Annotated in this window: 49 protein-coding genes and 2 pseudogenes (2 of these 51 only partly in view); 24 read left to right on the plus strand and 27 right to left on the minus strand. The window is 62.9% G+C overall.

What is annotated here, in order from left to right; translation table 11 throughout:
- The 3 genes from AC1MEQ_RS08285 to AC1MEQ_RS08295 all read left to right on the plus strand — a co-directional run.
- Positions 1 to 649 carry the end of an amidohydrolase family protein gene (locus tag AC1MEQ_RS08285; protein WP_479795638.1) on the plus strand. Its footprint begins 785 nt before the window's first position, so only the last 649 of its 1,434 coding nucleotides appear in the window; the start codon falls outside the window, past its left edge; the stop codon is at positions 647 to 649.
- On the plus strand, positions 646 to 1,365 hold the full coding sequence (locus AC1MEQ_RS08290; RefSeq protein WP_479795640.1) for a maleate cis-trans isomerase family protein: 720 nt from the start codon (positions 646 to 648) through the stop codon (positions 1,363 to 1,365). The genes AC1MEQ_RS08285 and AC1MEQ_RS08290 overlap by 4 nt, the downstream gene beginning before the upstream one ends.
- An 86-nt stretch (positions 1,366 to 1,451) precedes the next feature.
- On the plus strand, positions 1,452 to 2,105 hold the full coding sequence (locus AC1MEQ_RS08295; RefSeq protein WP_479795641.1) for a GntR family transcriptional regulator: 654 nt from the start codon (positions 1,452 to 1,454) through the stop codon (positions 2,103 to 2,105).
- A 260-nt stretch (positions 2,106 to 2,365) separates the two neighbouring features.
- Here the strand turns inward: AC1MEQ_RS08295 and AC1MEQ_RS08300 are convergent, their stop codons facing one another.
- The 4 genes from AC1MEQ_RS08300 to AC1MEQ_RS08315 all read right to left on the minus strand — a co-directional run bounded on the left by AC1MEQ_RS08300 (position 2,366) and on the right by AC1MEQ_RS08315 (position 6,756).
- Positions 2,366 to 3,568, minus strand: coding sequence for an amidohydrolase family protein (locus tag AC1MEQ_RS08300; protein WP_479795643.1), 1,203 nt, complete (start codon positions 3,566 to 3,568; stop codon positions 2,366 to 2,368).
- A gap of 11 nt (positions 3,569 to 3,579) precedes the next feature.
- Entirely contained in the window at positions 3,580 to 4,239 is a 660-nt protein-coding gene (locus AC1MEQ_RS08305) for a GntR family transcriptional regulator (RefSeq protein WP_479795647.1), read from the minus strand.
- On the minus strand, positions 4,232 to 5,017 hold the full coding sequence (locus AC1MEQ_RS08310) for an ornithine cyclodeaminase family protein (protein ID WP_479795649.1): 786 nt from the start codon (positions 5,015 to 5,017) through the stop codon (positions 4,232 to 4,234). The genes AC1MEQ_RS08305 and AC1MEQ_RS08310 overlap by 8 nt, the downstream gene beginning before the upstream one ends.
- A 197-nt stretch (positions 5,018 to 5,214) precedes the next feature.
- Positions 5,215 to 6,756, minus strand: a complete 1,542-nt coding sequence (locus AC1MEQ_RS08315) for a chlorohydrolase family protein (protein ID WP_479795651.1) — start codon at positions 6,754 to 6,756, stop codon at positions 5,215 to 5,217.
- Positions 6,757 to 6,991: 235 nt separating this feature from the next.
- Here AC1MEQ_RS08315 and AC1MEQ_RS08320 point away from each other — a divergent pair, with 235 nt between their 5' ends.
- Entirely contained in the window at positions 6,992 to 8,374 is a 1,383-nt protein-coding gene (locus AC1MEQ_RS08320) for a DUF3100 domain-containing protein (RefSeq protein WP_479795653.1), read from the plus strand.
- A 145-nt stretch (positions 8,375 to 8,519) separates the two neighbouring features.
- On the opposite strand, the gene AC1MEQ_RS08325 is transcribed toward AC1MEQ_RS08320, so the two are convergent.
- The gene (locus AC1MEQ_RS08325; RefSeq protein WP_479795655.1) at positions 8,520 to 10,067 is read right to left on the minus strand and encodes a M20/M25/M40 family metallo-hydrolase; all 1,548 of its coding nucleotides are present in this window, start codon (positions 10,065 to 10,067) and stop codon (positions 8,520 to 8,522) included.
- A gap of 257 nt (positions 10,068 to 10,324) precedes the next feature.
- On the opposite strand from AC1MEQ_RS08325, the gene AC1MEQ_RS08330 reads away from it, so the two are divergent.
- Complete coding sequence (locus AC1MEQ_RS08330; RefSeq protein WP_479795657.1) at positions 10,325 to 12,187, plus strand: calcineurin-like phosphoesterase C-terminal domain-containing protein; 1,863 nt, start codon at positions 10,325 to 10,327, stop codon at positions 12,185 to 12,187.
- Positions 12,188 to 12,232: 45 nt separating this feature from the next.
- Here AC1MEQ_RS08330 and AC1MEQ_RS08335 read toward each other — a convergent pair whose 3' ends face one another.
- Positions 12,233 to 13,648 carry an amino acid permease gene (locus AC1MEQ_RS08335; RefSeq protein ID WP_479795659.1) on the minus strand — a complete coding sequence of 472 codons (1,416 nt, stop codon included), beginning with the start codon at positions 13,646 to 13,648 and terminating at the stop codon, positions 12,233 to 12,235.
- Between the two features lie 107 nt (positions 13,649 to 13,755).
- Between AC1MEQ_RS08335 and AC1MEQ_RS08340 the strand changes: the two genes are divergently transcribed.
- Together AC1MEQ_RS08340 and AC1MEQ_RS08345 are read left to right on the plus strand one after the other, a co-directional pair.
- Entirely contained in the window at positions 13,756 to 14,268 is a 513-nt protein-coding gene (locus AC1MEQ_RS08340; RefSeq protein WP_479795661.1) for an Lrp/AsnC family transcriptional regulator, read from the plus strand.
- A gap of 331 nt (positions 14,269 to 14,599) precedes the next feature.
- The gene (locus tag AC1MEQ_RS08345; protein WP_479795663.1) at positions 14,600 to 15,646 is read left to right on the plus strand and encodes a hypothetical protein; all 1,047 of its coding nucleotides are present in this window, start codon (positions 14,600 to 14,602) and stop codon (positions 15,644 to 15,646) included.
- Positions 15,647 to 15,947: 301 nt separating this feature from the next.
- Here AC1MEQ_RS08345 and AC1MEQ_RS08350 read toward each other — a convergent pair whose 3' ends face one another.
- A complete protein-coding gene (locus tag AC1MEQ_RS08350) occupies positions 15,948 to 16,694 on the minus strand; it encodes a DUF6308 family protein (RefSeq protein ID WP_479795664.1) in 747 nt (248 codons plus the stop codon).
- Between the two features lie 277 nt (positions 16,695 to 16,971).
- Complete coding sequence (locus AC1MEQ_RS08355; RefSeq protein WP_479795666.1) at positions 16,972 to 17,370, minus strand: hypothetical protein; 399 nt, start codon at positions 17,368 to 17,370, stop codon at positions 16,972 to 16,974.
- A 175-nt stretch (positions 17,371 to 17,545) separates the two neighbouring features.
- On the opposite strand from AC1MEQ_RS08355, the gene AC1MEQ_RS08360 reads away from it, so the two are divergent.
- From AC1MEQ_RS08360 to AC1MEQ_RS08370, 3 genes are all read left to right on the plus strand, one after another.
- A complete protein-coding gene (locus AC1MEQ_RS08360) occupies positions 17,546 to 17,953 on the plus strand; it encodes a DUF4190 domain-containing protein (protein ID WP_479795668.1) in 408 nt (135 codons plus the stop codon).
- A gap of 537 nt (positions 17,954 to 18,490) precedes the next feature.
- A complete protein-coding gene (locus tag AC1MEQ_RS08365) occupies positions 18,491 to 18,838 on the plus strand; it encodes a DMT family transporter (protein WP_479795670.1) in 348 nt (115 codons plus the stop codon).
- Positions 18,838 to 19,158, plus strand: a complete 321-nt coding sequence (locus AC1MEQ_RS08370) for a DMT family transporter (protein WP_479795672.1) — start codon at positions 18,838 to 18,840, stop codon at positions 19,156 to 19,158. Before AC1MEQ_RS08365 ends, AC1MEQ_RS08370 begins: the two co-directional genes overlap by 1 nt.
- 192 nt (positions 19,159 to 19,350) lie before the next feature.
- On the opposite strand, the gene AC1MEQ_RS08375 is transcribed toward AC1MEQ_RS08370, so the two are convergent.
- The 4 genes from AC1MEQ_RS08375 to AC1MEQ_RS08390 all read right to left on the minus strand — a co-directional run bounded on the left by AC1MEQ_RS08375 (position 19,351) and on the right by AC1MEQ_RS08390 (position 28,074).
- Positions 19,351 to 21,615: an NACHT domain-containing protein gene (locus tag AC1MEQ_RS08375; protein WP_479795674.1), complete on the minus strand. Its 2,265-nt coding sequence runs from the start codon at positions 21,613 to 21,615 to the stop codon at positions 19,351 to 19,353.
- 279 nt (positions 21,616 to 21,894) lie between these two features.
- Positions 21,895 to 25,041: a C-terminal helicase domain-containing protein gene (locus AC1MEQ_RS08380; RefSeq protein WP_479795676.1), complete on the minus strand. Its 3,147-nt coding sequence runs from the start codon at positions 25,039 to 25,041 to the stop codon at positions 21,895 to 21,897.
- On the minus strand, positions 25,038 to 26,900 hold the full coding sequence (locus AC1MEQ_RS08385; protein WP_479795678.1) for a phospholipase D family protein: 1,863 nt from the start codon (positions 26,898 to 26,900) through the stop codon (positions 25,038 to 25,040). Before AC1MEQ_RS08385 ends, AC1MEQ_RS08380 begins: the two co-directional genes overlap by 4 nt.
- A complete protein-coding gene (locus tag AC1MEQ_RS08390; protein ID WP_479795680.1) occupies positions 26,893 to 28,074 on the minus strand; it encodes a DUF6361 family protein in 1,182 nt (393 codons plus the stop codon). Before AC1MEQ_RS08390 ends, AC1MEQ_RS08385 begins: the two co-directional genes overlap by 8 nt.
- A 399-nt stretch (positions 28,075 to 28,473) precedes the next feature.
- On the opposite strand from AC1MEQ_RS08390, the gene AC1MEQ_RS08395 reads away from it, so the two are divergent.
- Both AC1MEQ_RS08395 and AC1MEQ_RS08400 read left to right on the plus strand, forming a co-directional pair.
- Positions 28,474 to 28,776 (plus strand): transposase, encoded by a 303-nt coding sequence (locus tag AC1MEQ_RS08395; protein WP_479795682.1) that lies wholly within the window; start codon positions 28,474 to 28,476, stop codon positions 28,774 to 28,776.
- A gap of 17 nt (positions 28,777 to 28,793) precedes the next feature.
- A complete protein-coding gene (locus AC1MEQ_RS08400; RefSeq protein ID WP_479796092.1) occupies positions 28,794 to 29,690 on the plus strand; it encodes an IS3 family transposase in 897 nt (298 codons plus the stop codon).
- 132 nt (positions 29,691 to 29,822) lie between these two features.
- Here AC1MEQ_RS08400 and AC1MEQ_RS08405 read toward each other — a convergent pair whose 3' ends face one another.
- Positions 29,823 to 30,347, minus strand: a complete 525-nt coding sequence (locus AC1MEQ_RS08405; RefSeq protein ID WP_479795684.1) for a Pycsar system effector family protein — start codon at positions 30,345 to 30,347, stop codon at positions 29,823 to 29,825.
- Positions 30,344 to 31,318, minus strand: coding sequence for an adenylate/guanylate cyclase domain-containing protein (locus AC1MEQ_RS08410; protein WP_479795686.1), 975 nt, complete (start codon positions 31,316 to 31,318; stop codon positions 30,344 to 30,346). The genes AC1MEQ_RS08405 and AC1MEQ_RS08410 overlap by 4 nt, the downstream gene beginning before the upstream one ends.
- Positions 31,319 to 31,514: 196 nt before the next feature.
- On the opposite strand from AC1MEQ_RS08410, the pseudogene AC1MEQ_RS08415 reads away from it, so the two are divergent.
- Positions 31,515 to 31,640 (plus strand): annotated as a pseudogene (locus tag AC1MEQ_RS08415) (IS256 family transposase); the annotation flags it as partial.
- A 529-nt stretch (positions 31,641 to 32,169) separates the two neighbouring features.
- On the opposite strand, the gene AC1MEQ_RS08420 reads toward AC1MEQ_RS08415, so the two are convergent.
- From AC1MEQ_RS08420 to AC1MEQ_RS08440, 5 genes are all read right to left on the minus strand, one after another.
- Positions 32,170 to 32,880, minus strand: coding sequence for a hypothetical protein (locus tag AC1MEQ_RS08420; RefSeq protein ID WP_479795688.1), 711 nt, complete (start codon positions 32,878 to 32,880; stop codon positions 32,170 to 32,172).
- 108 nt (positions 32,881 to 32,988) lie between these two features.
- Positions 32,989 to 35,922, minus strand: a complete 2,934-nt coding sequence (locus AC1MEQ_RS08425) for a type I restriction endonuclease subunit R (protein WP_479795690.1) — start codon at positions 35,920 to 35,922, stop codon at positions 32,989 to 32,991.
- Positions 35,923 to 35,924: 2 nt separating this feature from the next.
- On the minus strand, positions 35,925 to 37,160 hold the full coding sequence (locus tag AC1MEQ_RS08430) for a restriction endonuclease subunit S (protein ID WP_479795692.1): 1,236 nt from the start codon (positions 37,158 to 37,160) through the stop codon (positions 35,925 to 35,927).
- A gap of 143 nt (positions 37,161 to 37,303) precedes the next feature.
- Positions 37,304 to 39,274, minus strand: coding sequence for a type I restriction-modification system subunit M (locus AC1MEQ_RS08435; RefSeq protein WP_479795694.1), 1,971 nt, complete (start codon positions 39,272 to 39,274; stop codon positions 37,304 to 37,306).
- A 501-nt stretch (positions 39,275 to 39,775) separates the two neighbouring features.
- Positions 39,776 to 40,576, minus strand: a complete 801-nt coding sequence (locus AC1MEQ_RS08440) for a DeoR/GlpR family DNA-binding transcription regulator (protein ID WP_479795696.1) — start codon at positions 40,574 to 40,576, stop codon at positions 39,776 to 39,778.
- Between the two features lie 78 nt (positions 40,577 to 40,654).
- Here AC1MEQ_RS08440 and AC1MEQ_RS08445 point away from each other — a divergent pair.
- The 7 genes and pseudogenes from AC1MEQ_RS08445 to AC1MEQ_RS08475 all read left to right on the plus strand — a co-directional run.
- Positions 40,655 to 41,035, plus strand: a pseudogene (locus AC1MEQ_RS08445) (SDR family oxidoreductase); the annotation flags it as partial.
- 148 nt (positions 41,036 to 41,183) lie between these two features.
- Positions 41,184 to 42,293 carry a PDDEXK nuclease domain-containing protein gene (locus AC1MEQ_RS08450; RefSeq protein WP_479795698.1) on the plus strand — a complete coding sequence of 370 codons (1,110 nt, stop codon included), beginning with the start codon at positions 41,184 to 41,186 and terminating at the stop codon, positions 42,291 to 42,293.
- Positions 42,294 to 42,367: 74 nt separating this feature from the next.
- Entirely contained in the window at positions 42,368 to 44,005 is a 1,638-nt protein-coding gene (locus AC1MEQ_RS08455; protein WP_479795700.1) for a CocE/NonD family hydrolase, read from the plus strand.
- Between the two features lie 182 nt (positions 44,006 to 44,187).
- Positions 44,188 to 45,354, plus strand: coding sequence for an MFS transporter (locus AC1MEQ_RS08460; protein ID WP_479795702.1), 1,167 nt, complete (start codon positions 44,188 to 44,190; stop codon positions 45,352 to 45,354).
- Between the two features lie 141 nt (positions 45,355 to 45,495).
- Complete coding sequence (locus tag AC1MEQ_RS08465) at positions 45,496 to 45,753, plus strand: hypothetical protein (RefSeq protein ID WP_479795704.1); 258 nt, start codon at positions 45,496 to 45,498, stop codon at positions 45,751 to 45,753.
- A gap of 329 nt (positions 45,754 to 46,082) precedes the next feature.
- Positions 46,083 to 46,871 carry an MBL fold metallo-hydrolase gene (locus AC1MEQ_RS08470; protein WP_479795705.1) on the plus strand — a complete coding sequence of 263 codons (789 nt, stop codon included), beginning with the start codon at positions 46,083 to 46,085 and terminating at the stop codon, positions 46,869 to 46,871.
- Between the two features lie 116 nt (positions 46,872 to 46,987).
- The gene (locus AC1MEQ_RS08475; protein WP_479795707.1) at positions 46,988 to 47,335 is read left to right on the plus strand and encodes a universal stress protein; all 348 of its coding nucleotides are present in this window, start codon (positions 46,988 to 46,990) and stop codon (positions 47,333 to 47,335) included.
- 58 nt (positions 47,336 to 47,393) lie between these two features.
- On the opposite strand, the gene AC1MEQ_RS08480 is transcribed toward AC1MEQ_RS08475, so the two are convergent.
- Together AC1MEQ_RS08480 and AC1MEQ_RS08485 are read right to left on the minus strand one after the other, a co-directional pair.
- A complete protein-coding gene (locus AC1MEQ_RS08480; RefSeq protein WP_479795709.1) occupies positions 47,394 to 48,209 on the minus strand; it encodes a citryl-CoA lyase in 816 nt (271 codons plus the stop codon).
- Positions 48,210 to 48,251: 42 nt separating this feature from the next.
- Positions 48,252 to 49,427: an acyl-CoA dehydrogenase family protein gene (locus tag AC1MEQ_RS08485; RefSeq protein WP_479795711.1), complete on the minus strand. Its 1,176-nt coding sequence runs from the start codon at positions 49,425 to 49,427 to the stop codon at positions 48,252 to 48,254.
- A 264-nt stretch (positions 49,428 to 49,691) separates the two neighbouring features.
- Here AC1MEQ_RS08485 and AC1MEQ_RS08490 point away from each other — a divergent pair, with 264 nt between their 5' ends.
- Genes AC1MEQ_RS08490 through AC1MEQ_RS08505 form a run of 4 tightly spaced genes read left to right on the plus strand, consistent with a single transcriptional unit; the run spans position 49,692 to position 53,636 of the window.
- Positions 49,692 to 50,264 carry a MaoC family dehydratase gene (locus AC1MEQ_RS08490; protein WP_479795713.1) on the plus strand — a complete coding sequence of 191 codons (573 nt, stop codon included), beginning with the start codon at positions 49,692 to 49,694 and terminating at the stop codon, positions 50,262 to 50,264.
- Positions 50,261 to 51,106: an HpcH/HpaI aldolase/citrate lyase family protein gene (locus AC1MEQ_RS08495; RefSeq protein WP_479795715.1), complete on the plus strand. Its 846-nt coding sequence runs from the start codon at positions 50,261 to 50,263 to the stop codon at positions 51,104 to 51,106. The genes AC1MEQ_RS08490 and AC1MEQ_RS08495 overlap by 4 nt, the downstream gene beginning before the upstream one ends.
- Positions 51,103 to 52,245 (plus strand): CaiB/BaiF CoA transferase family protein, encoded by a 1,143-nt coding sequence (locus tag AC1MEQ_RS08500; protein WP_479795717.1) that lies wholly within the window; start codon positions 51,103 to 51,105, stop codon positions 52,243 to 52,245. The genes AC1MEQ_RS08495 and AC1MEQ_RS08500 overlap by 4 nt, the downstream gene beginning before the upstream one ends.
- On the plus strand, positions 52,242 to 53,636 hold the full coding sequence (locus AC1MEQ_RS08505) for an MmgE/PrpD family protein (protein ID WP_479795719.1): 1,395 nt from the start codon (positions 52,242 to 52,244) through the stop codon (positions 53,634 to 53,636). Before AC1MEQ_RS08500 ends, AC1MEQ_RS08505 begins: the two co-directional genes overlap by 4 nt.
- Before the next feature lie 103 nt (positions 53,637 to 53,739).
- Here AC1MEQ_RS08505 and fabG read toward each other — a convergent pair whose 3' ends face one another.
- From fabG to AC1MEQ_RS08535, 6 genes are all read right to left on the minus strand, one after another.
- A complete protein-coding gene (fabG, locus tag AC1MEQ_RS08510) occupies positions 53,740 to 54,483 on the minus strand; it encodes a 3-oxoacyl-ACP reductase FabG (protein ID WP_479795721.1) in 744 nt (247 codons plus the stop codon).
- A 77-nt stretch (positions 54,484 to 54,560) separates the two neighbouring features.
- On the minus strand, positions 54,561 to 55,355 hold the full coding sequence (locus AC1MEQ_RS08515; RefSeq protein ID WP_479795723.1) for an enoyl-CoA hydratase/isomerase family protein: 795 nt from the start codon (positions 55,353 to 55,355) through the stop codon (positions 54,561 to 54,563).
- 1 nt (position 55,356) lies between these two features.
- Positions 55,357 to 55,809 (minus strand): MaoC family dehydratase, encoded by a 453-nt coding sequence (locus tag AC1MEQ_RS08520; protein WP_479795725.1) that lies wholly within the window; start codon positions 55,807 to 55,809, stop codon positions 55,357 to 55,359.
- 1 nt (position 55,810) lies between these two features.
- Positions 55,811 to 56,305 (minus strand): MaoC/PaaZ C-terminal domain-containing protein, encoded by a 495-nt coding sequence (locus tag AC1MEQ_RS08525; RefSeq protein ID WP_479795726.1) that lies wholly within the window; start codon positions 56,303 to 56,305, stop codon positions 55,811 to 55,813.
- The gene (locus tag AC1MEQ_RS08530; protein WP_479795728.1) at positions 56,298 to 57,386 is read right to left on the minus strand and encodes an alcohol dehydrogenase catalytic domain-containing protein; all 1,089 of its coding nucleotides are present in this window, start codon (positions 57,384 to 57,386) and stop codon (positions 56,298 to 56,300) included. The genes AC1MEQ_RS08525 and AC1MEQ_RS08530 overlap by 8 nt, the downstream gene beginning before the upstream one ends.
- A gap of 41 nt (positions 57,387 to 57,427) precedes the next feature.
- Positions 57,428 to 57,671, minus strand: the end of a protein-coding gene (locus AC1MEQ_RS08535) for an AMP-binding protein (protein WP_479795730.1). Its footprint extends 1,487 nt past the window's final position; the window shows 244 of its 1,731 coding nt (coding positions 1,488-1,731); the start codon falls outside the window, past its right edge; the stop codon is at positions 57,428 to 57,430.

The raw sequence follows: 57,671 nt of genomic DNA on the forward strand, positions 1-57,671 counted from the left end.
CGCCAGGAGCCGTGGCCTGGAAGTCTATTCGGAGACCTGCCCCCACTACCTGACACTGGACGACGGTGTCTACGGGGGGAACTTCCCGGAGAAGTTCGCCTGTTGCCCGCCCATGCGCAGCCGCGAAACGGTTGCCGCGCTGGTCGCGAAGACCACGACCGGAGAGGTCCACGCGATTTCCTCGGACCATTCCTGCTACGACTTGAACCAGAAGCGCTCCCATAGCGATGATGTGCGGCTGATGCCCCACGGACTGCCGGGCATCGAAACACGCCTGCCGGTGGCTTTCACAACGCTCGTGGCCGAACAGGGCTTGCCCCTGACCCGATTCGTAGAGCTGTTCTCCGCCGGCCCCGCACGGATCAACCGCCTGACCGGCAAGGGACGGATCGCCCCGGGTTACGATGCCGACATCGTCCTGATCGATCCCGGAGAAACCCGGGTGGTCATGAAGGACGGGCTGCATATGGGAACTGATTTCTCGCCCTTCGACGGCATGGAACTGACTGGCTGGCCCTCCACCGTGGTCTCGGCCGGAAAGGTCGTGGTGGATGGCGGCACGTTCACCGACCCGGGCCCCGTAGGGCGGATGCGCCGTCGCCACGCAAGGAACTCCACACCGGCACTGAGCGGAAAGGCCCTCTCATGACCCAGCGAAGCCACCGGATCGGCATGATCGTTCCGTCCTCCAACACCTGCCTCGAACCCCAGACCTACCGCCTTCTGGGTGACCGCACGGATGTGACGATCCATTTCACCCGCGTTCCGGTGACCCGGATCGCCCTGGACGCCGATTCGCACCAGCAATTCGACCTGCAGAACATGCTCGACGCCTCCGAACTGCTCAAGACCGCCGACGTCGACGCCATCGCCTGGAACGGGACGGCCGGCTCCTGGCTCGGCTCCGAACACGACCGGGACATGGCTACCCGCATCACCGCGGAGACCGGTATCCCGTTCACGACCAGCACCCTGGCCTATCTGGACGCCTTCGAGCGCTTCAACATCTCCCGCGTCGGCCTGCTCACCCCGTATACGCAGGATGTGAACGACTCCGTCATCGAAAGCTACCGTGCCGAGGGCATCGAGGTCAGCGGGGAACGGCATCTGGGGTTGGACGTCAACGAGTCCTTTGCCCGGGTTGATCCCCGCGATCTTCTGGCCCCGTCGCGTGAGGTACTCGCCACCGGCGCCGAGGCCCTGGTGTATCTGTGCACCAACCTTTACGGCGCTCCGGTCGTGGAAGAAGTCGAAAAGGCGTCCGGGGTACCCGTGCTTGATTCCGTGGCCGTGACCCTGTGGAAATGCCTCTCCATGATCGGTGCTCCCGGCCTGGAGACGCGCTGGGGCCGGCTGCTGGCCTGAGCGCGACCGCGGAAAACGGAACTACCATGGGGATGGCCAGCAGCAGCCCATCTCCCCGACCAACTCCAGAAGGCAGGTTTGCAGCCTTGAGTGAAGCCGTCCTTCGCGACCGTCCCCTGCGTGAAATCGTCAGGGACCAGATCCGGCAGAAAATCTACGATGGCCAGTACTCCCCTGGGGTCCGGTTGATTGAACGAGACCTTGCCGAGGAGTTCGACGTTTCGCGCCTGCCGGTCCGGGAAGCGCTGCGCATGCTCCGCGAGGAGCGGTTGATCGCGGATCGGCCCACCGGTGGCCTGGTCGTCAGTGAGCTGACCCGGGCGGACGTCGAAGAGCTCTTTGACGTCCGGGAGGCCCTGGAGCGCATGAGCTGCAGCCTGGCTGCACAGCACGCTACGCAGAAAGACCTGCTGTTCTTGAAGCGACTGCTGGTGGAGGCGAAGGACGCCACCCAGGGCCGAGATATTGCTGCTGCGCGGGAAGCCAACGGCCGGTTCCACGACGAGATTCCACGCCTGGCGGGCAACGAGCTGCTGCGCAGCATTCTGGATCCGCTGCATGGACGGCTGCAGTGGCTCTTCCGCCAAGCCGATGACCTTGAAGTGCTCTGCACCGAGCACGGGCAGCTCCTGGACGCCATCGCTTCCGGAGACGCCGAGACCGCCGCCAAGGCCGCCGAGCTGCACGTCCGATCCAGCCGGAGGCGCACCCTGACGGCGCTATTCCAGCGCAGCCAATAAGCGCCCGAATCACCACAGACCAGGCTCGCAGCTTTGCGGACACCCGACGAGGCCAACTCGGTTGGTGATTCCGTCGCACATTGCTGCCACCGACGGTTAATGGTCACGAGGAATTGCCCGCTCGTGGCCACGGTGTCCTGGCACCGTGCTGAGTGGCCGGGCAGTGCCGGTGCCGCCCGGGGAATCGGGCGAGGCAACGTCAGCGACCTCGTGGAGACAACTCGATGGACCGGCGTTCACGGGTCATGCAGCGTTGCCAGCTAGACGAGCGCCATCCCGTCAGCGACCACGCGGCCGGATTGGATCACCGTGCGGTCATCATGGCGGTCCATCACAGCAGCCGTCACGGAATCCCCGGAGACCAGCACCAAATCGGCGACATCCCCAACAGCCAGGCCGGGGCGATCCGAAACCGAGCGGAGGCGCGGCACGTCAGCGGACATGATCGAGGCCCCGCCAACGGTCGCAATCGCCACACAGTGCTCGATGAGCTCATCAGCACGGAACTGGTGGGTAAAGGCCAACTGCCAGGTCCTGTCCAACATGTCGGCATTGCCGTACGGGGACCAGTAGTCGCGCTGCCCATCCTCGCCCAGTCCGACGCGGACCCCCGCCCGTGCGAGTTCCTGGAGCGGCAGCCCCCGCTGCTGCGCCGGCGCGACAGTGGCCATGCTGATATCGAGCTCGGCGAACTCCTCAATGAGCCGACGGGTCGTCGTCTCGTTGACACCGCCCAAGTCGTAGGAATGCGACATCGTGAGCTGGCCCTGCATGCCCAAGGCGCGTACCCGCTCCAGGATGAGGTCAGTGGAGAAAACGCCAAGATGTCCTGGTTCGTGCAGGTGCACGTCAACCGGCACCTGGAACTCGTCGGCCAGGGAAAACAAGACGTCGAGGTGGCCCTTGGGATCGCGATCCAGCGTGCACGGGTCGATCCCGCCCACCCAGTGGGCGCCTTCGCGCAACGCCTGCCTCATCAGCGGCACGGTTCCCTCCTCGCGCAACAGGCCCGCCTGGGGAAAGGCAATGATCTGCACCTCGCATCGATCCTTGTGGGCCTCGGCGGCGGCCTGCACGGCGTGGAAGCGTTCAAGTCCGCAATCCACGTCGATCTGCGCGTAGCTGCGCACACGGGTCACACCCCGCTCGATCATCCTGCCGAGTGTCGTGATCGCCCGTTCTTCGGCCGATTTCTCGGCGTCCCGCCAGTTCTTGCGATCGTTCATCACCATCGGCCAGATGCCTGGCGATCCCGTGTGGGGCCGGAACGGCAGGCCGATCCGCGTGGAGTCGAGATGCACATGGACGTCGCTGAACGAGGGGAGCAGGAGACGTCCACGGCCGTCGATGACCTGGGCCCCGGAAGCTGGGGAAGCAGGGCCGGCGATCGTCCCGTCCTCAATCAGGACATCCGTGGCGGTGCCGCCCCATGGACGAACGTTTTTCAGCAGGAGGGCAGACATGGGGATCCTTTCTAAATGCGGGTTGCTATGGATTGCAGTGATGGTCGACGCCCGGCCTCGACGTGGGCAAGCATGGAGGCCTCGGCCAGTCGTACTTCCCCGGAGCTGATCGCGTCATAGAGCTGGTGGTGCTCGTGGCACTGGATATCGGCGCTGCGGTCAGCCGTTTGGGCAAACAACCAGCGTGTCCTGGCAAGTATGGGGGGCATCGTGTCGGCGAGCATGCGATGTCGCGCGGCATGGATGAGTTCGGTATGGAATTCGGCGTTAGCCACCAGAATGGCTTGTGCATCCTTCGAGGCCGTAGCCATGTCCGCATGCTTGATCGCTTGATCGAGTCCCTCGTGGGGCGACCCCGCGGCATAGTGCCGGGCTGCCGCGCCTGCGGCCAGTGGTTCCAAGGCGCAGCGCAGATCGAAGAGCTCGTCGACGTCCTGCACTGACATCTCGCGCACTATTGCACCGCGCCGCGGAAGGATCGCCACGAATCCCTGGAACTCGAGATTGCGCAGAGCTTCACGGATCGGAACCCGGGAAACACCGATCTCCTCGGAGAGCTCACGTTCGCGGAGTCGGTTTCCGGGCGCATGGGTACCGTCGATAATGCCTTCACGGATCGCCTTTTCGGCGATCTCCACCATGCTTGCGGCCTCGCCGGATGGTTCAGGCATCAAATGCCACTTCCTTTCCGATCCCGGCTGCGGCAGCTGCCTTGAGAATGACTTCAGCGATGGCGGTGTCCTGCAGGCCAGTGCCCACGGAGTTGTAGAGCGTGATGTCCTGGTCATCCAGGCGCCCGGGCACCTCGCCCCGGAGAACACTGCCGAGTTCTGCGATGATTTCGGGCAACGTGCCGTCGGCAGAAGCGGCCAACAAGTAGTCACCCGACTCGTGCGCTGCCGTCTCCTCGTGGTCGATGAAGACCCGGGAGCGGTGGAACGCATCGGCGTCGACTTCCCTGTCAGTGGGCCGTGGTCGTGCGCCGACCACGTTAAGATGCTGTCCCGGACTCAGCCAAGCACCCAAGACGATGGGTTCGACGCTGGGTGTCAGCGTGCAAATGATGTCGGATCCACGAACAGCCGCCTCGGGGGATGCAGCCACCGTGATGACGGGCATGGTGCCGTGCCACATGCTTTCCAAGCTTGACCGGAAGTTTTCGACGGAGGCCCTCGTCCGGCTCCAGACGGTGATGGCTTCCAGAGGGCGCACCCGGTGGATGGCCCGCGCGTGCTCCAATGCCAGCGCCCCGGCCCCGACGAGACCGAGCCGTGAGGCATCCTTTCTTGCTAACGCCTCTGTCGCGACCGCGGATACAGCCGCGGTGCGGGTACGCGTGGGGATCGCGCCGTGGAGTATGGCTCTGAGGAAGCCGGATTCGCGGTCGATGACGGTGATGGCAGATACCTGGGAAGGCTTGTTGTTGCGTGCGTTGCCGGGGCTGTCCATCAGGGTCTTGCTTGTCACCAGGTTGGACCGAAGGTCGACCCCAAGCATGGGGATGTAGGCCGCTTCCTCCCCCTCCCATCGCAGGGCATGCGGTGCGACGGTGTGCGCATCATGACCTTGCCGACCGAGGACGTCGCGGAGGGCGGCGTGGGTAGCTTCGATGTCGGCAAGGCGTTCGAGGTCGGTGCGCGAAAGAATCAGCATTGGCTCTCCAGGGGGAAGGTCGAGGGGAAGATCGTGTCAGCAGCCCGGCCCAAGGGGTCTCGAAGAGCGTACCCCTCACGCAGCTTGTCGAAAGCAGCCTGGGCATCGGATCGAAGCCTCGTGAGGTCGATGCCCGGTATCCGGCCGTCGCGCATGACGGTTCGACCCGACACCATGGTGAAGACGGCATTGCGCGCAGTGCCGTTGAGCACCAGGGTCCGCAGGGGATCATCGCTGACCCCGTCACGAAAATCGGCCAGCGAGAACGCTGTGAAATCCGCGGTTGCCCCTTCCTGGATGGTGCCGAGGTCGGGCCGGTGCAGCGCCGTGGCACCGCCGGTGGTAGCGGCATTGACGTACTGCGCGTAATCCGCCGAACCATGTCCGAACTGCGCTCGGGCAGCGTGCAGTCCAACGTCCATGCCGCGGACCAGGTCGGGTGGAAATGAATCGGTACCCAAAGCCATCGTGATGCCTGCAGCGTTGTAGTCCGACAACGTATTGAGCACGCCGCCATATCGGAAAGTAGTCAGGGGACAATGCACCACGCTGGCTCCCGCCTCCGCGATACGGCGCAAGTCGGGCGAGTCCTTCGCCTGCCTCTCCAGCCCACCCAATGCCGGGTTGCGGTCCGTCCACAATGCGTGCGGAATCAGCAGCCGGTCATTGAGCAGGTTATGCCGCTCCAACAAGTCAAGGGGGGTGATGCCAAGGCGATCTTGAATGAGGATGCGTTCCCACCCCTGCTGGAGGCTATGCAGCCGCACCAGAAGATCCCGTTCCGCTGCGGCCCCGGCTGTTGCTGACAGGAGGTCATCACTCATGGTCTCGATGCGGCAAGGGAGCAGAACGGGACTCAATAGTGGATCATTCGCGGCGATGAGCTCGTCGGCAAATTCCAGTGCCTCTTTAAGGCCCTGGCGTGCCAACTGGTCATCTGCCACGAGCGTCCGTGTCACTTGTCCGTCAGCATCCAGTTCTGCTGCCGAAACCGCTGAACGGTATGAGGGGCCGAGCCAGCCCCGTAGGCCGATTTCCTTGGATATCCGGGCCATCTCCCGCAGTTCGTCCGCCTGCTCGTTCCACTCGAGGTGGATCTCGGAGGCGATCGGCATATAACTCGTGATGCCATGCAAGGCCAGCTGCACCAGCCCGAAGGTCCGCAACGTCACGCGTTCCGAGGGAGTCAGAATCTCCGTCCGGTGGTCCCGCCAATGTTCAGCGGATCCTGCCAGCAACAGGGCATCCTGAGGGCTGTGCCAGGAGTCCAGCAGAAGATGGTCAATGTCCACGAGCGCGTCGAGGTCAATGAAGCCGGGAAACAGGACGGCCGCACCCAGGTCGATGACCTCCGCCGTATCGGGACCCGCATCAGCTTCAGACGCGCCGGAATCCCCGCCCGGCTGCCAGGAGGGGTTCCGGGTGGATACCTCGATGATCCGGCCATCACGAACACGCAGGACGGGATTGGTCAACCACCGTCGATCCTCCCCGGCGCCGACCAGTGCGTGCTTCGCTCGAATAATTGATTCCATGAGATTGATTGTATACCAAAACGAACGAATGCTTGTGAGCAACATTACATTGATGTACTGTTACCCGCATCACAACGCATGTAAGTTCGTTCAAACGCTTGTTCGACAGTGCCGAAATCTCCGATTGGTATACAAGATGACTCAGAAGTCTTCACGCTCCAAAACGGTAGTTGACCAATTCCCAGGCGATAAAGACACTTCGCCAGCGGGACCCTCCATTCAATTAAGGCACTGGATGATCTCGTTGGGGCTCAGTGTCTGCATCTCCCTCGTGGCGATCTTCATCGGCGACCACACGATCAAGCTGGGAATCTCCGCCATCGTTTTGTTCCCGATCATCTGGGCCGTCCTGCTCGGCTCAATCGTGGGTCTGCAGCGGTTCAAGCCAGTGTCCGGGCGGGTGCGGGCCGTCGGCGACCCGCAGATCCGTATCGGCATCGTCCTCTTCCTCGCGCTACTGGGCATGGGCATTGGTCCAAGCCTGGGGCGGATCACCAATCTCGGGCCAGCGATCATGCTGCAGGAAGTCGGGCACGTCTTCGGCACGGTCATCATCGCCTTGCCGATCGCCGTTGGCCTACGTATGGGCAGGGCTGCCATTGGTGCCAGCTGGTCCGTTGACCGCGAGTCATACCTCGCTTTCGCCATCGAGAAGTTCGGCACGCGGGCGCCCGAGTACCGTGGCGTGTTCGGCGTCTGGATCTTCGGGTCATTGTTCGGGGCCCTCTATATTTCCGTCATCGCCGGTCTGATGGGCAGCCTGGGAATCTTCAGCCCGCTGGCACTTGCCATGGGGCTGGGTCTCGGTTCATCCTCGATGATGCTCGGCGGGGTTGGCGCCCTGTCGGCGCTCTACCCGGAGCAGGCCCCCGACATCCTGGCCGTTGCCGGCCTGTCGAACCTGGTCACCAACATCGTCGGATTCTATGCGGGTGTTTTCCTGTCACTGCCGCTGGCGCGCAAGCTGTACCTGTTTTGGACCCGGGTATGGCGCCGTCCACAAGCCGAAATCGACGAGGCCAAGCTCGTCGCCCGTGGTGCCATTCCGCCGGGAGATGCCTCGAGAGATGATGCCGGCATGGCGGAGCACCACGCCGACGAACCCGCCGGCAACACCTCGAACACGGTCCAGACGACGGCAGAAGTTGCCATCCAGGAAGGCGCTGCCGACGATCCGTCGGAGCCGCGCGGCTGGAAGGTCAGCCTCTTCGTCTACGCCAGCGCGGGACTGCTGGGCTTGATGCTCAACGTGATCGGCACCGGGCAGTTCAAGCCGGTCCAGCTGCTGGGAACGTTGTTGTTGGTGGTCCTGACGGCGTTGGCCTTCCGCATGGCAAAGTGGCTTCCCTCCGTTCCGGCCAGTGTCTGGGTACTTGGCCTTGCCACGATTCTCAGCGCCCCGTTCATGCCCTTTGCCGACATCTTCGTTGGTCTCGTTGATGGCATGAACGTCATGCTCTTTGGTCTATTGCAGCTCGCTCTAATCGGTCTGAGTCTGGGACGTGACGTCGGGGCCATCAAGCAACTCAGCTGGAGGGTCGTCGTGGTAGCGCTCATTACGCTGACGAGTACCTTCATTGTTGCCGCAGCCTTGGCGCAATCAGTTCTGCACCTCTGATCCGATTGCTGGTGAGCACCGATATCCGGCTGTCCCGCAGGGCGCGTCGGAATGGTCCCCACGACCATGAACCCCCCCGGCGGAGGGTCGGTGCCCGGAACGAGAGTCGCCGCCGCCCAGGCACGCGAGCAGATCCGCCGCCGGTTCAGGCCAGGAACTGCCCGAACACCTCGTACATGAAGTCGCTGCCCTGCTTCAGCGCCTCCACGTAGATCCGCTCATTATTGCCGTGCATCGCGATGAGCTGCTCGTTGTCCAACACGTACGGATAGACGCCGTACCCGGGAATCCCCTTCTCCCGCCAGGGGGCCAGGCTGGTTCCTGCTTCGAACAGGGCGGGGGCGAATGCGGCGTCCGGGTACGCTTCCTCGGACGCCCCGGACAGCGCCTTGAACAGGTCGGTGTCCGCGTCCGCTGGTGGGGTCGCCCACGTTGTGTCCAACGCGTCGAGCGTCTCGGCTTCGCTCATCCCGTCGGAGACCGCCAGTTCGACAGTGATCCCACGCTTCTTCATCATTGTGCGCACCTGATCCAGGAAGTCGCGTGGCTTCTGCCCGCCCGGAATGGCCCGGCAGTGCACTCGCACATGGGCAGAAGAGGGGATGACATTCTCCTTGTAGCCGGCATCCTCGATGACGAACGCATGGGTGGTGCGCAGCAGGGCACTGTGCAAGTACGGGTAGTTGGACCGCTTGACCATGACCGCCGCTGCCCGTTCGCGGGCGTTCTGGCTGTGGGCCTTGAGCATCAGCTTGATGGCCTGTTTGAACCGGCCGTCGCTGGACGCGTCGGCGAGCGCGACGAAGTACTCGCGGGTCACCGTCGTCAGGTGCACCGGGGCCTGCCACTCCCCCAGCTCGGCGACGCCGCGGGAGAGCGCCACGACGGCGGAATCTGGCATGGGCTTCGACGAGTGGGTCGCGGTCCCGTCGGCGGTGAGGTCGAGGTTGAAGTAGACCTTGTCCTGCCGGGTGGCGGTGATGAGCATCGGGGTGGTCTTGTCGTCCTGCGCCAGGAACCAGCCGCCCTCGGTCAGCACCGCACCGGCGTCGAGCTTGTCCCAGTGGTTCTTCGCCAACCAGCGTGAGCCGAACGAGCCTGCCTCCTCGTCGCAGTCGGTGAGCACGATGATGTCGCGGTCGAACGTCGCTCCCTCGGCCAGGTGGCGCAGCAGCGCGCTGATGGTGGCTGAGTTGGCACCCTTCATATCCAGCGCCCCGCGCCCGTAGACCTCGCCGTCGACCACCTCACCGGAGAAAGGGTCCACGTCCCAGTTCTCCCGCTCCACCGGCACCACGTCCGAATGCCCCAGGATGAGCAGTGGCTTGGCCACCCCGGTGCCGGGGATGCGCGCCAACAGGTGCACGTTGTCCGGTTGTGGCGTATCGATGATCTCCACCGGGACGCCGGCCCGCTCCCACACCGCCTGGAGCATCTCCGCGTGCTGGCGGGTCTTGGCTCCTTGGCCGTAGTTCTGGGTGTCGAAGCGCAGCATCCGCTGCAGCAGGTCCAGCGCATCCTGGTCCGCTTCAGGAATCGCGGCGGCCGCCGAGGCGGGCCGCGCGGAGGTGGTCCCGGCGAACAGGCCCGCTCCCCCGAGGCCCGCGACGCCCAGCGCGGCTGCACCTCCCAGGAAGGCACGACGGCGGACGGGACTGGATGCCGCGGTGGACAGGATGCGGTGGTCGGACATGGGGACTCCTCGTATCGATTCTTGTCAATGACTCCACGAATGAGTTCACCCTTCACCTGTTGCTCGTCGCAATCAATAGGTGATGGGCATCACGATCGACAAACGGTGTGATGGGCGCGGTGAACGGGCTCCCAAACCGTGGGCAAGTCGTCACGAACTGGCCGCGGCGTCGCTCCCCCGCGTTCACCCACACCCGGAACAGTGAAGTGCGGACCGGCCGGTCGGCCGGTTCTTCCGCTCGCACCCCGGAGGATCCCTTGACCGAACAAAGCGCACCACCCCGCGGCACGCGCCGGCGGCTGAAGCTGTCCCTGGCGGCCTGCCTGGCCCTCGCAGCCACCGGCGCCCTGCTCTCCCCCGCGGCCGCACTGCCCGCACCGGCGGCAGCCCCCGCCGCCCAACCGGCGAAACCCGCAGGCGGCACGTGGGAGCAGAACGCCTACCGCGGACACGTCGACGTCGTCCGCGCGCCAGAAGGAAGCACGACCCCCGCACCCAAGACCCTGACCGGCGTCGTCTTCGATGACCGTGACCAGGACTCCCGCCAAGGCACCGGCGAACGCGGCATCCGCGGGGTGACCGTCTCCAATGGCCGGGACACCGTGAAGACGGACGCGAAGGGCCGCTACGAACTCCCGGTGTTCGAGAACATGACGGCGTTCGTCACCCAGCCACGTGGCTACCAGGTCCCCGTCGATGCTGACAACGTCGCGCAGTTCTTCTACAGCCACCTGCCCGCCGGCTCGCCAAAGCTCAAGTACGGCGGCATCGCCCCCACCGGGGCCGTCCCGCAGGCGGTGAACTTCCCCCTGGCGAAGTCGAAGGCCACCCAGTCGCCCACGCAGGCCTGCGTCATCGGTGCCGACGTGCAGACCTACAACTCCCGCGAGGTCGAGTACGCGCGCCACGGCGTCTTCGCCGACCTGGCGAAGCGCACCGACTACGCCGGCTGCGGCGCCCTGTTCATCGGCGACGTGGTGGGCGATGACCTCTCCGTCTTCAACCAGACCCGAGACCTGACCGCCATGCTCAACGGACCGGCCCGGTTCCTTCCCGGCAACCACGACATCGACTACGACGCCCAGAACCAGCAGAACGAATTCGACTCCTTCCGCGCCCAGTTCGGACCGGAGTACTACTCCTACGACGCCGGCAAGGCCCACATCGTCGCGCTGAGCAACATCGAATACCCCACGAAGGTCCCGGCGAAGCACAGCGACTACACGTACGCCCTCGGCGAGCAGCAGCTCGAATGGCTGCGCCAGGACATCGCCAACACGCCCAGGAACAAGCCGATCGTGCTCGCCGGCCACGCCCCGCTGCTGGAGTTCTACTACAGCGACTCGCACCAGGTGCGCGAGCTGCAGGAGATCTACAAGATCCTCGACGGACGCAACGTCACCTCCCTCGGCGGGCACACCCACATGAATGAGAACCTGCGTGCCGGGGACATGCTGGCCGGTTGGGAGGGCAAGGTCGGAGCCAAGGGCCTGCCGTTCACGCACCTGACCGTCTCCGCGGTCGCCGGCCACTGGTACAGCGGACGCGAGCTGCCCGGCGGCTACCGCACCTCCGTCCAGCGCGACGGCACCCCTCCGGGCGTGCTGACGCTGGACATCAAGAACTCAAAGGTCGTCGAACGCTTCACCCCGCAGGGCGGCGACGACTCCGACCAGATGGCCCTGGGCCTGAACACCCCGGCCTACCGCGATTGGTACCAGGTGAACGTCACCAAGCCCCGCGGTCAGGCGGACGAGCTGAAGGATCCCCTGATGGTCCCCCGGGCCGACCTCGGCACGACCTGGCTGACCAGCAACTTCTGGACCGGTTCCACCGGGTCGAAGGTCAGCGTCTCCATCGACGGCGCCGCGCCAATTCGGGCCACGCGCACCCAACAGCTGCAGGGCGAGGACGTCAAGAGCGGCGTCGAGTACTCCGACCCGGCAGCCATCCAGGAACAGTTCGTCGGGGGCGGCGGGCTGGCCGACCGCACCATGCACCTCTGGCGCCTGGACCTGCCGCAGGATCTGGCCGTCGGCAAGCACACCGCGAAGGTCACCGCCACCGACGTCCACGGCCGCGCCTTCACCGAGTCGCTGCCCTTCGAGGTCAACCAGTAGGGAACCGAACAGAGCACCACCAGGGCGGAGCACGACGGCGGGGCCTCACCCCGCGGTGGTGCTCCGCTCCCGCTGTACCCCGCCTTTGCGGGCGGCCACCATCCGCCGGCGCATCACGAAGTACAGCACGGCGATGACCACCGCGAAGGGGACGCCGAAGGCCAGCGTCAACGTGAACTCCTTGATGAACAGCGTCGTGACCAGCAGCGCGGCCATGAGCACGGCGCCCAGCCACGATCCCCACGGGTAGAACGGCAGCTTGTAGCGCAGTGCCTCGCCCCGGCGTGCATGCGCGCGGCGGAAGAACAGGTGGGTGACGAAGATCAGCAGCCAGGTGCTCATGGCCCCGAACATGGACAGGGCCATCATCGCCGTGAACCCGGCCTCCGGGTTCGCGGCATAGACCAGTGCCGCCACGGCGATGCCGCCGGCGGAGAGCAGCAGGGCGTTCACCGGTGCCCCGTTCTTCCGGATCCGCCCGAGGAACCGCGGGGCCTGTCCGGCCCGCGATAGCGAGAACATCATCCGCGTGGAGATGTAGAGCTGCGAGTTCATGGCCGAGAGTGCCGCGACGATCACGACGAAATTGAGGATGGAGTCGGCATACGGGATGCCGGCGACCTGCATGACGGTGACGAAGGGGCTGCCGCCGGCGAGGATCCGGTCGACCGGGGCGATGGCCAGGATCAGCGACAACGTCAGGAAGTAGAACAGCACCAGGCGCACCAGCGTCACCTTGAATGCCTTCTTGACCGCGACCTCGGGGTCCTTGGCCTCACCGGCGGCCACGGCAATCATCTCGATGCTGAGGTAGGAGAAGATGGCGATGACGACGGCGAACCACACGCCCTTCGCCCCGCCCATGAAGAACCCGTCCCCGGCCTGGTAGTTCGCGAACCCGAATTCCGGGCTGACTCCGCCGAAGACCAGGAAGGCGGCGATGATGATGAACGCGACAATCGCGAAGACCTTCGTGGCCGAGAACCAGTACTCCAACGTGCCGAACGCCTTGACATTGAACATGTTGACCGCGATCAGGACCGCCGAGAAGCCCAGGACCCAGAGCACCGGCGGCACGCCGGGGAACCACATCTGCATGTAGTTCCCCACGGCGGTGACCTCGGTGCCGACGGCCAGCACGATGCAGGACCAGTACAGGTACTTGACCATGAACCCCGTGAAGGGGTTGACGTAGTGCTCGGCGAAGGTCCCGAACGACCCCGTCGTCGCATGGGCCACCGTCATTTCCGACAGCGCCCCCATCAGCAGGACGGCGATCAGGCCGCCGATGGCGTAGCTGAGGATGACGCTCGGCCCGGCATAGGAAATGGCGAACTTGCTCCCGAGGAACAGGCCGGTGCCGATGGCCCCGCCCAGGGCGATCATGCCCAATTGCCGTGATGTCAGCTCACGGGACAGGCCCGCTTCCCGCTGGGTGATGCGTTCCAACGACGAACTCATGATGGGCCTCTCGCGCATTTGTGACGACGAATACCAATTGTCGATATTTCTTGCCCGAGCCTAGAATTAAACCCCATCAGGGTCCTAGTGTTTTGAAGAATCACCCAATGTTCGGAGAAATTCCCGTGCTGAATGCGGAAATGATCAAACACCCCCACCGGGAACGGAATGCTGTTCGGCTCGACGATGCCGACCTCGTCATCCTGCGGGAACTCAACAAGGATGCCCGCACCCCCAACAACATCCTGGCCTCCCGAGCCGGGCTGGCACCGTCCACCTGCCTCGGGCGCGTCCGCGCACTCCAGCGTGCGGGAGTCATCCGCGGGTTCCACGCGGACATCGACACGCGCCTGCTCGGCATGCAGGTCACCGCCATGGTCTCGGTCATGGTCCGGCCGGACGCGCGCGACGAACTGCTTGGTTCGGCGCGCGCCCTCCGGGCCCTGCCGGAAGTCCAGGACGTCTACGTGCTGGGCGGGACGCCGGACATCCTCATCCACGTGATCTGCCAATCGGTGGAGGCGCTGCGGGACTTCGTGGCGGTTCACCTCGGCACGAAGGCCGCCTTCGCCTCGACGCAGACCAACCTCGTCTTCGAGCATCTCTCGCCCACGTCCTGACGCGCCCTGCGCCGCCAGGAGACCCCGCGGTGCGGGCGAACGCGCGCATCCCGGTCAGGGAACCGTTGTAGACATTGTCGTCCACGGTCCTGGTCCGGCTGATGAACCCGGTCTGGGTCGAGTACTGCCAGACCCGGTAGTTGGTCCATCCCCGGGGCAGCTCGCCGGGCGTGTTCTGCGCCGGCAGGATTCGCCGACCCGCCAAGGCCCGGGCTCGACGGCGGTGCTCCAGTTCACCCGGGAGCCATCCGGGTGTTCCCGGTCATTCATCCTGGCCCCATAGTGTTACGACGGCCGCTTCCCGGCTCGAATCGAATACCAGGAGATCCACATGCGTCACCGCACCGCAACCGGCCTCGCGGCAATGGCCCTTGTCCTTCCCGCCGTTATCGCCGCGCTCCCGGCCGCCGCGGCCCCGTCGGCCGACCGGCACCAGGACACCGCCTTCACCTTCGGCGTCATCGGCGACACCCCCTATGGTGCCGAGCAGGTCGCTGCCTTCCCCGGGGTCATCGACCAGCTCAACCAGCAAAAAGATCTTCGCTTCATCGCCCACGTGGGAGACATCAAGTCCGGCTCGGAGCAATGCAGCGACGAACGGCTCGGCTTCGTCAAGGAACAGTTCGATCGCCTGAAAGCCCCGCTCGTCTACACCCCCGGCGACAACGAGTGGGTCGACTGCCACCGCGCCAACAACGGCGCCTACAACCCGCTCGAGCGGCTCGACACCGTGCGCGACATGTTCTTCCCGACCGCGGACCGGACCCTGGGCGGCGCCATGCACGTGGACTCGCAAGACGAGCTCGGCGTCCCGGAAAACGCCACGTTCACCAAGAACCGGGTGGCCTTCTCCATCATCGACGTCCAGGGATCCAACAACTCGCTGGCCCCCTGGACCAGTCTGGGGCTGGATGCCCCCACCCCCGGGCAGCTCGACGAGGTCCACCAGCGCACCGACGCCGACATCGCCCAACTGCACGAGACCTTCACCAAGGCCGAGCGCACCAACGCCCGGGCCGTCGTCGTCATGACACAGGCAGACATGTTCGACCCCAGCCAACTGGAAGCAGCACAGGCGGACCCGTCGAAGGTCTCCGGGCTCGCGCCGGTCGTACAGTCCCTCGCCAAGGAGTCGGCGGGCTTCGACGGTCCGGTGTATCTGGTCAACGGCGACAGCCACGAGTTCACCGAGGACTCCCCGCTGGCCGCCGGGTCGCCGTGGCTTGATGTCTACGGCATCGCCCCGGTCGGGAACCTCCAGCGCGTCACCGTCGAGGGCGCGGCGGCCACGCACGAGTGGCTGCGCGTCAGCGTCGCCCCGAACTCCTCCCGCACCGACGACGTCGTCACCTGGGAGCGCATCCCCTTCTCCGGGTAGCGCCGTCTCCACCGGGGCAGACCCGAGATGCACGGCGGCGGGGACACAGTGCCGCAGAACCTGGACCGCCCTCGGCGTCGCCTTGACCGCGATCGCCGACCACGTCCAGCTCAAGGACCCCGGAACTGGGTCATGGCCATCGACATCGTGCGCATGGGTGGAGTGCTGCTCGTGGAGACCGCCGCTGTGTCATAAGCCGGGACGGCGGCCACACTTGGGAAGAGGGAGTACGACGACGGGGCCTTCCTTCGTCGCTGTACTCCCCTTCTGCTGGTCCCGGGCAACACAAATGCGAGGAACGCTAACTCATCGACCGTCCGTAGGATCCGTGCATCCAGATCACGATGTCCATCACTCGCAGGAGGCTGAGTTGCGACGCTTCCGGGACCTTTTCGCGTAATGACTCCGTAAAGTCGACTACCACCAGCTTGTCATCAATCGCCAGATGCATAGCACCCCACCACATGTCCCAGTAGGTCGCGTCCTTTGCCCCCAGCTCTCGCATGACCACGCTGTCTTGAATCGGCACGAGAGACGGCCGTTTGCGCGCCATCACCTTGCTGACCGTTGTCTGCCCCATCTTCCAGAGGCGACCCGCCTCGTCGCGACGAAGCAGGTTCCATAATTCTTGAAGCGCGGACGTCGACGCGTACGTGCTTGGGGTGCATTCTAGATCTTCCATCGCCATGTCTACGGGAATTTCGGCCAGTACCTCGGCAAATGCAGCTGAGCGCGTCTCGATGATGTTCCACGCAGCAAGCGGCGGGACGTTCACCGACAGAAAGGAAACGGCCAGAAGGTCCGTCGCCGTGATGACGTTTGGATCTTCTTCGGCGCGGCCGAGCTCGTCAAAATGGCGACCGACAGCTGGCCAAACTCCGGGAAACGGATCGGCGTCTCCTTCCGAAAATCCGGCAAGGTAAGCCTTCAAATAGCTGGCCGCACGCTTGGATGGCGCAGTGCCCGCTCCGGAAGATCCGTCCCCCAATTCGGTACGCAAGTATTCCCAAAACTTATAGCCGAGGTCCAACGAGTCATCGTGTTTCAAGTTCCACTCCTTAGCGTTCGGGCCAGATCGACTAAATGCTTCGGTGCCCATAGTTGATGATGCACCCTTGGGATCCGGGCCCCAACTCGTCGGTAATTCTGCCTCCGACGGCCGAGCGGGTTTACTCCCGGAACTGCCCGAACACCTCGTACACTAAGTCGCTGCCCTGCCTGAGTGCCTCCACGTAGATCCGCTCGTTGTTGCCGTGCATCGCGATGAGCTACTCGTTGTCCAAAACGTCCGGGTCGACGCCATACCCGGAAATCCCCTTCGCACGCTACGGGGCCAGGCTTTTCCCAGCGTCGAACAGCGCCGGGGCGAACGCTGCGTCGGAGTTGGTCTCCGCAGCCAAGGTGGACAGCGCCTTGAACAAGTCGGTGTCCACGTCAGCCGATGGCGTCGCCCAGGTCATGTCCAACTGGTCGAGCGTTTCAGCTTCGCTCATCCCGTCGGACACCGCCAGTTCGACAGTGATGCCGCGCCGCTTCATCATCCGGCGAAAGTCGGCCAGGAAATCGCGTGGCTTCTGCCCGCCCCGGATGGCCCGGCAGTTCACCCTCACGTGGGCGGAGGACGGGATGACGGTCCCCTTGTAGCCGGCATCCTCGATGACGATCGCATGGGTGGTCCGCAGCAGCGCGCTGTGCAGGTAGGGGTAGCTGGAGCGCTCGACCATGACACGGGCCCCGCGTTCGCGGGCGTTCTGGCTTCGCGCCGAGACGTCAACTTGATGGCCTGCTTGAAACGGCCGTCGCTGGACGCGCCGGGGGCGTCTTATGTCGAGACGGATCAGTCCACTACCGTGGGTATACCGCCGGGGAACGGCCCTCGCTTCAGGACTGGGGGTCCCCATGTACGGACTGCAAGGCTGGCACATCGTCATCCTGTTGATGATCGTTGTTGTCGTCGCCGTCGTCGTTCTCGTCATTGCCTTGGCCAGCAGGTCCAAGAAGCCGATGGGCGTCGATCCCTATGGGCGGCCGGTGTCGTCGCCACCTCCCGCGCCGCAGACCCAGATCGGTTACGCGATGGATGGCCAACCGCTCTACCAGCAACAGGCACGGCCGGGGACAAACGTCCTCGCCGTCCTCGCCTTGGTGCTCAGTTTCTTCATCGGCATCCTCGGTATCGTCTTCGGCCACATTGCCCGCGCCCAGATTCGGCGCACCGGCGAGGGCGGCGCCGGATTGGCACTCGCCGGCCTGATCATTGGATACGTCTGGGTGGGGTTGTTCGTCCTGCGGATCGTGGCGTTCTGAGCGGCATCACAACGCGCCAGCTAATGCGTGGCCCGGGGGCTCATTTGTGCCTCCATTCACTGGTGCCAACAGTTGGGCCCATTGGTCTGTGAATCTAAATCGAAAGCAGAACACGACGGCGGTTGTTACCGCCGCCGTGCTCCCCATCTGATTCCGTGTTTCGTAGGTCAGTGCTGTGTCGAGCGGCAACTGTCGGTGGCGGCGGCCTACGACGTGCCCCTTCTACTTGGCAGCGCACTGCTTACACATCGGGTATTGATTGGTTCCAGATCGACGATTGGCTGCCGGAATCTGCTGACCGGTGGGGCAATCGTTGAAAATGTGGTGAACGTCGGGATCACTCGCGTTCGTGGAATAGTACGGGCTAACTCGCATGGTTTCTCCTCGATTCGCGCCGCATCGTTGCGGCTGTTTCGGACGATACTTTTCGGCCCCGACAGAATGGCGCGATGAAGTCGAAAACTCGGCGCCAAGGCGCTCCTCGCTCGTCTTGAAGATCTATCTCCTGCCACAAGGCGTTGCTGGGAGAATGGACCCATGACGAAGTGGATCCTCCTGGCCTGCGCCATCCTCAGCGAGGTGACCGGTTCAATGTCGCTCAAGGCGGCGCTCGACCATGCCGGCTGGTACGCGGTGACTGCGGTCGGATTCGTGGTGGCATTCATCTGCCTTTCCGGCGTCCTGCGCCGGGGCATGCCGCTGGGCATCGCCTACGGGATCTGGGGAGCCACCGGCGTCGCACTCACGGCCGTGGCTTCCGCCTTCATCTTCAACGAGGCGCTCACCGGCACGATGCTCGCCGGCATCGCCCTCATCCTCGCCGGCGTCCTCACCGTCGAGCTCGGCTCCCAGCGGGCAGCCACCCGGACCGGGGTCACCGGCTGATGGCGTGGCTCCTGCTCATCGCCGCCATCGTCAGCGAGGTCGGCGCGACCCTGTCGCTGTGCATGGCCACCCACGGCAGCAAGCGCTGGTACGTCCCCGTCGCAGTCGGCTACCTGGTCGCGTTCACCTGCCTGGCACTCACCCTGCAAGCCGGCACGGGGCTCGGCGTCGCCTACGGGATCTGGGCCGCCCTCGGCGTCGCACTGACAGCGGTTGCCAGCCGCATCCTGTTCAAGGAATCGCTAAACTGGGTCATGGCCATCGGCATCGTGCTCATCATGGGCGGAGTACTGCTCGTGGAGACCGGCGGAGTGCACTAACGAGAAATGGTCCCAGGGTAAGACGGCGATAGGGAGTCATTCCACGACAGCAGCGGCACTTCAAAACCGCCGCATACGACATCGTCAATGGTCATAACCGTACGCCGGCGAGATTCCACCAGAGCTTCGTCGGCGTGGAAAATCGCGCGGCATAGAACAACTTTCCAACTATGTTGACCTGCCGCGCAGTCGTTACTTCGACAACCGAAAAGACGCAGGTGACTCTAGAATGGAGCGCGCGGCTGGACGTCGGCCGCGAACTGGACGGTAGATCGCCGATGGCCCATGTGGCCGCTCTAGCCAACCGTCGGCCATCAGTCGAGCAATGGCCTGCGAGACCAGCGGCCTCAGATGCGGTGGCAGTCCTCGCGATAACGCTCCTTCTTTACGGCCGGATCCGCTTTGAGCGTAGACCTTCTTGAGGATGGTCAGTGCAACACGAATATCATCGGGCAAACTCAGCTGGACAATTCCGGCCGTCGTCTCAGTCTTCGGGCTAAACGATTCGACTTCGACGCTATGGAATCGGGCCTCAAGTGAAGCCGGGATTGAGCTCCATCCCTCGATGGTGCCAATTACGCATTCCGAAAAAAACGGAATCGAAGATCTCTCATCCACAGAAGTGGCGTCGAGCCGCTGGACCAGGCAATTCGAGAGCGTCGCACGGTCGAAAAGGGGTGTATCGCCCAATGAGATCGAGTCGAAAATAACTCCTTCTACTGAATACGCGGTCGTGAATTGTTGGTCCTCAGTCATCATCGATTCGGCCACACGAAGCGTGTCGGCGAGTACCGCATCAAACTGATTGCGATCCTGGCGCCTCTTTGCAACGGCCTCTACAGATTTTGAAGTCATACCCGATTTCGCAAGCAAATACGCCGACGCTTCTGTGCCAAGGGCCGCGCAAGCCACCGCCCACGAAGCTGTCCCCCCAAGTGGATGATCCCCAAATGGATCCGTTAAGTAATCAGCAAGGTCCACTCCATAGGCAGTAGTAGCCAAGTCTTGGTCGACGAATACGCGGTCCTCCGATCCCGCACTTTCCCCCTTCGAAAGCCCCGGCAAACGAAGGAGTACCTGCAGCCCCTCTTCATCGGGCTGAATCCCATTTACGTCGGTATATGCGCGACGCAACTCTTCCATTCCCACGGGACCTGTGACGTCACTCTTCGAACGCGCTAGCGTCGCAACGCGAGCAACAATCCTCTTTATAACTTCTGGACGGACTGCGGTGAACATCTGCGCTTCGCGGTTGCAGATTGCCTCGAACATGGAAAGCCAAATCGGCCCCTGCGGATCCTCCGAAACAGATAACTTTCCATCGCTATCGGCCTGCACCAGATACCCAATTAGCAAAGGACGGCTCGGCACCCAATCGGGCAGATTCCAAGCAACGCCCGCTTGGTCGAGGTATTGCCCAACCTGTTCTTCGCTGAAATTGGACATAGTCAGAACTTCAGACTGCGTTCTCATGCCCAAGGCTTCTAGCATCTCCCTGTCAGAAGAGAAGTATTGAGTTCGACCACAGACAACTACGCCGGCCGAGTGCGGCGTCTCGTGGATCAACTGACGGACGGCCGAGAGCGCCTCCCAACGAACAGTTCTAACGTCGGCAGCGTTGCCCAACCAGCGTGACGGAATAACTTCGTCGAATCCGTCGAGGAGCAAAGTGCACCTTCCGGCACGCCAAGCCGAGATCAGCGACATGTCGTGAGTGAAGCCAACTGACTCCGCATGGCGTCTCAATATTTCTGACGGAGTCTTCAGGCCCGCGCAATCCCGCAGGTTAATATGGAGAGGAAATGGCTGCAGCTTGCCGCTCTTAAAATGCTGCTTCCTCAAGTGTCGAAACATGCTTCGTAACACATGGCTCTTACCAATCCCGAAGTCGCCAGTGATGAGTATTGACCCGCCCTCAAGGAGTCGATTACTCACTTCCGAAACCGTCAGTGATTCGCCATTTGATACATTCAAACTGGCCGGTACATCACGCTCGCCACCAGTCTTTAGGTAAGCGACACTTCCGAACGGCGCGTTCACCCGGCACCCCAAATAGGACTCGGTGTCGCAAAGTCGCTGATAAAGCGTCGCAACGCTGATTGCATGAATTTTTGCGGGACCACGTGCGGCGTCCCGGACTGAATCGCGCTGTTCAGCGGTCGGTTCGTCGCGAGTTACAAACCATCCAGTAAACGATTTGAATCGGTGTTCAGACTTTAAAGAGAGAGCCTCAATAAACTCGGCGATTTTCAGTGCGTCCTTGGTGGCTTTGGCCTTTTTCCCATCCGTGGTGAACTCATACACATTTACAGCATCATGGGAGACGAAAACACCATCGCGCTCCTTGCCGGCATGCATGGTCGCGCCCTGAGTGCCAGAAGGATCGTGGATAGCGCGCGCAATCCCCAGCGCCCGCATTTCAAACTCATGCCCAGATTCTTCGACTTTCAACGACATGTTTCTCCCATAAGCTCATGCTGATGTGCAGCCCTTATTAGTTCGACTTTCCAGCGACCACAGCTTTTCAAATGTCCCCTCTTAGTCGCGATCGTAGCAGCAGGATATGCGTGCTCTAATGCCAGAGGTCTGCTCTTCCTACGGGTCGGCCGAGGACTTAGAAAGATTGAGATTGACGATGGAGATCTAAGCGCAAGGAGGCCGGGCAATGTTCGACCGCGGAAGCGTCTACGCAAGGCCCAATTTCCTTAATATTCGCCGACGACATCGGTGTGGAGCTTACGGCCGTAAATCTAGCGCCCTGACATCGTGATTCCGGATTGTCTCCAATAGGTCGTCTTGTCGGGCCTGGCCCAAGGCCAACCGGTAGGACGCCAACCCAGAGAGCATGCGCTGGGTCCGCGGGACGTCGCGGCTCAACGGGTGATCGAGCAACCGCCGCTCGATCTTGTACTCCCCCGGGTGGACCCAGTAGGGAGTGAACTCGCGGACGCCCATCGGCTGTAAGGCAGCGTGCTGCTCGGCACGTTTGAAAAGCTTCTCCCAGACATTGCCCGGCCCATCCTCCAGGACCTCGACACTATAGGTCGCCGCAACGTTCTTCCGGACGGCATGCCCCATGTACCGGTGCACCCGTCCCTCACGCTGTTCGAAATCGACGGGGTTCGTGGGGACGTTCCAGTGGATCACGGAATGGCTCCACCAATGGAAGTCGATACCCTCCTGGCCCACCGACGTCGAGGTGAGGACGAACGGCCAGAACGGGCTGTTGAACGCAGCCCGCACATCGGGCATGCGCTGGGCCGCTCCATCCTCGGACCGGCCTCCCCCGTAGCGGACGGCGAACCGCGTCCCCAATGCCATTCCGCGGCCTTCCTCGGACGGGTCCTTCGCCCAGAGGGTCGCGGACGTCAGCGAGAGCGCCCGTCTGATGCCGACGGCAATCTCGTCCAGCTGATTGACGGTGACGGCTCCGCGCGGTTGTTGGCTGCGGAGTTGGAAGACGTACTCGTCAAGCACCGACTGCAAGTTTCCAGCGGCGCAGTACCGCAGCACCGCCTGCCAGTAGTCGAGATCGGGATACAGGCTCGTCAGCAGGACAGTAGCGTCCTGCCGGTTGAACAACGTCCGCAGCCCTTCCGCGGCAAACAGCGCCGCGCGCCAGTGCGCCATCTTGTCCAACGATGCCGGGAGAATTCGCCCCAAAGCCCGATACACGCAATTCGCCGGAGAGTTCAGCGCCAGCTCGCCCACTCCCTCACGCCATCGACCGTGGCCGGTGGCCGACAGCTCCAGCATCCGTTCGAGGTGGATCATGAAGTTGGACTGTTCGGTATGAGTGTCTGCCGCTGGGGATGGTGACTCATCAGAACCTAGGGAGGCGATGGAGGCGATGGCATCGCTGGCGGCTCCCCGATCCCGGGTCAAAGCGGAGGGTAATGCCTTCCCGGCGCCGTAGTAGTGCCCCCACAGCGTCCGGCCGTCGTCCGCGTGGTCCGGCCCCAGCCGCTTTTGCAGGATGGCTTCGGCCTGCTCACGAAGCTCGTTCGTGTCGGCTGGGCGGCCTCTTCCAGATTTGAGTAGTCGCAGAGGGTCCACCAGGTTTGCGAGTTCTGCATGCGGGACGAACAACGCGAGGGCAGACATGGCCTGTGGGGCGCCGTCCCGGACACGCCACGTCAGGCGCTGGGCGAAGCGCGCCCTGGCCTCCGCCGAGTTTTCCGCAGTTTCTTCGGGCAAGGTCATGATCCGGCGCTCGGCTTCGTAGGAGAGCAAGGTGCTGACGGAGTTCGGTGTGGCATTCCACGCCGAGAAGAGCACCTGCTTCGTCGCCCCGGCGTCCACATCGGCGTATGCGCCGGCAGGTTGGCTGTACGGGCACGACGGCGGCATCCACAACAGCTTCCAAAGTCCGGAGTCGAGCATATGGCTTTCCACCGCGCGGTACTTGGCATTGTCCCCTTCCAGCCGTTGGAAGGATGTGAGCTTCTCGCGGTCGATCGTGGTTGTCGACGACGCAAGTGACCGTAGATCGGTGTCTCCATCCGCCGGTTCACGGTCGAGGGCCTTGCCCAGCTGGTACTCTCCCAGGAAGTTGGCGAAGTACGGCACGGACTTCCAGTACTCGAGGGGGTTGCCCGTGCCTGCGGCGTGGGACAACCGGGTCAACGAAGCCAGGCTCCGCAGGTCGGCGGGCCGGACGTCATCCGGTGCCATCTCGATGACGCGGAGCATGTCGTCGTCGCCGAGTTGTGGCCGCTCGGTGCGGCACATGTACTTCTTCAGGTGGCGCTCGATGGATGCCGCGTTGTCCCCCGGCTCGATGGCAGCCAGTTGCCGGCGTCGCCGGGCCAGGAGCTTGTCGAGGGTGGCCATCCAGGTCGGCTCCTCGTGGGCGAGGAAACCGAGCAGTTCGGTGAACTCCTTGGCGTGGTCCTCGCCGGCGTCGTCTTGGCCATGGGTGAGTGCCTTGTAGGGCGTGGCCGAGAGCAGCAGGAGCTTGGCGCCGTCGTATTCGAGGAATTGGCGGGCCAGCTCGGCGGCGTTGACCAACTCCGCGTCCGCCGAGGGAGGTCGGAGCAGGTCCTGGAAGCGCTGGAACTCGTCGAGGATGATGAGATCCGGTTCCAGGCATTCCAAGCCCACCTCGGCCATGACGGCGCGCAGGTCCCTGATGAGATCCGGCATGCCCTTGCGCAGCTCCGAGGTGGGCTCGGCGGACCTGAACGCCTTCTTGAAGCGGCGCATGAGGCCGCTGTCAGTGGCGCGTTGCCGGAAGTCCTCGCGGACGGATGGATCGAAACCGTGGGGATGCAGTCGCTTGAGCCGGTTGACGTGGTAGCGGAAGCCCCGAGTACCGGAAGTGCCACGCAGGAGCTCGACCACGTGCGGTTCGACGTCCTCCGGGAAGCGCTTGGGTTCGCTCCGGTTGTCCCGCTCGCCGAGCAATTCCTCGAGCATGAGGTAGAGGGCAGCGCGTTCCTCGGCGTTGCCCAGCCGCTGGCCTTCGCTAAATGACGTGCCGGGGGTCAGTGAGATGAAGTTGACGCGTTTGGCGGTGTTCTCTGCCGGGGCTGCGTTCAGGCGCCGCAGTTCGAGCGGCAGCAAGGTCAGTCGTCCGGATTCGACGATGTCGGTCTGTCGGGTGACGTTGACGCGGGCGATGTTCTGCTTGGCGAGGTCCACGTTGGAGCACATGTAGACGACGTCGATGCGTTCGACCTCGTCCACGGTTTCGAGGTGTTCGATCGCCCGGGCGACCACGCCGGCGGCGACGACGGACTTCCCGAGCCCGGTTTCGTCGGCGACCAGGAAGCGGTCCGTGGAGTCGCGGCCAGCGTAGAAGCGCTTGATCACGTGGTTCACGGTGCGTTTCTGGAATGGTTTCAGCCCGGCCAGGATGGGCCTGGTGTCGAAGGCGGTCATGCCTGCACCCCGATGGCTTCGACGGTCACGTTCCAGAGCCGGCGGACCTCGTCGATCTCCGGGTCCTCGCCCATGACCGTATCGAGCCGGTCCATGATGGGTTTGAGGTCGGTGAACATCTGGGCGGCGTCGGGGCTTGCCGCGGCTGCTGCCACGGCCTCGAATAGGCCGGCGAACGTGCCGGTGGAGGTGGCAGCGCCGAACAGGCCGTGGAACGCCCCGGCGTTTCCGAGCGGCGTCACGTCCTCGGGGGTGAGGAACAGCAGCAGGAAGGCCCGCAGCTTCTCCGGCGTATTGAGTTGGCTGGCCACGATGTGGTCGATCCTGCCCTCGACATCCGTCCGCAGGACCCCCTGCACGACGGCGGTGCGCACCAGTCCGCTGGCGAGATCCTTGAGCTCGACGAGGACGTAGGGGGTGACCAGTTCGAGCAGGACTCCCCGGAACAGGTGTTGCTGTCGGCTCCCGGCGGATCCCATGGTCGTGAGTTGCGACGGAAGGGTCAGGAGCCCGACGCGGGCGGTCATGGTCGACGGCGGGACGTAGTCGTGTTCGATCCTCACCTCATACGCCGGTGAAGAAGTTTCCGGCACGGCGTCGAGGACGAAGGCGTGGGCCGCCGCGTTGATGAGTTCGTTCTGCAGGCGCCATTCCGCCTTGTCGTCCTCGGTGCGCTGCGCTCCGCCGTCCCCGTTGAATTCGGCGAATGGCAGTCCCGCCAGCGATTCTCGGATCCTGTCCGTGCCGATGCGGCTTTTGGGGCCCGTCATTTCGACGGAGAACTCGACGTTGCCGTGGAAGGCAGCCCGGGTGGCGTTGGCGGAGCCCATGAGGACGTGCGTCGTGCGGTCGAAGTCGGTGAAGAGTGCCTTGGCGTGGAGGCCGCGAAGGTCCTCAGCAGCCGGTCCCGGCTCGGAGGTGTCGTCCTCGAGCGGACTGCCGAGGTCGTCCAACGCCTGGAAGGTGATCCGGTCGTTGGCCAGCGTGTTCGGGGACAGGCGGTCCAGCTCTGCACCACGGCCGTAGACCTCGAGTGCCCGTGCGCCGTGACCAGACAGGATGTCGACGGTGGCGTCGTCGATGAAGGGCGCGACCAGCAGGCGCTGTCCGCCGAACGATCGACCCGAACCCGATTGTCCGTTGTAGCCGGTGCTGGCGGTGGGGTCGGCGAGGAACGTGGCCAGGGAATCAGGGGGGAACGTCTCGCCGGCTCCCAGGGGACGGAAGGCCAGCGAGTGGATGTCTTGGGGCAGCTCCCACCGGACGGCAGCCACGCGATGCGCCAGATCGGCGATGCGCTGTGCCCGAGCTGCGGGCAACGTGGCCGTGGCGAGATCCGGAAGGCCGGCGACGAACCGCGCCAGAGGTGAGTTGTCAGTGGGAACCGGGGCCTCGTCGTCGTACTCAGTCTCGAGGCGGCCGTCGAGGCGGATGAGCAGATCCCAGGTGGTGTCGGGGGTGAGGTTGCGGCTGCCGCACAGGAAGCGGTAGCAGCGGTCGACCTCGGATTCGAAGTCAAGGAGCCAGATCTTGGGGTGGAACAGGGTGCCACGTCGCGGCGGGAGGACCTGGTGGATGATGGGTTCGAGGACGGCGAGTAGGTCGTTCGCCTGGCGTGGGGCGCGGATCATGCCGGCCTGGCAGAAGATGTCGATGCGATCGGACACCTTGCGGACCGCATTGAGCACGGCGACCGAGTTCGTGGGATCGTCGCCCGAACCCCGGACAAAGCTCAGCGGCACGGCCAGGGCACTGAGCATGTCGAGCGTGAAGGTGGTGCCGGCAGCATGGCTGAGGCGGTAGCCGGCCGGCGGCCGGAGCTGTTCGGTGAGTGCCTCGCGGGCGCCGGGGTCAAGCACGGGCAAGCCCTTCCCTCAGGTCGACGATCATGTTGCGGACCTGCTGCCAGCGGAAGGTCTGCGTGTTGACCCGTTCGGGCGGCGTCCATGCGCGCAATCGGCGTTCGTTCACGAAGCGCGAGTTGGCCCCCTTGGCGCGTTTCTCGCGGTCGCGGACCATGCGGTGGAGTTCTTCGTTGTCGGCGAGGCGCGTCCCGGAAGCCAGTTCTTCCACGCTACGGCGCAGGAAGTAGGTACTGCCCGGCTGAATGTGCGGGTTGGCTTTCTGAGCACGAGCCATGAAGTCGTCGAGATCCCATTTCCGGATCAGCTCTCTGTGGTGATCGTCGGCCTGCCATTCGTCCATCAGCAAGGGGTCCGATTCCTCGGCGTCGCTCCCATACCGGGTATGTGCCTGCAAGGTGACCAGATGGCAGTACGTCGTGTCGAGTCCGCGTTGCAATGCCGAATATGCTTCGGCATGCTTGAGCCAGATCGCCGCATCGCCCGTGGCGGCTTGGGCGCACGGATCGGCCCATGCGGTCGGGCTGGTCTTGAGGAGACGTTGCGGTTTGGCTGCCATCAGGGCCAACAATGAGTCGCCAACGGTGGCCAAGAGGCGGTCTCGGAGCCACTCGGCCTCGGCACGATTCAGCTCGATGCCCTGTTCTTCCATAGAGGGAAACCCGGCAGGTGCTACCGGGAGTCCGGCATGCCAGACCGGGGCCCCTGGCAGGCCTTGTCTGCGAAGCTCCGATTCTTCGATCATCGCGTCCCCGATACCGGTGCGCTCGACATCCATGCGCACGATCCCCCACGCGCGGAGCGCTGACCAATAGGCTGCCGACGGTAGCTGGGCGACACGGTCCCCGGCGCTACTTCCGATGAAACGGTTCACGCCCAATTCCTGGAACCGGCGGATCAATCGACGCTCGGTCTGTTCGCCGGTTGCTCGAAGGAGTTCCCCCGTCTTGGCATTGGACGATGTTTGATAGCACCACGGCACCAACAACAGGTATCGGGCCGCTACGTGCAGGACGGAGGTGCCGGGAAACAGGGAATTGCTGATGATGTCGCGAAACTGCCCAATGGCGAGGTCGTCAACACTCTCGGGCATCTCGAAGAGTTTCACGAGCTCGCGCATGCGATTGGACTCATCCAAATTGGCGTCAAGCCAGGAAATCACTGACGGCATGGCGATTCCATTTCCCATGCTCGGCACCGACCCCGAGTTATGTCGAGCCGCATGTCCCCCCCTGACTCCTGCGTGCAATATCGTTACTCGGTTCTACCACCACACATGGTTCTTTCAGAATCATCGCGCCGCCCCTCCCGGCTCAGCGGCAGAACAGGTGTCGTGATACCCAGATGTCGAACGGGTCGAAATCCGTCGAGACAACCTCAGACGGGCGAATGAGTTTCGTACGCGGCTTATGAGACGCGTTAAGGCTCAAATTTTGGTGTCAAAACCTGCCGTTCCAAAAACGGTCAACTTCGTTAGGCGCGTAAAGACAACGACGGCCAGGGCCGGGGAAGACGAAGGTATGCGGCCGTATGGTTTTCTGAGACAGCTTGATTGGAGCCCTCGTTTCAGATGACCGCCAGCAGCAAGAAGAATTACGATCCAGCGTTCCGTGAAGAATCCGTCCGCCTCGTCCTGGGCTCTGACCGCTCGGTGAACCAAGTCGCCGAGGAAATCGGGGTGAAACCAAGCACCTTGGGCAACTGGGTCCGCCGGTACCGTCTGGCGAACCCCGAGACGGCCGGCACTGCCCAAACCCGAGGCCCGGTGCCCTGGGACGAACACCAGAAGGCCTTGGCCGAGAACGCGAAGCTGAAGGCCGAGGTCGAGTTCCTGGGAAAAGTCAGCGCCTTCTTTGCCGCGAAGCAGAAGTAGAGGACTTCTACGAGTTCATCGAAGCAGAGAAGGCCAACCACTCCATCGCCTGGCTATGCCGGGCACTGAAGGTCTCCAGGGCATCGTTCTACCGTTGGCGCCGGCCCGCAGGCCCAACGCCGCGGGCCGTGCGCCACGAGCAGCTCACCGAGGCAGTGACCACGTTGTTCAGCAAGGAAAAGGACCGCGCCGGACGCGACCAGTTGACCCTGATGCTCAACACCGCCGGGACCAAGGTTTCCGCCCCGACCGTCGGGGCGATCATGCGGGCCAACGGCCTGCGGGCCGTGCGCACGAAAGCATGGAAGGCCACAACCGTGCAGGATCCGCAGGCCAAGACCGCCCACATCGAGAACCACATGCTCGATGACGACGGACGGAGGGATTTCACCGCCGAGGCGCCCGGCACCCGGTTGGTCGGGGACATCACCTATCTGCGAACCGGTGAGGGATGGCTCTTCCTGGCCACGGTGATCGACCTTTGCACGGGCATGGTCATCGGCTGGTCGATGGCCGATCACATGCGCGCCAGCCTCTGCACCTCGGCGCTGAGAATGGCGCGGGACCACGGCCATTTCGCTGATACGGGCACTATTTTTCACAGCGACAGAGGAGCTCAATACACCTCGGATGAGTTCCAGAAATGGTGCTCAGGGAACGGGGTTACCCAGTCGATGGGGGCCGTCGGGGTCTGCTGGGATAATTCCGTCGCCGAGAACTTCTTCTCGCATTTGAAGACCCAGTTCTACCACCACGAGCGCTTCGCCAGCCGCGTCGATGCCAGGAGTGCGGTCATGGACTACATCGAGTCCTGGTACAACCGCCGCAGGCCTAACCGTCGGGCCGGAGGCATTCCACCAGCAATCGCCTTGGCCAGCCATCAGACCCGTGTCCAGGAACCCCTGGCCGCGTAAAGAAAACCACTACGAAACTGTCTCAAGAACTTGACGACCGCAGTATGGATTCCGCCGGGCCGCACAGTTCCGAAAGTAGAGTGCGCAAACGGCACAAGCCGCGGTCAGGTATGGCCGCTAGGCATTGGTAGATCAGCCGCCGATCAACACTGCCGAAAATAGGGAAGCGGAAGCGACTCCAACGCAGATTATGCCAATCTGTATTGAACGGTATTTCTTGTGGACGACCGACGAGATAGCCGCAACTTGATCGAGTGCTGCAACTTCAGGGTCCTCGGCTGTATCTATGAGACCTTTTCTGAGTTGGCAATACGAAAGACCGACCACGTCCCCAAAATAAGCCACGATCCCTAAACGCCGCTTCGATCGGTATTTTGTTCGCGGAAATACGGCGACACCTAAAGCGGCGGCACCTACTAAACCAATCCCGGTCCCAACCCACCAAAGCCATTCAATATGATCGTCTAGGTTCGCCGGATGCCACGAGCCTCCTAAGATCGCCGCCATAATCGCTGCCATGACGACGCCAATGGCGGCGAGCAGGATTGAGGCCTTACCGTCGGCGCGAGCCAATTCCTCTCTGGCTTCCCGCAGGATGCCATTCGCTAATGCGACATAGGGAGCTAGATCATCGCGCCTGTTGCCACGCCGTTTCATCGGCTCGGGCGGTTGAAGGTAGTTCGTGGATCTCGCCGCTGAGCATCCACTTCTAATTCAAGAGCTTTGCGCTCGGCCAGCCTTTCCTTGCGCGCTTTTACCTTTAGGCCCTCGGAACCGGCAGCAAGCAACGTGAGATGGCTCCGCTCACTTTCAATAATCTCTGGTCGGTAAGTCTCCCCATTGAGAACGGCATTGCAAAACTCCTCGCCATGGTTGTCACACCAACCGCTTTTCAGAACCTGGCCGTACTTCTCTGCGTCGGGGATGTTGTCCAAGGTTCGTTCTTCCCAAAGCAATGAAGGGATGCCGCCTTCGACGCCTTCCTCGCAACCGCAAGAAAAGGCGATGTAGTCGTTGCTTGAAACTGCATCCCACACGCTGCCGGTTACTAGGGTCTTCCCTGGGTCAGTTTGTTGGGCAGCCTTGGCTGCGTAATTGACCGGCCGACCAGCCCAAACCGGCTCTTGCATATCCAAGTGGCGCGCCAAACCTACCCGCTTCGCGAGAATTGGCCCACTTGCGATGCCGACCTTAAACCCCGTGGACGGCGCCTCTGGCCACTTGGCCTCGAGCTGGCTTTCAAAGTTATCGCTGAACGTGTGGATAGAAATGGCGGCACATAGCGCGTGCTCGTAGCTGAGTTCCCCCCAAAACAAGCCAAACCCTCCATCGCCTTGTATATCGACGAAATCAGCGCCAAAGGAGTTCAAGATCTGCACGACGCCGCCGACTCCTGCGTCGTAGATGCTGGCCGTGCTGGCGGGCTTGCGCCCTTTCTCCAAATTGGTTGAGGACTTCAAGTCAAACATCACGGCTACCAGGTTCGTCAGTCGATGCCATTCCGGCTTGTCGACTGGGAGCTTGGTGACATCAAAATTCCCGTCTTTAACCACGACCGAAGGCATTTTTTCAAACTTCGTAGCAGTGCGTTCTTGAAGCTGATCAAGTAGTGCGTTGAGTTCGACCACCGTGGCCCCTTTCCTTGCACTCAACCCTAGAGGCCGAACCCGACACTTTGACATGGCGAGCTCGGATCATGGCTGTGAATCGCAAGTAGTGCCCCATAGAGTGGTGTACCGTCCGGTCGACCGCAGATAAGAAGCGCGGCCACCGGACGTATCCTTCGAGGAATCTCCTACAACCACTCAAGAGGACATCGCCACGATGACCGCTGCCCAAATTATCGACCCTCGGCGCATGCTTGTCGAAGCACGCTCCGACGCCTCCCCGGACCTGATGCGTTCGATGCTGCAGACCATGATCAACGCCCCGCTTTCCGCCGACGCGAACGGTGCGACATGAGACTGCATGTCGACTCTTCCATCCCTGCCGCTTAGCGGCGCGTGCGTTTTCAATCTGACGTGCCCTCCACTGCTCCAGAAGCGCGACTGGATACATGGCCTCATCGTCATCTATGAGTTTCGCATCACTTCGGCACAAGTGAATCCCGTTGCTCGCATCGACGCGCGCACCTTCAGTCATCGTCGAGTCGTATCGAGCGGTGCCCGGGCGGCACCCTCTGATATGAGCTGCCTCAGCGGTTGAGGAAAGACCATTCTTTCGCGCACCTGAGGCGGCGGTAGTCGCCTTTTCACACCAAGGGGCCGAGCAGACGTATCTCGCCTCCCCAGCGAGACGTCGTTTCGTTGCAAGACTGAACGCTCCAGACCTCATCCGCACAGCTCTGCACACGATAACCAAATAACGATGCAGGCCAACAATTTTAGCCGACGGGGCTACCTGTTTACGTGTTCAAGCGACGCCGAGACTTAAAGGGAGCGCGCTCGCGAAGAGTTCCGCTACTCGGCACGCAAGTTGCCTACCTGACGTCAACCGTCCCGCCAGCGGAGGTTCTGTCCTTCGGGTGCCGCATGTCTGCGGGCGCGGAGTCGTCGGCTATACCCGCAGCCGGAGAGGGCAGGTCCAGCTCTTCAATCTCCACTATATAGCGCTGCCACCCGGCCCTGGCTTGGTACCTCGCCAACCAAATCTCCGTGGTTCCCAACAGGTGCCCAGACTTGCGGCGAGCCCGGCCCCTGAACCAGATGTCGGAGAGGCCCTCCGGTAGGTCGAGATCCTCAACGGGCTCGAAGGACCCGTCCTCGTAAGAGTCGGACAGGCGATAGAAGTAGTCTGCCGCATCGTAACTTCGCCCAAATAGGAAGAGATGACGTTCATCAGCCTGCTGGACTTGCAACTTCTTGATGTTTTCGAGCGCCCAGTCCGACGCGAGCAACTCGGCGCACACGTCCGCGAGCTCGTTCAGACGCAATGGGATTGAGCCGCTTTCCCTCTGCGGTCGGCCTTCCTTCTTCGCCCGGGCCCATTCAGCCAACAGGTCCCTGGCCGGAGGCGAGGTGACCTCGACGATGTCCCGAGTTCGCCCGTCGCCACTGATCCAACAGCCATCGGGCATCTTGTTCCCGCTGGCGGCGTCTGCGAGTCTGATATCGACCCCAAGGACTTTTTCCATGATCAGGAGAGCGATCTCTTCTTCGCGGCGTGCTTTCGCACCAGGACCGTTGCTCATGCCTAGATTCCATCACACTCCGGAGTCCCCGAGGCATATGGGTTCATGCTGAATATGCCGATTCGATCTCTTGCCGTGGCTCTACTCACCACCCGTTTACGACGGTGATCACGCGCCCTTCCGGTAAGTCGTATTAAACACGGCCTCGGCAAGCCAGCGCTTGAAGCTGCTGTTGTCCTGGAACTCTTTGAAGAGTTGAGTGTCATCTGCAATGAGGCGCAACATCACCTGGCTGAGGGCACGGTCGCTTTCCACGCGGGCATTCACGGGGTCGTCGTTGGCCTGCGCGTTCTTGTAGGCCTCGTCTTCTGCGACGAGTTTTGGGATCTCTTCGGTGATGAATCGCTCGACACGGTCGGCGTCGTTCCAGTCGATATTGCCGAAATGATCGTTGAAGCTCCGCACGATTGCCGAGAGCCTCTCGAGTTCCGGATCCGTGCGGTGCCCTCCACCGGCGGCAGGGACCGGGTCAAGGGTGCCATCTTCGTCATCAAGAACGATCTTTATCGCGGTGTGCTTCTCAGCCCGGTACGACTCCAAATCGATGTTCGCCAGGATGCCCGCAGCGAGGTCTTCTTCTTTCGGAGCTGGCAGCTTCGGCACCAGGTGATCGAGGAAAATCAATCGCTTCTCCCACTCGCTACTCCCGTAGGGCAGGACACTGGAGAGGAAGTTGTAGGTCCGCAGGAACGCTTTCGCATTGCCTTTGAACATCACCTGGTCGTCTTCGTCGGGGAGCCCGATGTACTCCGCGACGCTAGTATCGAGCAGCGGGTCGAGCTGATCTCGGATTTCCCCCGCCAGGTAACGGGTGACGAACTCGTCGACTTGTTCGGGCGTGTAGATGCCGAATGTGTCGAGGTCGTTTATCAGATCATGCAGCTTGTTGGCGTCAGTCTCTTCTGCCAGCACTGTTGTGCGGTAGTAGGGCTCGAACGCGCGTTCAATTTCGTCGGCGTGGTTGGCAAAGTCGAGCACAAAAGTGTCGTGCTTGGCGGGATGTGCCCGGTTTAGCCGAGATAGCGTCTGCACGGCCAAAACCCCCGAAAGCGCCTTGTCGACATACATCGTGTGCAGGAGCGGCTCGTCGTAACCGGTCTGAAATTTATTCGCGACGACAAGAATCCTATATGGATCGGTCCTCACTTGCTCGGCGATCGCGTTGGACGGGAAGCCGTTCAAGCTCGCCTCGGTAACCTTCATGCCTTTGTACTCGTGCTCGCCGGAGAACGCGACGACCACCTTGTACGGGCTCTTGCGCGCACCGAGTGCATCGCGGATCGCATGGAAGTACTCGATGCACCGAGCAATCGACGCGGTCACGACCATCGCACGCGCCTGGCCGCCGATCTTGCGCTTCGCAACCACCTGAGAGAGGAAGTGCTCGACCATGATGCCAGTCTTCTGCGCGATAGCGTGTTCGTTGCCTTCGACGTAGGCCCGCAGCTTCTTCGAGGCGCGTTTCGCGTCGAATTCGGGATCGTCCTCGACGGTTTTCATCAGCTTGTAGTAGCTACCGACAGGCGTGTAGTTGGCGAGGACGTCCACGATGAAGCCCTCCTGAATGGCCTGCTTCATCGTGTACGAGTGGAACGGGCGGAAACCCGTTCCACCTTCAGCGTTGGGAACCGGCTCACCGAACATCTCGAGCGTCTTGTTCTTAGGCGTTGCGGTGAACGCGAAATAGCTCGCGTTCGACAACAGCTTCTTACCCTCGATGATCCGGTTGATCCGGTCCTCAACCGTGTCCTCCTCGCCCGCTTCGACCCCTGCCAGCGCACGCGAAACAGCCGCTGAAGTCTTCGACCCTTGGGATGAGTGCGCCTCGTCAATGACAATGGCGAATTTTCGGTCACGGTGGTCCGCTCCAATGTCATCCAAAATGTACGGGAACTTCTGCACCGTGGTGACGATGATCTTCTTGCCCGCCGAAATCGCCCGCCGCAAGTCTCCGGACTGGTCGGCATGGACCACGGTCGACCCCACTTGCAGGAACGCCTTTATCGTCTGCGTGAGCTGGCTATCAAGGATGATCCGGTCGGTGACGACGATGATCGAGTCGAACGCGACCCGCCCTTGGTGTGTGGCCTCCGTGAGTTGGTGAGTCAGCCAAGCGATAGAGTTCGACTTCCCGCTGCCGGCCGAGTGCTGGATGAGATACTTCCGACCAGCACCATTCGCCTCGACATCAGACAGAAGCTGGCGTACGACATCGAGCTGGTGGTGTCGAGGGAAGATCGCCTTCGAAACCTTCTTGCCTGTCTTCGGATTCTTCTCGACCACGACCTGCGCGTAGTTCTCGATGATTCCCGCGAGACTCTGCGGAGAGAGCACCCGCCGCCACAGATAGTCCGTCATCACCCCATCAGGATTCGGCGGGTTACCCGCGCCGTCGTTGAATCCCTGATCAAACGGGAGGAACCACGACGAAGTTCCCTTGAGCTCGGTGCAGAACCGTGCGCGCTGATCGTCAAGAGCGAAGTGCGCGATTGTCCGCCCAAACGCAAACAGCGGCTCGCGAGGGTCGCGGTCACGCTGGTACTGCTGCACCGCGTCTTCAACAGTCTGGTTTGTGATGTTGTTCTTCAGCTCGAACGTGAACACCGGGAGACCGTTGACCAACGCCACCAGGTCAACGGCATCGCCGGTGTTGCTCACACTATGGTGCACCTGACGCGTTATCACGAACCGGTTCGCGACGAAATGCTCAGCCGCCTTCGGGTTCCCGGCCGCAGGTTTCGGGTAGTACAAGTCAATATGCCGACCTTGATGATCGATCCCGTTACGCAACGCGTGGACCACCCCACGCCGCGTGATTTCTCCCTGTAACCGGGCGAGGAACTTATGACGCGTCGGGGTTTCCGTTGCGAGTCCTAAGGGCTCGACGAGATCGGGCTGGGTCGACTCGATGAACGCGGCAAAGTGCCCGAGATCGAGCGCGTAGGAGGGGACATAGTCACCAGGCACACCCTCAGTCCAGCCACCCTCGCTCATCTGAGCGACAATGAGCGATTCCAAGCTCTCCTCGTTGAGACGCTGCATGCTTACCCCTCACCCTCGCTCATTGCTTCCTCGAGATCATCATCGACCGCAGTTATCAGGTTGTCGAATGATTCGGGTGCCTCGGGCAACGTAGCTGCGATCGCACGAACGTCCACTTGCCCCGTCACGACGTCGGCGACCAAGCGCGTGCGGAATTCCTGAAGCAACTCAATCTCACGCTGAGTTTGTAGTGCCACACTCTTGATCTTCTGAGCGGCGATGCGGACTTGGCGAACGAAGGACGCTTGGGCCTCTGGCGGAGCCAGCGGGATACTGATTCTCTTCATCCGGCCAAGACCTAGGTCCTGGTTGGTCGCACCTCGAGTCTCGAGTTGTGACTGCTCATAACACGCAGGGGAATTCAACACAATCTCGAGAAATTCTGGGGAGACTAAGTCCTTGATGAGCTTTAGAACGGCAATGTGTACCCACACCTGAAACCGCTCATCGACATCTACAGCCTTCGCCACCCCGGTCGTCCCACCCTTGGTGTAGAGTACATCACCAATCTCGGGACGCACGCGTCTGTCGAACTCGGTCGCGAGACCCTCATCGACATACTTTAGGTCGTCGAACGACCACGCCCCGGGTCGAATGTTTCGGGCCGATAAGAATGGAACACCTGTGTCTGAATACGCGGGCGAGAAGTGAGGACCGTCGACTGCGCGGTGAAGCACCCGTCCAAGCGAGACTACGCTCCACCCATTTCTCACCACCGGAAACCATCGATCTCCCGTTATGGCGTCGCCGCTCGAAATCAGGGCACTCACCTCGACACGTTTCCGCTCCGCGAGGAGGGCGATGAGACTGCGCTTGGCGGCGATGGCCTTGTCGATGCGGGCATTCGCGTGGGAGAGGTACTTCACAATCGCAGCCTGCTCCTCCGCCGGCGGCACAAGGCAGGGCATCCGTTTGAGATCCGACCAGCCCAGTTGCTGGCGTAGTCCGCTGCCCATTCCGTAAATGCGCTTCGATGAGTCAACGACAGTCAGATACTGATATGCATACGAATCGCCCCAGCCTCCAAAAGGACGAAGACCAATGTACGCCGAGGTGATGATCCCACGGTTCTTGACATGTCCAATACGGATGCTCGTATGGTCGTTCTGCAAGTCCGTCGGGCGCACGACGATGTCGCCTGGGTCAAGGATCTGGTATCCCTCGTAGGACTCGGGAACCAGTCCACGCTGCTTCTCGACGGGCTTCACAATTACCCGACCGTAGCTCAGCGAGAGCACCTGAGACTCGGTCAGCCCGTCGTTCTAGCGCCGGTTTTCCTGTAGCACCGCGAGTCCCGGTTGCACTCGCCAGTGACTCGGCGTTGAAGACGACCAGAAGGAATTCGGCGCTGACTCCACGTACCGCGGGAGATCACGAAACATCAGTCCTCACCTGCGATTTCGGTGATCAAGTCGTCTGTTTCAGCTTCGAGCGCGCGAATATCGGCTTGGATCTCAGCCAGCGTGCGCATCGGCTCGGGCTTGTAGAAGTTGCGGGTGAAGGAGATTTCGTAGCCGACTTTTGTCTTCGACTCGTCAATCCACGCATCCGGAGCGTAAGGAGTGACTTCACGTCGGAAGAACGCCTCGAGCCCGTCGGCGTATTCATCTTCCGGCTCAGTCAGCGGCACCTGTTCAGTATCGCGGAGCGCGGTGTCGGGTTCGTACTCCACCACGCGAGATCGCCCGTCGATGTGCACCTCGTATCGGCCGTGCAGCGGGTCAGGCTTCGCAGCCTGCGGCAGCCTCTTCTTGATGACCGGTGGCGCAGTCTCATCGCGCACACCCTCTTCCTTGAGCTGCTTGATCTCCTTGGTCGTGTATACACGGTTGGGATCGACGCCGGCCATGCGGAGCGGCCGTTCGACGGTGATCTTCCGATAGCCGAAGTCGACTCCGTCGAACACCTTTGAGCGGTCGGTGTCCTCATACTGATCGAATGCGGTGAATGCTTCGAGAACCTTGTCGGCGTCAGTCGCGCTGACTTCGACGCCCTTCTCACCGAGGTTCCTGCGCAGCGGCGTCGACCATCCGGTGGCATCGATCAGTTGCACCTTACCCATACGCCGATCTTCCTTGCGGTTCGAAAGCACCCACACGTAGGTCGCGATGCCGGTGTTGTAAAACATCTTGAGCGGCAGCGCGACGATCGCTTCGAGCCAGTCGTTCTCGATGATCCAGCGACGAATATTGCTCTCGCCCTGCCCTGCGTCGCCAGTGAACAGAGAAGAACCGTTGTGAACTGATGCAATCCGCGAACCCAGATCAGTTCCCAGTTTCATCTTCGAGATCAGATTCGCCAGGAACATGAGCTGCCCGTCGCTGCTCCGGGTCACGAGTGAATATTCGCTGTCGTTGTCGTGAGTGACCACGAAGCGAGGGTCGATGATCTTTTTCGCGCCCCCAAGTCGATCCTGGTCGGACTTCCAGCTCTTGCCATACGGCGGGTTCGAGAGCATGAAGTCGAACTCCTGCCCGGCGAACGCGTCGTTCGAGAGCGTCGAGTATGCGGGGCCGCCGACAATGTTATCGGCTGCCTTGCCATCTCCCTTCAGGATCAGGTCGGCTTTTGCGATCGCATAGGTCTCTGCGTTGATCTCCTGCCCATACAAGTGGGTGGAGACCTTCTTACCCGATCGCTCCGTGAGGTGCTTCAGCGTCTCCTCGGCGACGGTGAGCATGCCACCGGTACCCATGGCACCGTCGTAGAGACGGTAGGTTCCTGAGGGGATCGCGTCGGCAATCGGTTCAAACATCAGCCTGGTCATCAGCCTCACAGCATCGCGCGGAGTCCAGTGCTCACCAGCTTCCTCGTTGTTCTCCTCGTTGAAACGACGTACGAGCTCCTCGAAGACAGTACCCATTCCATGGTTATCGAGACCCGTCGGCGAGAGGTCAAGATCAGGCGCGAGGAACTTCTCGATCAAGGCTCCGAGCGCATCTGCCTTCGTCAAACGCGGAAGCTGATTTCGGAACTCGAAGTTGTCGATGATCTCTTGCACGTTAAGTGAGAACCCGTCAAGGTACGCCTCGAAGTTTTGCCGTAGACGGGTCGAGTTCGACACATGACGCAAGTCTTGCAGCGAGTATCCGGACGTGTTGTAGAAGTCCTGCTTGGCCGCGTCCCGGAGCGGAGCATCCTGATCAGCGATCCCGGCATCATCAAGCATCTTCTTCATTGCCGTCACGTGGTCACGCGTTGGGCCAAGCACGCTGTCGAGTCGCCGCAGAACTATGAATGGGAGGATCACGTCCCGGTACTTGCCACGGACGTAGAGGTCACGCAGCACATCGTCAGCGATGTTCCAGATGAGAGCCACAATTCGACCGTGGTTGATGAAACTGTGCGACACTCAGATCCTTTGTTATTGAGCTGACGTCCTCCCGAGCGGTTGGGAGACGACTTTGTGACAGGCGAAGCCGCCCTACCAGCACAATGTTAGACGGCACCCCTGACTCTCGCTCAGCGCAGGCAGCTCTTGTACGCAAAGCGCCGGGTCTCGATCAGGTCATTCAAGACAACGGCCACAATAGCAATTGAGCTTCGACGGCGATCTGCTAAGCGGGGGTGCCAGGGCAGTGACCGGTGAGGACACATTCGCCTCACTCCGCAATATATCGACGCGTCACTCCGGGCTACTCGGCAGCCCGAGAGCACAGATATCAGCTACCTGATAAGCCATACCGCGTTCGAGCAGACTTGGAACTTGGCGGCCACTACCGTATTCGCCCTATGGAGATGTACGAACGCGAGGACTACAAACGGAAGGCAAGGAGACCTTCTACGACTTCGAGAATGGGGGTCTAACCTCGATCAGTCAGCGCCAATTTCTCCGTTGACTACCACAGGTGGGTCAGGCCTCATGCGTCACCTGCACCAGCGGCGTCACCGTCGCCACGGCTACGTCGACGCCGGCCAGGTAGAACGGCTCCAGCTGTTCCTCGGTCGCCGAATCATCGGTCACCAGCGTCCACCGTTCGGGCAGTTTCGCCCACGCATGGAACGGTGCGGCTCCCAGCTTGGAGGCATCGGCCAGCACGACGACTTCGTGGGCCTGCCGGCACATCATCTCGTTGAGCCGGGTCTGTTGCAGGTCGGCTTCGCAGATGGAATCCACGGCGACGCCGTCTGCCCCGAGGAACACCCGGTCTAACGTCATGCGCTCCAGCGCTGCTTCGGCCAGCGGGCCGACGAATCCCTGGCTGGGGTGGCGGAGCGTCCCGCCGAGGCATTCGACGTGGATGGCATCGACCTCGGCGAGTTCCTCGAGCACGGCCAGCGAGGTGGTGGCGACGGTGAGCGAGATGTCGTGTTGGAGCTCGGTGGCCAGCGCCGCGACCGAGGAGCCAGCGTCGAGGAGGATGGATTCGCCGTCGTGCACCAGGGTCCTAGCCAGGCGGGCCATGGCGCGCTTGGCGGAGGCTGCCTCCTGGTTGCGCTGGCGGAACGTGGACTCCCCGCCGCCTCCGGTCAGCGCCTTGGCACCACCGTAGGTGCGGGCGATCTTGCCCTCGCCGGTCAACCGGGCGAGGTCGCGGCGGATGGTGGAGGCGGTGACGTCGAACCGTGCCGAGAGTCCCTCGACGCTGGTCAGGGCGCCGGTGTGGGCCAGGAGCACGATGTCGTCCCTGCGCTGGCGTGCGCCGATGGACATGGGTGCTCCTGTTCCGCGCCGGCTGGCCTGCTCGCCCGCCTAGGCCCGGTCGACGCGGTGGTCCATGCCGCGGGATTCATGACGACGGCGCCGCTGGGCGGTTTGGGCCCTGCGGCGCTGCGCGGCATGTTCGCCGTGCATGTGGAGGCGGCCTCGGCCCTGGTGGACACGCTCACCGGGCGGATCTCCGACGGCGGCCGCGTGGTCCTCGTCGGCAGCCGGACCATGACCGGCGTCGCCGGCAAGAGCCACTACGCCGCCACGAAATCGGCCATGGCCGGGCTGAGCCGCAGCTGGGCCATCGAGCTGGCACCGCGGACGATCACCTGCAACATCGTGGCGCCCGGACCCACCGAGACTCTAATGCTCAGCGATCCCGGTCGGGCCGGTGTTCCGCCGAAGGTCCCGGCACTGGGCAAGCTGGTCAATCCCGTGGATGTCGCCGAGCTGGTCGCCTTCCTGCTAGGCCCCCACGGCTCGTCGATCAGCGGGCAGACGTTGACGATCTGCGGGGGCGCGTCGCTGTTATCCACATCCCCACCGTGCCGCATCCATTTGTCAGTGGTAGCCGATAGGTTCGAGCCAGTAGAGATGGGACGGCGGAGTCATGGCACCGAATCAATCGGAGAACTACCCAGGCGACGATGCGGTTGCCCGTTTCGTCAGCACCCAGCCGCTTGCCAGGTTGCCGGCGTGGTATCCGGATCTTTTGGCAACGGTCGCCGACCGCATCACGCTCGGCCGTGCCCATGCGATTTCCAGAGTCAACCAAGAGCTCGTCCAAACGTATTGGAAAATTGGCGGTGAGTTGCTGGCTCGCGAATCGCTCGAGGGCTGGGGCGCCAAGGTCGTCACTCGTTTGTCAGCTGATCTCCGTGAGCGTTTTCCCGACGCGCGTGGGTACTCCCCACGAAACCTGCGCTACATGAAGGCGTTCGCAGAAGTCTGGCCCGATCCGGCAATGTTGCAGACACCGTCTGCAACATTGCCGTGGAGCCACCATGTTTTGCTCCTGAGCAAGGTAGCGGAGAAGGAAACGCGATTCTGGTACGCCCAGACGGCCGCTGAAAACGGCTGGTCGTACCGATTCCTCGCCCACCAGATCGAGATCCGCCTGCATGAGCGTGCGGGGAAGGCGACCACGAATTTCCAGGCGACGCTTCCGCCGTCGTCCTCGGAAATCGCCCAAGAAGCGCTCAAGGACCCGTACATCTTCGATTTCCTCGGCACGACCGACAAGCGCGACGAACGAGAACTCGAATCTCGGCTCGTGGCCCACGTCCAGCGGTTCCTGCTTGAACTCGGTCGCGGTTTCGCCTTCGTGGGGCGGCAAATGCGGCTGGAAGTGGCCGGCGACGAGTTCATCCCCGATCTAGTCTTCTACAACTTCGTGCTGCGCCGTTTTGTCGTCGTCGAACTCAAGGCCACGTCGTTCGAGCCCGGCTTCCTCGGACAGCTCGGGATGTACATGAGCGCAGTGGACGATCTACTCGCCCAACCCGGCGATGAGCCGACCATCGGGCTCCTGCTGTGCAAGACCAAGAACTCGGTCATCGCCGAATATGCCTTGCGCGGCTTCAAATCGCCCATCGGGGTTGCCGAGTGGGCCACCGAGCTGAGCGAGTCGTTGCCCTCGGAGCTGGCCAACGGACTACCGACCGTCGGCGAGATCGAGGTGGAGCTGGCCGACGTTCCAGTCGATCCTCCGGAGGATTGACCCGCACACGTACGAACAAACGCAGGACTTCCGCATAGTGTTTTGACCAAGCGAAGTACACGGAGGGAGCACGGTTGAGGAACCTGCGCGGACGGTCGATGGCGAGCATCGCCGTCGTGCTTCTTCTCCTGCTGGGAACGTCCGCCTGCACGCCAGCCCCAGCCGCCGAGGACCCCGCAACAGTCAACGAGCCATCCTGGTTCGGCTACGACCGTCCCGCGGAATACTCGGTGACGACCAGCCGCATCACCGTGCCCGTCACGGACCAGGGTCCCCGCTCTCCCGGCACGCTGAGTTGCCTGCTGCACCGGCCCGCCACCGATGGAGCTCCGGCCCCCGGCAGGTTCCCCGGCATCTTCTACCAGTTCGCGCCCTACAACGCGGCCGATGCCCCGGCGAAACCGGATAGCGAGGAGAAGTACCTCGCGGAGCACGGCTACAACGTCCTGCGTTGCGACATCCCCGGCACGGGGGCCAGCGCCGGGCACGGGTACGACCTGAACTGGCCGGTGCAGGATGTTGCGGCGCGGGATGCGATCGATTGGCTGGGCAGCCAAAAATGGTCCACCGGCAAGGTGGGAGCCAGCGGCCGGAGCTACGGGGGCTGGACGGCGCTGCGTGCCGCCGCGCAACGCCCCGAACATCTGGCCGCCGTGCTGACAAACGTGGCACCGTCGAACATGTATGAGCAGTTCATCTACCCCGGCGGGAATCTGGCCGGTGCCGACCTTGCCTGGCCCGGAGCGGTGACGTCGTCCGACCCGGGCTACGCCGCCCGGCAGGTCAAGACCTGGCGCGCCCATCCGGAGCCGGACGACTACTGGGCGGACATGGACCTCACCGACCGCATGCAGCGCGTCGAGGTTCCCGTCATGAGCACGGGCGGTTGGTACGACGTTTTCCGGGCCGGCCCCGTTGAGAATTATGCCGATCTGGTCGGCGCCGACCGGGGCGACAGCTCGTACCTGGTGATGGGTCCGTGGACCCACGGGCAGTCCCACCTGCAGGCGGAACAGCCGCTGCCGCTCGGGGGCCAGCTCGCCTGGTGGGACCACTGGCTCTCCGACACCGAAGACGGCCAGCTGCCCGAACACCACGTCTCCAGCTTTGCCATGCCCACGACGGATTCACCCGGTTGGTCCTCCTACGATGTCTCGCCCAGTCCGACGGGGGAAACCTGGTTTCCCGCGCCGGCCGGCGGTCTGGGCGCCACGGCTCCGCAGGGGGCCTCCGTCCAGTTCCGGGCGGACTCCGACGCGGGTCCGGCAACCACCTGCCTGTTCAACTGCCCCACCCCCGAAACCGTCCCGTCCCAGGCATCGGGTGACTCGGACGGCACGGCGCTCTTCACCGGCGAACCCCTGGCCGATCCGCTGCACCTCGTCGGCAGCGTGACCGCGGACCTCTCCGTGACCAGCCACGCGAAAACACCGCACCCCTTGGCCGTGAAGGTGCTCGATGTCGGACCGGACGGCAAAGTCACCGAGGCCGCCGCCGGATGGACGCGGATCCCCGACGACGCCTTGGGGAAGCGCACGCAGCAGACCGTGCAGTTGCAGTCCACGGATTGGATCTTCCGCCCCGGCCACCGCGTCCGGATCGTCGTCGCCGGCGGCGACTCCCCCAAGACCGGTCCCTCCGCGGCTCCGGGTTCCGTCACGCTGCACACCGGCCAGAACGGTTCGCGGATCGAGTTGCCCGTTCTCCCCTGACCGAGCCCCGCCGTCGTCTTCGATATCTTCCGGTTCGTGGCCTCCGGGAGCCGCCGCCTGGCCCTTTGACGTCACGCTTTACCCACTGGGTGAGCCGGTCTGATTACATGCTGTCCAATGGAACATCAATATGCTTTGGCCGCCACGTGGCCGCCTCGACGGCGGGTCCAGCAGTAGTGTCCATGGAACGGTTATCACAGGTACCCGACGCCGCGCTGCGTTCCATCGGCTTCCTGTCCTTCTTCGACCGGTTCGCCACCCCTCCCATGTTGTTGGTGCTTGCCGCGCGGACTGACCTGACGCTGGGTCAGGCGGTGCAACTGGTGGCTGCCTACGCCCTGCTCTACGCGGTCGGCCAGCCCCTGTGGGGGCTGCTCAGTGATCGGTTTGGCCGGCTCGACATCCTGCGGACCGCACTCGCCGGCACCCTCCTGGGAGCGGTGGCCAGCACGCTCTTCGCCGAATATCTTCCTCTGTTGCTGGCCCGCAGCTGGACCGGTCTCATGTTCGGGGCTTTATATCCGACGCTGTTGACGTTGCTCGGCGACACCCGGGCCGGCCTGGAACGCGCACGCGGCCTGTCCGACCTACAGATCTATTCGTCTCTGGGCACCACGTTGGCCACCCTTGCCGCAGGGGCCCTGGCCACGTGGGTGGACTGGCGGCTCGTCTTCGCGCTCCCCGCAGTCGGTTGCCTGGCACTGCTCATCGCCCTGCGCGGGGTGGCGGCGCCGCCGGCCAGTAGCCATCGATTCCACCCGGCTCGCGCCATCACCAGGTCCACCCTTGTCGTCTACGCGCTCGCGTTCCTGGAGGGCGCCGTGCTCATGGGGGCGCTCACCTACGTGGTCCCGGCACTGCAGCACGCCGGGATCGGCATCGGGCTGGCTGGCGTGCTGGCCACCGGGTACGCGGTGGGGGTGATCGGCGGGGCTCGCCTGATGCGCCGGCTCGTTCACCATTTCTCCCGCACCCGGCTGATTGCGGGAGGCGGCGTCATCCTGGTGGTCGGGATCGCCGCTTCGGCGATCTGGCCGATGCCGGCGGCCTTCACGGTGACGGCGACCCTTATCGGAGCGGCGAACGCCATCATGCACTCCTCGATGCAGGGCTGGGCTACAGATGTCGCCCCGCAGGCCCGCGCGACGACGGTGTCGTTGTTCGCCGGTTCGCTTTTCCTGGGTAGTTCGGCGGCCACTTTCGCCACCGCGCATCTGGCCGAACGCGGTTCCTACGGGTTGATCTTCGCGTGGGGCCTTGCGGCAAGTGTCATGCTGGCCCTGGCCGCGCCCCTGGGACACGCCGTGTGGTGGCGCCGCCACCTGGCCAACACCGAGACTGCCAACTAGCCCGGTCCACAGGGTGAAATAGCCGACAGCGTTCAACGAGACCCGGTCGGTGCGTGCGGTCACCTCATTCCACACGATGGCGATCCACGCCTGGCGCTCCTCGAACTAGGAACGAGGCTTGCTAGATGTGCAGAGCGGATTGTGTTCGACGACGACGGCACCCAGGTCCGCACAGAACGCGACGACATCCTGCGGGCAAATCGGAAGGGCCAGCTCTCACCACAGTCCGGAGTGGATGCCAGGCCGCTGCAGGACCTTGGCATCCTGATCGGCCCGCTCGCCGGGCTCGGAGTAGTCGGTGCAGTGACTGAAGAACTCCAGCACGGGGAGGTTTGCGCCACCGCAATGCAGTTCTCGAACGTTGAGCACAATTCGGCCGTCAAGTCGATTTCCGCCTGAACCCCTGGTTCGCAGCCCCCGCCCCAGAGCTTCTCTGCTGGCCAGTTGACGGGGGGATGCGCGGCGTCGCTAGCGGCTTTGTCGCCCCCTGTGCCCCATACTCTCGCGAAAAGAGGCCGCCGACGATTCCCGGCGTGCCGTGCAGCTTGGCGTTGGACGGTGGTACTCACCGTTGTAGGCAATCCGTACGCCCCCACCCTTTGCCGGCCGTTGAACCGCCGCAGCTATTAGGACGATCGCCCAGATCCGTTCGGGCTCCACGGCCTGGATTTCTAAGAAACAAACTATTAATAATATATTATATAGCATTTGCGGTTAGGATGACTGTTATGAAGAAGCAGCCCAACCGGATCTCGCGTTTCCTGCTCCCCCACGAAAACCCCATGACATTGGGGGGAACCAACGCATACGTCCTCGGAGCTCCTGACGCCGAATCCGTCACCATCGTTGATCCCGGAACGGACGACCGAGCGCTACTGGTTCAGCTAGCCGGAGGCAAGCGGATCGACCTCATCCTGCTGACCCACCACCACGAGGACCACAGTATGGGGGCCGGGTATCTTCACAACTCGTCCGGGGCACCGGTCAGGGCCTGGCGGCCGGAACTGTGTGTCGGCGCCGCGGCCTTGAAGGATGATGAGGTGGTCGACGCCTCCGGCGTGCAGTTGCGCGTCATCCACACACCAGGACATACATCCGATTCCGTTTGCTTCCATGCGCCGTCCGAAGCGCCGAACGGCACCGTCCTGACGGGAGACACGATCCTCGGCCAAGGCACCACCATCATCGAGCACCCGGATGGACTACTCTCCGACTACCTGAACTCGCTGAACAAGCTGGAGTCGTTTGGCCAAGCCCTTGTTCTGCCGGGTCATGGCCCCTGCCTCGGGGGAATTACCGACGCCGTTGCCGAATACCGTGTCCGTCGACTGCGCAGGCTCGCACAGCTGGAGACCACGCTGGTCGGGCGGGAGGACGCGCCCGTCGCGGCCCTTGCCGCGCATATCTATCCGACAAAGACCCATCCGAGGACTCGGCGGGCGGCGGAACGGACCATCCTGGCCCAATTGCGCTACCTCGGCGACCCGCGCGGCTTCGAGGGCGCCGACGCTGAGTAAAGCCACAGCAGACAGGCAGAATCACACCCATCACGGGAGAGAATCATGACAATCTTGGTCGCTTATGCGGCCCGCCCGAGGAACAGTCCGCGATCGACGCAGGCATCGACTTTGCGATGAAACTGGACGAGGAACGCGTCGTTGCCAACGCCGACCCGGGCGGCGAACACATGAGTGGCGCGTTCTCGGATGCGTCTTATCAGGAGGCGCTCACCGAGTTACTGGCTGCATCCGGCGTCAGGCACGACGTGCGGCAATACGTCCGGGGGCGCACCGCCGAGGAAGAACTGCCGGACCTTGCAGGGAGCCTACCTGCGATTCTTCGCATCATGGGCCTTTGCAAGCGCAGCCCCGCGCGCAAGCTGTTGCTGGGTAGCGTGGCGCAGGAAGTTCTGCTCGGCGCTGATTGGCCAGTACTCGCCGTCAAGGCGACTCCCGCCCAGGAGACGCCCCTCGGGACGTGAGGGTGTCCAGCACACAGCCAGGCCGCCTTCCCATTCAGGAGGCGGCCTTGCTGCGCGATCAGGCTTCCGAGCTGGCCTCGTCCTCGGCCCGGTACCAAATGCTCTTCGAAATCGGTTGGCGCTGTTCCTCCAGAAGGTGGCCCACGAGTCCGATGGCCCGTGCCATGACGCCAAGGCCGCGCGAAACCTCAGCCGGTACGCCCAAGGTCGATGCCAGCGCGCCGATGGCTCCGGTCGCGTTGACGGGCAGGACCTTGCCACTGCGCTCAGACGCCAACCGGGAGAGTGCCTCCATCAACCGCGTTGGGGAGTCGTCGAACCCCAATTCCCGGCCCAATTCGAAGAGACGCTGCGCCCGTGGATCCACCGGCTTATGCACGGGGTGCCCCAGGCCGGGGATGGGCTTCTTCTCGGCGGCGTGCTCGGCCACGATGCCACTCGCCAGGTCTTCGATCTCTGCGTCGGTCAAGCGAGTAGTGCCCTCAGCGTCATGCAGTCCAGCCGCCGGGAGATGCTGTTGGCAAATCCTGGCTGAACCCTCGATCGTTCCAACGAATGTATTGCCGAGGCCCAGTATTCCGGCCGCCACGGCACCCTGGATGGATTCGGGCGCACCGAGGTAGGTCATTCGGGCCGCTATGGCGCTCGGTGTCACTCCATGCTCAACGAGCGTGACCACCAGCGCATTGAAGAGCACTGATTCGCGCTGATCCGGCAATCGGCGGAAGATCTCGAGGTAGGCGAAATCCCCGAGGTTTACGGTTCCAAGCATGCCGATGAGGTCCTGGCCGAAGACGGTTACGGAGTCCGTGCCCGACCGGGCGATCTCCGAAACGATAGGTGAGGTAGCGCGTGCGTTCTGGGTTTCTGTCATTCCTGCCTCCTGTTTGGACTGCATACTTTTGACGCTTGGCTCCTAGTAGGAACGCGGCAGGCCTAAAACCTTGCTTGCGATAAATGTCTTGACGAGGTTGTTGTTTACGGGGGCAACTTGGAACATGCGAGTTTCGCGGAACTTGCGCTCGACGTCGTACTCATCGACGAATCCGAACCCACCGTAGGTGTTCATGCATGCGTTGGCGGACTCCCATGAAGCATCGGCCGCGAGGTGCTTGGCCATGTTTGCCTCCGCCCCGCACGGCTTGCCTTCATCGAAAAGCCGAACCGCGACGTCGCGCATCAGCTCGGCGGCCCGGACGTGCATGTACCCATCGACGATGGGGAACTGAACACCTTGGTTGACGCCGATTGGACGGCCGAACACTACGCGCTCATTGGCATAGGAGGTGGCCTTCTCGGCGAACCAGTAGCCATCGCCAATGGCCTCCGAAGCCAGCAGGATGCGCTCGGCATTCCAGCCATCGATAACATAGCGAAAGCCTTGGCCGACCTCGCCAATGACAGATTCCTTCGGAACCCGCAGGCCGCGATACCAGATTTGGTTCGTCGCGTAGTTGAACATGGTGCGAACCTTCTCCACGTGCACGGTTTCGGGCTGGTGCCCACGCACTTCACGGAGATCAACGAGGAAAAGTGTCATGCCGGTGGTCTTGTCCGCGCCTTTGTCCTCGGTCCTCGCCAGCACCAGGAGAAGGTCGGACTCGTCAATCCGGCTCGTCCATGTCTTATGACCCGTAATGACATAGTCGTCACCGTCGGCCTCAGCCCTCGTCACGATGCTCGTGGTATCCGACCCCGCATCCTCCGTGATGGAGAAGGCCTGGAGTCGAAGCTCTCCCGTGGCGATGGCCGGCAGGTACCGCTGCTTCTGGTCCTCGCTACCGTGTCGCAGCAGCGCACCCATGGTGTACATCTGTGCATGGCACGCTGCAGAGTGGCCGCCGGAGCGATTGATCTCCTCCATGATGGCAGCTCCAACTGCTAGCCCCTCTCCACCTCCGCCATACTGGGTTGGGATGAGAGTCGCCAGCAAGCCGGAGTCCGTCAAGGCCTCGACGAATGCGGTTGGATACGCCCGCGCCTGGTCCAGTTCCCGCCAGTACTCGCCCGGATACCCTGCGCAAATCGCGCGCGTCCGCTCCCGGTAGTAGTCAACTTTCGACGTCACGTCCGGTTCCTTAAGTTCAGTCATCGTTTCCCCTATGGACTCTCTGTAGTCAATGCCACAGGCACCCGCTGAACGATACTGCGGGACCCTTCAATTAGTCTTTCCCCAAAGGTACATAATATATTTTATGCTAACAAGAGCCTGAGTTGATTATTTTGAAGAAATGATCGTTGACTTAGCCGACAATTGCTGGAAAATTGGAGTCACTGCAAAATATATTAGGGTTTGAGGCAGATTCGACTCCTCGGATGTCGGCCAGCTCCCACCCCGCGATCACAGGAGAGTTCATTGCAGACGAATTTGCCCCCGGGCGGCGAGCGCCCGTTGGAACGTGGCGAGGTCGCGGGCTGGAACGGCCGCTTCTACGAGGACTTCGAGGTGGGTGATATCTACTACCACCCGGCCGGCAAGACGGTAACCACCACGGATAACCAGTGGTTCACCCTGCTGACGCAGAACACATCCAAAACGCACGTCGATTCCAACTACGCGTTGCAAACCGAGCACGGGGTGCCTCTGGTCGTCTCCACATACACGCTCGCACTGGTCACGGGGCAATCCACCACCGACCTGTCAATGAATGTCTTCGCGAACTTGGGGTGGGACAAGGTCCGCATGCCCAAGCCCGTATTCGAGGGTGACACGATCTACTCCCGCTCCAAGATCCTCGCCAAAAGGGACTCAAAATCACGGCCTAGTGTCGGTATAGTCACTGCCGCCACGGAGGGATACAACCAGGACGGTGTGGTGGTCCTTTCCTATGAGCGCACGTTCATGGTTTACCGCCAAGGGCACGGTCCCCAGTTGGGCTCTGCGCGTCCGGATGAATCATCCCTGCCGCCGGTCAAAGACATCCGATGACTGCCGTGGGGATCGTCGCGTCGGCACGTAGCGCCCTCTTCGTCCCCGGTGACCGGCCGGGACGGATTGCAAAAGCAGCTGCGTCGGGGGCCGACATCGTCATCATCGACTTGGAGGACGCCGTAGCGGCCGGTGCCAAAACCACGGCTCGAGACGCCGCGGTTGAGGCGCTCGCCGCTGGAACGTCGGCACTGGTCCGTGTCAACGCCCCCGGGACACCGGAGTTTGACGACGACCTTGCCGCTCTCACCGCCACGGGCGCTCCCAGTGCTCTTCTGGGTCTCGTGGTCCCCAAGGTCGAAGATGCCGCCCTGCTGCGGGACGTCGCATCCGCCTTGGGGCCCGGGCGCGCGCTGGTGGCCCTCATCGAGTCAGCCGGCGGAGTGCGTGACATCGACTCCATCATCGCGGAGCCCCTGTGCACGCGGCTAGCTTTCGGTGCCATCGATTTCTCCCTGGACTGCCGCAGCGCGCTCGATCCGGCAGTACTCGCCCCAGTCCGTTCACGCCTTGTCGTCGCATCACGCGCGGCCGGGCTTTCCGCGCCGCTGGATACGCCCTCTACCGACTTCCGCGATGCCGCTGCCATTGAAGCCGATGCCCGGCTCGGCCGTTCGTTCGGCTTCGGAGGCAAACTGTGCATCCACCCATTCCAGATCGGGCCGGTCCATAGGGCTTTCACACCCACGGCGGAGGAAATCGCCTGGGCACGGCGCATCGTGAGCGTCAACGATGCCTCACATGGCGCTGCAGCACAATTGGACGGACAAATGGTGGACGCTCCAGTAGTCGCGCAGGCCGAGGCCATTCTCTTGAATTCCGATGAAAGGCATACAGCATGAAGAACCTCCCGCTCGCAGGTCTTACCATCGTCTCCCTCGAGCAGGCGGTGGCGGCACCTTTCGCCTCGCGCCAGCTGGCGGACCTCGGTGCCCGGGTGATTAAAATCGAACGCGACACCGGGGATTTCGCTCGAGGTTATGACGAGAAGGTCAACGGTCTAGCCAGCTACTTCGTGTGGCTGAACCGAGGCAAGGAGTCCGTTGTCTTGGACCTGAAATCGGACGACGGCATCAACGCGCTGAAGGCATTGATTGCCGATGCGGACGTTCTCATCCAGAATCTGGCTCCCGGAGCAGCTGAGCGCATGGGAGTTGGCGCGGACGACGCATTGGACCTTAATCCGCGTCTGATCCACGTTTCCATCTCCGGCTACGGAACTGGCGGCGACTATGAAAAAAAGAAGGCCTACGATCTGTTGGTCCAGTGCGAAGCAGGGCTGCTCTCGGTCACGGGAACCGAGGAGGCCCCCGCCAAGGTCGGCGTCTCCGTCGCCGACATCGCCGCAGGCATGTATGCCTATACGGGGGTACTCACGGCGCTGATCAATCGCGGCATTACCGGCAAGGGCGACGTCATCGAAGTTTCCATGCTGGAAGCCCTCGGCGAATGGATGATGCAGCCATACCTGTACGCGCAATACGGCGGAACGCAGCAGCCCCGCAGTGGTGCCCAACACGCGACGATCGCGCCCTATGGTCCGTTCCGCGCCAGCGACGGAACCGTATTTCTCGCCATCCAGAACGAACGCGAGTGGCTAAAGTTCTGCTCCGAAGTCCTGCAGGACGAGCGTGTTGGCGCCGATCCACGGTTCGCCACCAACGCGCTCCGCGTTCAACACCGCGAACAGCTGCATACGGATATCAACCGGGTTCTCGCGGCGCTCTCCGCGGAGGAAATCCTGGTCCGACTCGACGGAGCCGGCATTGCCAACGCCCGCTTGCGGAACATGGAGGAGTTCTCTGCACACCCGCAGCTGGAACAGCGCGGCCGCTGGATGGATGTGGACACGGTGTCAGGTGCCGTGCGCTCCCTCGTTCCGCCGGTAACTAGCCGCAACATCGGGTTCCGCATGGACCCCGTGCCCGCTATCGGCCAACACACAGCAGAAGTACTGGCCCAACTACAGGAGACCCGATGAAAGACATCAGCTTCGCCCGCCAACTAGCCCGCCACGCAAGCACTCAGCAGCACGCGCCGACCCCTGAGGTCTCCGAATGGATGCGCCTGCTCCTGCTGGACTACCTCGCCATCACCACCGGCGGCGTGGACCGGGACTCTGCCGTGGCAGTACGCGCATCTGTCCGCCTCTCCCCCACCCCCACTGACGACCGGCCCGCTTTGGTTCATGGCACCGGTACCTACGCTTCCGTTCAGGATGCGGCTCTGCTCAACGGCGTCACGGCCCACGGCCTGGAGCTTGACGACACGTTCGAGGAAGCCTCCCTGCACCCCGCCGTCGTCGTTTTCCCGGCACTACTCGCCGTGGCCGATGAGGAAGGCAGTTCAGCGGAAGCCGTCTTGCACGCAGCGACCGTCGGCTACGACGTCATGTGCGGCGTTGGAGTGTTGCTCGGCGCGGCCGAGAGCTACGGACGAGGGTTCCACCCGACCGGTGTCGCAGGAGCGATCGGTGCCGCCGCAGCTGTCGCCACCCTCCTGCAGCTGACCGAAGACCAATCCACACACGCAGTCGCGCTCTCCGCGAACCTCGCAACCGGCAGCTTGGAATTCCTGTCTGACGGTTCGTGGACAAAACGTCTGAACGCCGGCCACGCCGCGGCCAGCGGCATCCGCGCCGCCCGGTTGGCGGAGGCCGGTTTCACCGCCCCGGAGAGAGCGATTGAAGGCCGCGATGGTTTCCTCAACCAGTACGGCCAAGGCCTGGCCACGGGACGCGCGCTGAAATTGGAATACGGCAAGGCGGCCCTGGACACGAGCATCAAGTTCTACCCTTGCTGCCGCTACATGCACGGCAACATCGATCTGCTGCGCGATATTCATCGGGAGCACCCGGACCTGTGCCTCGAGGAGATCGAAACCATCGAGACCGCTGTGCTCAAGGCCGGGGCAACGCTGGTTTCGGAACCACCGGAGCGCAAGCTGATCGTCAACACCCCGGTGGACGCCCAGTTCAACATGCCGTTCGGTGCCGCCGTTGCCCTGGCAACCGGCGAGGCCACTGTGGCCCAGTTCGAAGATGCCCCTCGCGTCGCGAAGGAACTGGACGGTTGGCTGCGCAAGGTCGTCTGCTACACAAGCGATCGCCTCGAGGCCGCGTTCCCGGCCAGCTGGCGGGCGGAGGTACGCGTCAACCTCACGGACGGCACCATCATCGAACGCAGCGAGGACGCTTTTCGTGGTTCGCCGACGGACCGCGCCACACGGGATCAGCTCGTGGACAAGGCAAGTGGCCTCGTCGGGGCCGAAGCCGCGCGCGCCCTGGACTACTCCATTGCCGCGCTCGATGGATCCAAGCCACTGATGGGCCAGTTGGCCTACCCGTCCCTGGCTACTTCAGCGGCCAACTAGCACGGCGGCAACGAGAAGGCTCCTTGGCGGGGGCCTTCTCGTTGCAGGGGAAAGGCGGATGGACCGGACATTGCGTCCGGTCCATCCGCCTTTCGCCCCACGGTCAGATGTGGCGTCCTCCCGCGATTTCCAACACGGTACCGCTCATGTAGCTGGACATGTCGCTGGCTAGGAAAAGCACGACGGAGGCGACTTCCCCCGGCTCCCCGACACGACCCATGGGCACTTCCGCCAGTTTTTTGGCCATGACGTCTTCGCGCAGGGAGTCCGTCATCGGGGTGCGTATGATGCCGGGCTGGATGGCGTTGACCCGCACGTTGGCGAAACCCACTTCCTTGGCCGCCGCCTTGGTCAGGCCCACGATGCCGGCTTTGGCGGCGCTGTAGTTGGTTTGCCCAAGCATGCCGACCTTGCCGGAGATGGATGAGACGTTAATGATGGAGCCACCGCTGTCCTGTTCGCGCATGCGCAACGAGGCGGCGCGCGTGCCGAGCCAGCAACCCTTCAGATGCACGTCGATGACCTGGTCGAATTCGGACTCCGTCATCTTCCGCATGGTCGCGTCGCGGGTGATGCCCGCGTTGTTGACCATGATGTCCAGCGAGCCGAACCGGTCCTTGGCAGCGGAACACAATGCATCCACGTCATCGGCGGACGTCACGTTGCACGGCACGCCGACCGCCCGGTCACCCACATCCAGTCGCTTCGCGGCCTCGGCCACTCCATCGGCGTTCAAATCGCCAAGGGCCACGTTCGCGCCCTCGCGAACAAAGGCTTCGGCGATGGCGTATCCCAGTCCCTGTGCACCGCCGGTGATGACGGCGGTGCGCCCTTCCAAAAGTCCCATTTTCTCCTCTTCCCTTGTCCGTTGGCGCGTGCTGGACGGGCGTCCGTCACGCAGTGTTTGACCGGTTTCCCGGAATTCTAAGTGGCAGCCTGCCCGGCCTCTGGGCGGGCGGTGAAGATCGGTTCACGTCGCTCGAAGAAGGCTGCTTTCCCCTCGGCGAACTCCTCAGAGTAATAGCGCTCCACCTGGGCGGTTGCTTCCGTGTCGAGTGCGCGCGCGAGCTCGGTGAAACCGCGCGCGTAGTAGGCCTTGATGCCGGCGACCGATCCGGGTGCGCGCCGGGCCAAGTCGGCGGCAACTGCCAGCGCGGCTTCCAGTGCCCTGCCCCTCGGCGCCGTCCGATCGGCCAGGCCGAAGGTCAGCGCCGTCTCCGCAGGCACCGGTTCGGCCAGGAGGAAAATCCGCCGTGCAATGGCCTCGCCGGTTCGCCGGGCGACGGTGGCGAGCGCTCCCCCGTCGGGCATCAGGCCCAGCCGGGCGAAGGGAAACAGGAACTTTGATCCCTCGGCGGCCACGACGACGTCGCACGCGGCAACCAGCCCGGCCGACACACCAGCAACGGGCCCCTCTACCGCGGCTATTACCGGGAGGGGAAGGCCTGCTATGAGTTCAACGAGCAGGCGTACTCGTTGCAGACGCTCCACGGCGTCCTCAGGGGACGCCGGCGGCATGCTCCCCAAGTCACCGCCGGAGCTGAATGCTCCGTCGGCGCCGGCCAGGATCAGCGCCCCGACTGATGCGTCGGTGGACGCGGACTGGACCGCCGCAATGAGTTCCTCGCGCATTTCCGCCGAGAGGGGGTTGCGGCGTTCGGGGTCATTCAGCGTCAACACCAGCACGTCGCCGTGCCGGGCAGATAAAACCAGCGCCATCCTAAAGCACCATCAAGCGAAGTTGTTCGGCCACGACCGCGGGACGTTCGGACCCCTTCACTTCCAGTGTGTGGCTGACCGTGGCTTGGATTCCAGAAGTGACGTCGGCCAGACCCAGGAGGTGAACGCGGTTGCGAACTAGCGACCCAACAGGGACGGGCGCCGGGAAGCGTACCCTGTTCAGCCCGTAGTTGACGGTGGCACTGATTCCCTCGACCGTGTAGACGCTGGCGGCTAGATCGGACAGCAGTGACAGAGACAGATAGCCGTGGGCAATCGTCGTTTTGTAAGGCCCCGAAGCGGCTCGAGCCGGGTCCGTATGGATCCATTGGTGGTCGCCGGTGGCCTCGGCGAAGAGGTCTATCCGGTGCTGGTCGACCTCCAGCCAATCGCTGGCCCCCATGTCACGGCCTACCCATTCTCGGAGTCCCGCGGTTCCGGTGATCGTCAGCATCTCATTTGTTCCCTTCAGTGGTGCTGCGCACGCGGACAAGCATGCCGATGTCGCCGTATTGCACGGCCTTACCATGTTGGTTTTCCAGCGTGAAGCGTCGACCCACGACGCCCGCGTCGCCCTTCGATGTCCGCCGCACCGAGGTGATGTCCATGCGGCACACCAACGTGTCCCCAATCGCAATGGGAAGCGCGAATTTCCAGTCCTCAATGTTCAGCATGGCAATGGCTGAGGTTCGAAACCAGCCGGCTTGGTCCATCAATCCGGTGACGACCGCGAGGCCAAATACCCCGTGCACCAGCCGCTCCCCGTATGCCGTGGTCTTGGCGAACTCGGCATCCGAGTGAATGGGGTTCCAGTCCCCCGAGAGCATAGAAAACATGGTGAGGTCGGCTTCAGTAATGGTCCGCCCCTGGGAACGAAACGACTGGCCCTCGGCGAGGTCCTCCAGATACAGCCCATCCGCGGGCGGTACGGACGTCATGTTCTCAGGCACCGGCCACCTCCAAGACGACGCGGCCAGATGTGCCATCGGTTTCCATCGTGCGGTGGAGTTCGGCCGCCTGGGACAGCGGGATGAGCTCGGATACCACCGGGACCACTTTCCCGCTGGCGATGAGGTCCAGAACCTGCCCCATTTCGTCGGTGGTACAGGACTTGGTACCGATCAGACTGATCTCCTTGAGAATCAGATAGGCCGGCGGGATGCTGGCCTTCTTGCCCTGCACGTTTCCAAGCACGACGACGGTACCGCCCGGGCGAACGGCGTGCAGGGACTCGTTGAGTGTCGGTTCGCCGACGACTTCGAGGACCACGTGTGCCTGATGCCCCAGCGTCTTCTTCAGCTCCTTGGCGAATTTTCGTTCCGGGTTGACGATGACCTGATCAGCGCCTGCCGCACGTGCGCTTTCAGCCCCGCGTTCATTGGAGACAACACCGACGGCGACTGCGCCAATGGCCTTGGCGATCTGGATCGCGTGGCTGCCCACGCCGCCGCCTGCGCCGGTGACGACGACGGTCTGCCCGGCGACGAGCTTCCCACGGCCAATCAGGGCATGGTAGGCCGTACCCAAGGTGCAGGTAAGGATGGCGGCTTCCGGGAGGCCCACGGAGTCCGGGACGGCAACGGCCGTGCGCTGGCGCACAGCCACGTAATCTGCGTAGCCACCGTCGTAGTCCTCGCCGAGGAACTTTGGGGTCTGCTCGAGGCAGAGGGCGTCGCGGCCGCTGGCGCAATTTTCGCACTCGCCACAGCCGACGAAAATCATGGTCATGACGCGGTCCCCTACGCCGAATCCGGTAGCGCCTTCGCCTACCGCTGCGACGGTCCCGCTGACCTGATGGCCGAGGACCACCGGCAGCTGTGCCCGGGGGAATGCGCCGGAGCGCGTGAGGAGATCATGCCTGCAAACGCCGCAGTATGCCACTTTGATCAGCAACTCGCCGGGCCCGGGAACCGGGATGGGGATTCTGGTTTGCTTCAGCACGTCGGGGCGGCCGAACTCCTCAATGCGCATCACGTTCATCATCTCGGTACTCACGCCTGGTGTCCCTTCGTCTGTGGTGGTGCTGCCCATGGCGGGTACTGTCCCGTATGGGCCATGCCGTTGTTCCCGCTTCACCGGCTGGTGGTCTGCGCTTCCGTGCGCTGGGCTTCGAGTGCCTCGGCTGCCAATGCGCGAAGGGCCTTTTTGTCCACTTTGTCGCCATTTGCCCCGGCTATCACCGGGAAACTGTCAGTGAACAGCACGCGTTTGGGCGTCTTGAATGCAGCTAACCGGCTCGAGCAGGCTTTCAAGACGGCACCTTCGTCAGCCTCCCAGGTCTTCTCCCTCTTTGGACTCGGCGCGGTGACGAAAGCC

This window comes from Arthrobacter sp. ASL1 (assembly GCF_056680475.1).

Bases quoted from the DNA above. Each gene is read 5' to 3' on its own strand.
- AC1MEQ_RS08320 (WP_479795653.1), top strand. From the start codon at position 6,992: ATGATCTCGTTGGGGCTCAGTGTCTGCATCTCCCTCGTGGCGATCTTC.
- AC1MEQ_RS08475 (WP_479795707.1), top strand. From the start codon at position 46,988: ATGAAACTGGACGAGGAACGCGTCGTTGCCAACGCCGACCCGGGCGGC.
- AC1MEQ_RS08370 (WP_479795672.1), top strand. From the start codon at position 18,838: ATGGCGTGGCTCCTGCTCATCGCCGCCATCGTCAGCGAGGTCGGCGCG.
- AC1MEQ_RS08375 (WP_479795674.1), bottom strand. From the start codon at position 21,615: ATGTCGTTGAAAGTCGAAGAATCTGGGCATGAGTTTGAAATGCGGGCG.
- AC1MEQ_RS08480 (WP_479795709.1), bottom strand. From the start codon at position 48,209: ATGACAGAAACCCAGAACGCACGCGCTACCTCACCTATCGTTTCGGAG.
- AC1MEQ_RS08505 (WP_479795719.1), top strand. From the start codon at position 52,242: ATGAAAGACATCAGCTTCGCCCGCCAACTAGCCCGCCACGCAAGCACT.
- AC1MEQ_RS08515 (WP_479795723.1), bottom strand. From the start codon at position 55,355: ATGGCGCTGGTTTTATCTGCCCGGCACGGCGACGTGCTGGTGTTGACG.
- AC1MEQ_RS08345 (WP_479795663.1), top strand. From the start codon at position 14,600: ATGCGTCACCGCACCGCAACCGGCCTCGCGGCAATGGCCCTTGTCCTT.
- AC1MEQ_RS08425 (WP_479795690.1), bottom strand. From the start codon at position 35,922: ATGCAGCGTCTCAACGAGGAGAGCTTGGAATCGCTCATTGTCGCTCAG.
- AC1MEQ_RS08390 (WP_479795680.1), bottom strand. From the start codon at position 28,074: ATGCCGTCAGTGATTTCCTGGCTTGACGCCAATTTGGATGAGTCCAAT.
- AC1MEQ_RS08365 (WP_479795670.1), top strand. From the start codon at position 18,491: ATGACGAAGTGGATCCTCCTGGCCTGCGCCATCCTCAGCGAGGTGACC.
- AC1MEQ_RS08460 (WP_479795702.1), top strand. From the start codon at position 44,188: ATGGAACGGTTATCACAGGTACCCGACGCCGCGCTGCGTTCCATCGGC.
- AC1MEQ_RS08500 (WP_479795717.1), top strand. From the start codon at position 51,103: ATGAAGAACCTCCCGCTCGCAGGTCTTACCATCGTCTCCCTCGAGCAG.
- AC1MEQ_RS08360 (WP_479795668.1), top strand. From the start codon at position 17,546: ATGTACGGACTGCAAGGCTGGCACATCGTCATCCTGTTGATGATCGTT.
- AC1MEQ_RS08380 (WP_479795676.1), bottom strand. From the start codon at position 25,041: ATGACCGCCTTCGACACCAGGCCCATCCTGGCCGGGCTGAAACCATTC.
- AC1MEQ_RS08395 (WP_479795682.1), top strand. From the start codon at position 28,474: ATGACCGCCAGCAGCAAGAAGAATTACGATCCAGCGTTCCGTGAAGAA.
- AC1MEQ_RS08420 (WP_479795688.1), bottom strand. From the start codon at position 32,880: ATGAGCAACGGTCCTGGTGCGAAAGCACGCCGCGAAGAAGAGATCGCT.
- AC1MEQ_RS08530 (WP_479795728.1), bottom strand. From the start codon at position 57,386: ATGGGCAGCACCACCACAGACGAAGGGACACCAGGCGTGAGTACCGAG.
- AC1MEQ_RS08495 (WP_479795715.1), top strand. From the start codon at position 50,261: ATGACTGCCGTGGGGATCGTCGCGTCGGCACGTAGCGCCCTCTTCGTC.
- AC1MEQ_RS08305 (WP_479795647.1), bottom strand. From the start codon at position 4,239: ATGCCTGAACCATCCGGCGAGGCCGCAAGCATGGTGGAGATCGCCGAA.
- AC1MEQ_RS08520 (WP_479795725.1), bottom strand. From the start codon at position 55,809: ATGCTGACGATCACCGGAACCGCGGGACTCCGAGAATGGGTAGGCCGT.
- AC1MEQ_RS08335 (WP_479795659.1), bottom strand. From the start codon at position 13,648: ATGAGTTCGTCGTTGGAACGCATCACCCAGCGGGAAGCGGGCCTGTCC.
- AC1MEQ_RS08290 (WP_479795640.1), top strand. From the start codon at position 646: ATGACCCAGCGAAGCCACCGGATCGGCATGATCGTTCCGTCCTCCAAC.
- AC1MEQ_RS08315 (WP_479795651.1), bottom strand. From the start codon at position 6,756: ATGGAATCAATTATTCGAGCGAAGCACGCACTGGTCGGCGCCGGGGAG.
- AC1MEQ_RS08405 (WP_479795684.1), bottom strand. From the start codon at position 30,347: ATGAAACGGCGTGGCAACAGGCGCGATGATCTAGCTCCCTATGTCGCA.
- AC1MEQ_RS08485 (WP_479795711.1), bottom strand. From the start codon at position 49,427: ATGACTGAACTTAAGGAACCGGACGTGACGTCGAAAGTTGACTACTAC.
- AC1MEQ_RS08450 (WP_479795698.1), top strand. From the start codon at position 41,184: ATGGCACCGAATCAATCGGAGAACTACCCAGGCGACGATGCGGTTGCC.
- AC1MEQ_RS08440 (WP_479795696.1), bottom strand. From the start codon at position 40,576: ATGTCCATCGGCGCACGCCAGCGCAGGGACGACATCGTGCTCCTGGCC.
- AC1MEQ_RS08310 (WP_479795649.1), bottom strand. From the start codon at position 5,017: ATGGACAGCCCCGGCAACGCACGCAACAACAAGCCTTCCCAGGTATCT.
- fabG (WP_479795721.1), bottom strand. From the start codon at position 54,483: ATGGGACTTTTGGAAGGGCGCACCGCCGTCATCACCGGCGGTGCACAG.
- AC1MEQ_RS08470 (WP_479795705.1), top strand. From the start codon at position 46,083: ATGAAGAAGCAGCCCAACCGGATCTCGCGTTTCCTGCTCCCCCACGAA.
- AC1MEQ_RS08300 (WP_479795643.1), bottom strand. From the start codon at position 3,568: ATGTCTGCCCTCCTGCTGAAAAACGTTCGTCCATGGGGCGGCACCGCC.
- AC1MEQ_RS08355 (WP_479795666.1), bottom strand. From the start codon at position 17,370: ATGGTCGAGCGCTCCAGCTACCCCTACCTGCACAGCGCGCTGCTGCGG.
- AC1MEQ_RS08325 (WP_479795655.1), bottom strand. From the start codon at position 10,067: ATGTCCGACCACCGCATCCTGTCCACCGCGGCATCCAGTCCCGTCCGC.
- AC1MEQ_RS08340 (WP_479795661.1), top strand. From the start codon at position 13,756: ATGTTCGGAGAAATTCCCGTGCTGAATGCGGAAATGATCAAACACCCC.